Here is a 49,042-nt window from a genome sequence, read left to right as displayed (position 1 = left end):
ACCGGCCAGTCTATCCACGGATTCCAGCTGCTGCGGTGATGTTCGTAAATATAGACTTTCTGCCGCTTACGGTTTAGGCGTACAGGCGTACCGCGGGGAACATATGAATTCATTCGAATGCTCCATACAAACATCGAAGAAAAAAAAATAAAAAAACAAATTTGAATAATTAATATATGATACAACCCCAAAAAAAATGTAAAAAAGCAAACAAGCATCGCCAAAAATGATATGAATATAATAACCCCACCCATGCCCCATGATATCTGATTCTCATAACGGGGGATTTCCAGCCAGGTATCATTCTTTTCATTCAGCCAGATAGCATTGGGTTCAACATCGTGCTCCAGCCACTGAACCGGCAGATCCTCCTGCCATCTTTCCGCCTGCGGGATCAGTACGGAACGGCGATAAAAAGGTTTTTTGGGGCGTTGCGTTTCAACGTTTGCTGTATGCTGTTTCTTTTTTTTATTGTCAGAGGCGGACAGTGATGCGCGACGCTTTACTTTATTGCCTGGTTTTTTAGCCATGTGATTATATTCATCCTTTTACATTAAGCGTTAATGAAAGCACATCCTCAACATTATATTTATTTTTCCAGTAGCTCACCGTTAACACTGCCCTATTGTATGAAAACGATGAAACCCATCCGCCATTTTTAATAATCAGAAAACTGTTATCTTCATCCGTTTCATGCTCAATATAACCTTTAAAAAAATACTCGACTTCATTATGATATTTATCATCCTGACCAGGGAACATTTCATGCGATTCTGACGTCACTGATAGTGCATTACCATCAGCAGCAAATGCCTGCAGTTGATATTCATAGGCAGATAATTCACTATTATAACCGGGTAACGTAATATTGGACTCAATTTGTCGGTAGGTTCCTCCACCACCAGGAATAGACGAGAGTGTGCTAAAGGCGACCTGAACCCGCATACCGGAGATAATTGCGTTATAATCGGCTAAGGCGCTGTTTAAATCCTCCAGACTCGTAGCCTGCCAGGGAATATCATCTTCTTCGCGACGAAGACCAAAGCAGCAACGCCGCAGCCAGATTTCAATCGGCGTACTACGTAGTTGCTCCCCCCTAAGAGCTAATACAGCGCCTAAAAAAATTAACGCTAATGCCAGTCCTGCGGGTCCCAATAATAAAAAATCACCTGCAGATGCGCTTATTGTGGCAATAAGACCGCCTAAAGCAGTTGCCTCTGAGGATAAAAGAAAAAATAACGCAGCCTTGCTGTCTCCAGCCTTCATTGAATCCAGAACTTTGAAACATACTCTTATCCCATCCACTATCGAAGCAACCCCGGCCAGAACACCACCCGCTCTAATGAGTATATGGACATCCTTACCCAACACTTGCCAGAGGCCTTTTTTCGTTAACATTCGTCCAAAACCGGCGATTTCCGTTGCCGCGCTGGCGATCATCAGATAGTTCGTTAACTGCTTAAATTTACCGTCGGTAAACTGAAGTGCTCGGTTATTTTCCCAGAGATCGTAAGTCTGGAATGCCAGCATGGCCGTAGACAGCACCATACCTATAGCATTACCGCTCACCAATCGCCCGGTTCGTTCACTGATGATGTTGCTGCGAATATTTTCCCATTGCGACGCATCCACCGTGCGCAGAGAGGACTCGGTTTTATCCAGCAATGAAAGTGACGATATACGGAGTTCACTGGCAAAATTGCCGACATGTGATTGGTGAGTAATCGGCGCATTTGTTACTGATGAAGGACTCACTCCGGACTTACGCAGCGGTTTAAAAAGGTTTTCTAAAGCAACCATACTGCTGAGTTGCATATTAATCCGCTGGCCCAGCAACTCGTTGTCCGTGATCGCCAACAAATATCCTACGGCTGAACGCGTGCTTGTCACGCCTCCCTGACGAATCGTGCCACTAAACGGGGATGAATTTTTGGCAACCTCCATGCCCAGGCGCGTGCCATATTCCTGATAAAACTGCTGGAACTCTCTTATGGTCATCGATAAGGAAAAAAGCGTCACCGTTTGCCCCGTGGCGACATACCCAGCCCCCTGAAGCATGCGTATGACCCCGTGTCGGGTCGCATCATCCAGTTTGTCAATTCCCCGACTAAACGCGCCATTCATCGCCAGAATACGGGTGTTAAACATCGCCTGGATTCTGTCGCTTTTTAGCGTATTACCGATTTCATCCGCACCAACAATAACTTTCAAATAAGAATAGCCGCTTAGCCCGCTGTAGATGCTGCTGTAATCATCAGTGCTATATCCTAGCAGTCCTTTATATACAGGACTGTTAGTGTCGCCGAACCATGTACACCACACATCACGGGTACTATCATCAATTGCCCCTCCCTGCAGGCAGGTGGTGACCGTCGTGAACTGGCGATACCATTCGAGCAGATCCTGCTGTTTTGAATAGTCATTATCGATAACATATTTCCAGAGAGGCGCGACATACCAGAGAGCTAAATCTTTACCCACATTGTCAATGCGCTGTTGAAGGGATTCCACCTTTTCCTTGTAGGTTTTTGCAAAATCGGCTCGCCCTTTTTCATCATAACTTTGCTGTAAACGCGTAAAGTATTCATCCCACGTCTGGCGGCCAACCTCGTCTTTATCAATACATTCCACACTGTTAGCAGCAGGATACGGGGAAGAGGTATACACACAGCGGGTTTTGCTGTTTTGCTTAATACTCTCTTCCGACCCCGCCAGATAGTTTTCAATTGCCAGGGCGATGATATGTTTGTGCATGGTTTCTGGTTGGCTAATATAATCTTCCATGGCGCTCACCAACTGCAGTTGCCCTGCTTTTAACTCCTGAATAATCCCTACACTGTCTGTGAGGGTAATTGCCACCGGCGGACACTGGTATTGCTGCGTAATGCGATCAACATAATCGCCAAATGAGGTGGACTCATCCTGGCGTGAGTAAAATCCATGCATTCCTCCCTCGGGTTCATTAATCTTCTCCAGCCAGGGATAAAGTAAGGTTGCATATTCAGCCACCTTCTCTTTCAATGATGACAACGCGCTATCGATCGCAAATTCGCCTTTTTCAGCAGACGGCGCGCTTTGCAGACTATCCAGAATAATATGCGTAAAGCGTTCTTCGGACGGTTCTTTTTCATACTGACTTAAAACGTCATCGCTCCAGGGATCGCTGCTAAATGCCAGCCACGCTTCGCTGTATTTTTTGGTATCAAAATTGATAAAACTTCCCGCATTGCAATGCCCTTGCGTGCGACAGGCGCTGCAAAGCGATTCTACCGCATCACATTCAGGCATCAGAGTGGCTTCAAATTGCCGCAATGCGCCTTCTGTTGTAACTTCATAACCCTGCCATGTTTTTTTATCGCCATTGCTTTCTTTAGGCTTTAAAAGTACGTACAGATATCCCATGCGCAACGTTCTTAAGGCATATTTATATTCCCCTCCTTTCAGCGAGGGTGCAGGTTGTGGCTGAATGTTAGGTTGCCAACCAGAAGAGACCATCCCGTTGGGTACAACAGCAATCCGCAGGGGAAGAACCGGAATGCCTTCTCGTTGACACACCTTACAATCTGACGGAATCTGGGCAGACTGATCTGCTGCTGCGGCATTATCTTGAGATTGATCCTTAAGCGACATAAATAAACATTCCTTATTGAACGGTGCTTTGCTGTTCCAGTTCCAGCCAGACTGAATCGGGTAATGTCTGAAGTAACTGCGTCAACAGTAGCGAGGGATTTTCTCTCGCCTGTTGCAGAAGAGACGCAATGGTTGAATGACGGGTTATATCAACGGGAAAATTGAGTGCATTTAGTGCGAGATAAGTTTTATCACGCAACTGATGCAATCCTATTTTACCGACTTCTTTCCAGGCTTGTGCAGCCAGATAAACTGCGTTATCCGGTAGGATCGTTTTCCCATTATCCCAGGCATATAATATGCGCCATATATCCCTGATATTCAGTTGGCCTTCCTGCATTCCCCACGTCAGTTTACCTGCTGTCGTTGCTTCGATGCTGTTCAGGCCGTTGAGTTTTCCCGTATAGGCTATATACCACCAGGTTGAAATTGGCCAAAGAACCTCTTCAATCACAGGAGATAACTGCGTTAGATACAAAAGCTCCATACGCAATGGCTCAAAAAAGGGTAATGAATAACCTGTAGTTATCTGGTCACCAAGAGCTCGGCAATTATCTGCGATCTTTTGCGACAACACCTGAAGCCCACAAGCGCTGCTCAATAGCCCACAAATATAGCGCTTATTATATTTCCGCTCATAGGTTCCATATCTTACAACTTCATTAATCACTGCGGTTGAACACACCTCTCCGGGTGCGGCCAGTAATATCAAATGTGGACAAGATTCCGGAGAGTAGCGAAGATCAGGACGTAGTACGGGTTTGACGTTTTCAGCGCCATATATTTCCTTTAAATTACTTAGGCATAAATCATTTAAAAAAGTGACATTTTTTAACGGATCGACCAGTAAATAGCGATATTCATTTTGGTACCGCCCGTTAAAATCGCTACATATATCATCCGATTGAAACTGTTTATAGTTGCTCACGATTACGTCCGCTCCTTGCAGGTCGCACCGGGAGGAAGTTCCGGGGGCGTATAATTATACGGCTGTGGGATCTGACGATTAAACGTAGCGCTTTTCACATTCACATCACCCAATGTCTTAATGGTCACGCCTGAACGTTCAATAATGAGTGCCGTTTTATCGCATGCTAATGTAATTTTTTTCGCCGTCGAGATATAAACCTCCCCGTCCTTACTTTGTATTTTCATATCTTTCATGGCAGTAAGCTCCATGTTGTCATCTTGCGCCTGTATCTCAACCTTGCCTTTGTTGGCAAAAATCTTAATCCCCAACGTTTTAGCAAACAGACTGATAACCTCCCCGGCAGCGACGGTAAACTTTTTGAACACGCTGAAATCACTGTTTTCAGCCGAGGTCTGAATAAAATTATTACCCGTACTAATTTGAATACTTTCCGGAGATACCTGTGCAATACCCGCAGGTGCGCTCAACAGCAAAGCCGCTTGCTGTAAATCTTTTAGCGACCCTTCCATCAGACTTTTTTGCGCTGCTACTTGTGCCAGCTCTGCGTTGGCCGTTTTCACCGCCTCGCTCAGCGATTGCGCCAGTCCTTGCGCCTGTTGCAGGGTTTCCAGCGCCGCTTTCATTTCAAGCTGTAGGTCCTGCGCCTTTGCCTGCATATCGGCACTGATAAACAGCCCTTGTCCACCGCGTATCGTCCCCCATTTGTCCGTGCGCAGCTCAAACCCTTCCCCCCGTTTCTGCTTGCCGCTGTCCACGATATGACCCAGATTTAGCTGGCTCTTCCCGCCGTACTCCGTCGAGAGCTTGATATGCTCCTGCCCACGGGTGTCATCGAGGCGGAATTTGTTGTTCGTAGGGGTACGCAGGACATTGCGTTTATTGTTGCGGATGGTGACATGGTCAGGATGGGCGGAGTCATGCAGTGCATGGGCGATATATGGCCGGTCCGGATCGCCATTTTCAAACGCAATAGCCACTTCCGTGCCGGCCAGCAGTGGCAGATGAAAACCATAGGTATCTCCAGCATACTGTCTGGCCTGACGCACCCACAGACTTTCGTACCCGGCGGGCCATGTATCGCGGTCAAAGAGTAAATTGACCCGATAGCGTCCGTCTTTATCGATATGCCCGTAGAGATCGCCTGGCTGGGTACTGGTCACCCGTGCAGGCAAAGTGCCCGCCATCACAGGTTTCTCCGGCGAAGGTGCGCGAAAACAGTAACGTTCAGAACAGGGTATTGCCTCAAACTCCAGCGTATAGCTACGGTCACGAGCGGCACGGGTATGAATCGCGGTGATGACCACGCCGTGGGCAAACATATCTGGAGCCTCACCGCCGGTCACCTTCAGCGCCTGGCCAGGCATTAACGTTACGCTGTTGCTGGTGCCCCCCAGTCGCGTCTGCCCGTTCAGATAGCGTTCGTGGCGGATACGGGCATAAAATCCCCCGCTCTCAATCGTCTGCGGGCTACCGGCCTCACGAAAATTATCTGCGTAATGATACGCTTCACCACGGGTAGTTTTGTCGCCCGCAGTGACATCCATCGCGCTGTCCATGTCCCTTTGGGCGTCACGGTAGTTGTAGTCTCGGGTGGTAACCGTGTTTTCAACCACCGAATGCGACGAATTCAGCGCCCATGCGGCTTCAATTGTGCCGTCGTACATACCGGACGGGTGGCGCAGCGGTAGAGTGATTCCCTGTTCATATCCCTGCTGATCGTCGTAAAACTCTATCACCTCAATTTTCAGCCGTGAATCTGCCGCGAAACGGAACCAGATCCCGGTCTCCGCCAGCAACCGTGACAGAAACGTCAGGTCATTCTCGCCGTACTGCATCACCTGTTCGCGACGTGGGTACTCATTATTCAGCTTAAAAACAAAATCCTGACCGCGCAGACCATGACGTTCACGCAGGATTTTTTCCGTAATCTGCGAGACGGACATATCCTGGAAAATCGCGCTCTGATGACTGCGGGAAAGTAGCGCCAGACGGGGTTCCAGTCGCACCTCGTAATGCGTTTCGTCACGTGAGGCAGACAGACACTTAAATGCGGTAATCACCCCATGCAATGTGCGCTGCGGAGTCATCACCGCCATCCCCTGTTCCGGCGGTGCGCACAAGCTGAACGAAGCGTCCTGCATCAATACTGTTTCCGGCGTAATACCATGATTAGTGCTGGTGAACTGAATGTCATACCGAAAAGGCTGGCTGAGATATTCATGTCCTTTGAAAGCCAGAACGTCTGGTTCCACGTCCAGCCCACGAATAGTCAGTTTGTTATGGTTGTGATCAAACAACATTTTGTGCCCTCCTGGCGTTCGGGCACGCTACCGCCCATGGCCGTAACCCTATGCCCATTAAGGTAATACTTCCCCGTTCTCAGTAACCGCGTTGAATGTCCCTACTGATCAACACATGAAATTGGCGAAGCCCAACGTTGCCATTCGCCTGTGTTATGCGGCGAAACTGACCAGTAGTGAGTCAAGCCAGCAGTCCAGCCCCCACCAGAGTAGTCCCACCGCAAACAGGCCCAACATCAGCCGAATTCGGACGTCACGCAGCCATAAACCCAGCGAGCTTCGCGCAGGTAAGGTATTAAGTACCGGCTGTGATTCCTGAAACTGAAAAGCGGGAATATGCGATGTCAGTTCATTGAGTAACGCTGTCCGTGTTGGTGCGTCCGGACTCAGTCCACCGAGAAATCCCAACATCAATACCCGATGGAAACAGATAAGCACCGTTGGTTCCGGTGCCGGCTCGCGCAGAACACCACGCATCCGCTCATACAACGCTTCTCCGGCGTCGAGGGTGTTGAAGTAGTGCGTCTGGAGCGGGGACTGATACCACACCAGACTGGCATCATCCTGTACCTCGCGACTTTTCACCGCCTCATCCAACAGTGCACAACAGGCATAGGTGATGTGCAGAATGTTTTCCTCGGTTAACCCCGCCGTACGCGTCACCTCTCGCACACACGTCACATTATCCGCGCACATCTGCCACAACCGCCGCCCTTCCCCGGTAGCAAACTGCTCCCCCTGCCGTAATCTCACGGTCTGAAGCCAAATATCGGCCAGACATTCATCGACGTTGAAGGTCATGTGCGCAACACCGCAAACAGCTCAAGCTCGAGTTCACCCAACGTGCCCGGTACATAAAATACGCAGATGCCAGAGTCCAGCATTCGCTGGGCCGACGGATGATTGAGATCGAGGGAGAAATACTGATTTTCCAGGCGCAGGGGAATCGCCGCCGGGACGTGAGTTTGCGCTTTCAGCGGGATGCCATTTAGCGCAATATTCACAACCTGGTTTACATCGTCCGGGCTCCCCGCCTTGCATAATTGTGGGAACTGGTTATAAAGCTGCGCAGCTGGCAGGGATGAACGCACCGACAACCAAAAGTCAGCACCTTCACGCAGACGGGGATCGTGTAGTCGGGCGATCCATTGATGCAGACGAAGATCGCGTTCCATATCAATGGCGATGACCCGTGATGGCAGGCTGGTTTCCAACAATCTGTTCAACAACCTGAACAACGGCAAAAACGTGTTGCTTAAATCATCGTGCTGATACAGCGGGATAACGCCAATCTCATGTTCCAGCGAGAACGTCAGCAGCGCCCCCGCCAGCCGCGCCAACTCCTGATACACGCGTTCCGGATGCACCTGTGGGAAACGCTGGTACATCCCCAGGACGGGTTCGGCGGTATTTAGCGCATTGAGCAGCCAAAATAACGAGACGTCTGCTACAGCAAAATCCGCCATCCGCTCATTACTTTCCCGACGCATTGCCATCAAACGGATAATGCGAGCACGCAGTTGCGTCAATAACACCTCTGTCTTGTCGCACAACCCGTGATTACCGTGCATCGCCAGCAGCGGAGGGATGAACGTCCCATCAAGGACATAGTTACCCTGTACGTCTTTTAATATCCGAGCCACCGGGCAGGTGAGGTAATTGGCATTATCCTGAGTTGAAAGCCGTAGCGTGAGTTCATGTTGCATCACCGCCATCGGCTTTATGTCATCATCAAACTGGTTGCGTACATCGCGCCACACCTGGCGGTAACGCACCGGATATTCAGCAATGTCTTCCGGTTGCAGGCAATTACGGTCATTCGAATAAAACTGAGGAAGGGCCAACAGCACTGTGGCTTCGTTTGTCTCCCCCGTCAACGTTAACGTTGGAGGTAGGGCATCCATCTGCTCAGTATCTATCTGAGTACCGTCCTGAAATCGTAAGTTCAGGCAAAGGGGTTTCAGTTGCCCTTGTGTCAGTACTTGTGAATCAAATTCTGCACGCCATACCCCCCACGGATGCATAACGCTCATTTGGGCTATACCCTGGTCATCACGGGAATTAAGCAACGTTTGCTGTTGAAAATACTGGGGAGAAAGGAGGATCCCTTTTGTCCATAGCGGACGAAAAATCTTCATTGCACCTCCTGTGCCATAACATTTTTATTCAAACATCCAGAAATAAAATAGATTAATAAAAATCATTTGTTTTATGATTAATTATATCAATATATATAATTACACACTGAAATAAAAAAATTAAGTCTTAATTAACGATTAAACATTTGGCGCGTTGGCAGTGTGATACTGCTGGTGACGCTTACAGACAGCGCGCTTTTTTTCGTGCAAACGAAAACGTTTCCGCTTATCCTTTGTTTCCGGCAAAAAAGACTATCCTCAGCCGGAGCATATTGATGACTGCACCATCCCAGGTTTTAAAGATCCGCCGCCCAGACGACTGGCATCTTCACTTTCGCGATGGCGACATGTTAAAAACTGTCGTGCCCTATACCAGTGAAGTGTATGGCCGCGCCATTGTCATGCCGAATCTGGCTCCGCCCGTCACCACGGTTGACGCGGCTATCGCTTATCGCCAGCGAATTCTTGACGCGGTACCTGCCGGACACGACTTCACGCCATTAATGACCTGCTACTTAACGGATACGCTGGATCCCAACGAACTGGAACGTGGATTTAACGAAGGCGTTTTCACCGCTGCAAAACTCTATCCGGCCAATGCCACCACCAACTCGACGCATGGCGTAACCTCGATTGACGCCATCATGCCGGTACTGGAAAGGATGGAAAAATTGGGTATGCCGCTGCTGGTGCACGGAGAAGTGACGCATGCGGATATTGATATTTTCGATCGTGAAGCACGCTTTATTGAAACGGTGATGGAACCACTGCGCCAGCGTTTAACTGCGCTGAAGGTGGTGTTCGAGCATATTACGACTAAAGATGCTGCCGACTACGTGCGCGACGGTAACGAGCTTTTGGCTGCGACCATTACGCCACAGCACCTGATGTTTAACCGCAACCACATGCTGGTCGGTGGGATTCGCCCTCACCTGTACTGCCTGCCGATCCTCAAACGTAACGTCCATCAACAGGCGCTGCGAGAGCTGGTTGCCAGCGGGTTTAACCGCGCCTTCCTTGGTACCGACTCTGCGCCGCATGCGCGTCATCGTAAGGAGTCTAGCTGTGGCTGTGCGGGCTGCTTTAATGCGCCGACCGCGCTGGGCAGCTATGCCACCGTGTTTGAAGAGATGAATGCGTTGGCGCATTTCGAAGCCTTCAGCTCACTCAATGGCCCACGGTTCTATGGTTTGCCAGTGAATGAGACCTTTATTGAGCTGGAGCGCGTGGAGCATCAGGTCCCGGAGAGCATTGCACTGGACGATGATACGCTGGTGCCTTTCCTGGGTGGCGAAACGGTACGCTGGTCAGTAAAAAATTAAAATAAGTGTAGCCAACTGAGGTGATTAACTGTATAAATAAACAGTATACTCCACAGGGGGCTACTATGCGTATTGAAGTCACTATTGCTAAAACTTCACCACTACCCGCCGGCGCAATTGACGCGCTGGCAGGTGAACTCTCCCGCCGTATTCAGCACCATTTTCCGGATAACGAAGGTAACGTATCCGTGCGTTATGCTGGCGCAAACAATCTGTCGGTTATTGGTGCGAGCAAAGAAGACAAAGAACGTATCAGCGAGATCCTCCAGGAGACGTGGGAAAGCGCGGATGACTGGTTCATCAATGAATAAATAATGATATGCAGTGATGTTTGTTTGCCGGGTCGCCCCGGCTTTTTTATACACGCCATCTTTAAATCAATAGCGCATTCCTGCTGGCGAACTTATATTTTAATAATCAATCCCTGGTTATCTTTTAACCACAACACCAAAATAATTGTGCAACATGCTAAAAAAAAATGAATAACATGTTGGTTTCTTACTCAGATAACGCTGAAAACAAAAAATTTATGCGCTCCCCTCTTTAAATTTCCAATGAATACCCTTATTTATTGATATACTGAAGTTGCTTCAGAAAAAAACGCATTGAACCTCGAAAACCGTTGTCTAGTAACACGAATTAGGGGGCATGATGGAAAAGAATAATGAAGTCATTCAGACTCATCCGCTTGTAGGATGGGACATCAGCACCGTTGATAGCTATGATGCGCTGATGCTGCGTTTGCACTACCAGACCCCGAATCGTCCGGACCCGGATGGGACTGAAGTTGGTCAAACGCTCTGGTTAACCACAGATGTTGCCAGGCAATTTATTTCGATATTAGAAGCAGGAATCGCCAAAATTGAATCCGGCGATTACCAGGTAAATGAGTATCAGCGACATTAAATCTGATACCTCCAACCATCAAAAGGCACCTTATCGGTGCCTTTCTTATTTCCAGGTTGAATATTCCGGGTCAGTTATTTACCCTGCTACTATCGCGATTGCAGAGAGAAGCGGATGAAATACGACTTAATCATTATTGGCAGCGGTTCGGTAGGCGCCGCAGCCGGATACTATGCCACTCGCGCCGGTCTGAAGGTTCTGATGATCGATGCGCATATGCCCCCGCATCAGCAGGGCAGCCACCACGGCGACACTCGATTAATTCGTCATGCTTATGGCGAAGGCGAAAAATATGTTCCTCTGGTACTGCGGGCGCAGGCATTGTGGGATGAACTGTCCACCCAAAATGAAGAACCGATTTTTGTTCGCTCTGGTGTAATCAACCTCGGCCCGGCAGATTCAACCTTCTTATCGACCGCGGCGCAAAGCGCAAAACAGTGGCAACTCAACGTTGAACAACTGGATGCTGCAGCCATCATGGCGCGCTGGCCGGAGATTCGCGTACCTGAAAACTATATCGGTCTGTTTGAAGCGGAGTCAGGTTTCTTGCGCAGTGAGTTAGCAATTAAAACCTGGATCCGTCTGGCGGAAGAAGCAGGCTGCGCACAGCTATTTAAATGCCCGGTCAGCGCAATTCGTCACGGTGATGATGGCGTCACGGTAGAAACCGCCGACGGTGACTATCACGCGCGAAAAGTGGTGATCAGCGCCGGTACCTGGGTGCAGGCTTTAGTCCCCGAACTACCGATACAGCCCGTGCGCAAGGTGTTCGCATGGTATCAGGCCGATGGACGTTACAGCGTCAAGAATAACTTCCCTGCCTTCACCGGAGAGCTGCCAAATGGCGATCAGTATTACGGTTTCCCGGCAGAAAACGATGAGCTAAAAATTGGCAAGCACAATGGCGGACAGGTAATTCATTCTACAGAAGAGCGTAAGCCGTTTGCCGCTGTTGCCAGCGATGGATCTGAAGCCTTCCCATTCCTGCGCACAATTCTGCCAGGCGTTGGTTGCTGTCTGCACGGTGCGTCCTGCACCTATGATAACTCACCGGATGAAGACTTTATTATTGATACTCTGCCGGAGCATGACAACACGCTAATCATAACCGGGTTGAGCGGACATGGCTTTAAGTTTGCCTCCGTGCTGGGAGAGATTGCGGCAAACTTCGCCCAGGACAAACAGTCTGACTTTGACCTGACCCCCTTCAGGCTAAGCCGTTTTAAGCGATAATAAATGATGGCCTCGTTGGTGAGGCCATTTTTAATGACAGGAATAACATCGATGCGCCGCATCTTTCACTATCTGGTTAATAATATTCGCGAGCATTTTATGCTCTACATTATTTTATGGTCGCTACTGGCAATTATGGATGTTATATATATTATGTTTTTTTGATCTCATTACGCTGACATTAATTGACATAAACTGATGTTAGTTGAATTTTCATTGCATTAAATTGAATAAGAAAAAAACCTACAAACCCCGAAAGCAGGCCTTGATACTCGCATTCCTCTCTAAATGCCTGATGATAACTTCACAAGTCAATCAATTATTTTGAGTTAACAATAAATATCAGCGCCATTGTTATTTATTAGTTGCATTAATGTCTTTTCCGCGCCATTTTCATTCACTTCTGAAATATCTAACGGTGTGCTTATGCAATTCAATAATAGTCCACAACGCTATGGCATAGTGTCTGCCGTATTACACTGGCTGACTGCGATTGTTGTATATGGCATGTTCGCGCTGGGTTTATGGATGGTCACGCTCAGCTACTACGACGGCTGGTATCACCAGGCCCCTGAACTGCATAAAAGCATCGGCGTTCTGCTTATGATGGGATTAGTCATCCGCGTCGTCTGGCGATTGCTCTCCCCTCCACCTCCTGCGCTGACAAATTATTCCCGTTTAACCCGCATCGCTGCGGCAGTGGGTCACCTCGCGCTATACACATTGCTCTTTTCTATTGTCATCAGTGGATATTTGATTTCCACCGCTGATGGCAAAGCGATAAGCGTATTTGGTTGGTTTGACATCCCAGCGACCCTTGCCAATGCGGGCGCTCAGGCCGACCTCGCAGGTAGCCTGCACCTGTGGCTTGCATGGTCCGTGGTGGTTTTATCGCTTCTGCACGGACTGATGGCCCTGAAACATCACTTTATCGATCACGACGATACCCTCAATCGCATGTTGGGAAAATCGTCATCTGACAATGGAGCTTAAAATGAAAAAAAACCTGCCTGGACTGACACTCGCCGCTTTGTTATTCACCGCTGGCTCGGCCGTGGCGGCAGATTACAAGATTGACAAGGAAGGACAGCATGCCTTTGTTAATTTCCGTATCCAGCATCTGGGTTACAGCTGGCTGTACGGCACCTTTAAAGATTTCGACGGTACATTTACCTTTGATGAGAAAAATCCCGCAGCCGATAAGGTCAACGTGACCATCAACACCAACAGCGTTGACACCAATCACGCTGAACGCGACAAGCACCTGCGCAGCGCAGATTTCCTTAACGTGGCCAAATTCCCACAGGCGACGTTTAGCTCCACCAGCGTGAAAAAAGAAGGGAACGATCTGGATATCACCGGTAATCTGACCCTGAACGGCGTCACTAAGCCGGTTACGCTGGACGCAAAGCTGATAGGTCAGGGCGGCGATCCGTGGGGCGGTACGCGCGCTGGTTTTGAAGCACAAGGGAAAATTAAACTGAAGGACTTCAACATCACCACCGATCTCGGTCCGGCGTCACAGGAAGTGGATCTGATAATCTCAGTGGAAGGTGTCCAGCAGAAGTAAAACATGAGTTGCCGGATGAGGTCTTACCCCTCAGCCGGCATCATTTTATTGCGTGGGATCCGGAATGCCCAGCTTGGTATTCAGGCGACCGCGTGATTTATTAAAGATTTTGTTGCCATTTTCGCGGCCAGCGCGACGACGTCGTTGCTCTTCTTCCGGCAACTCACTCTCTTCGCTGCACAACTCGCTACAGCAGCCGTTATATTTTTGCGCACAGGCCGGGCACTGGATAAACAACAGATGGCAGCCATCATTTTTGCAATTGGTATGGCTGTCGCACGCCGTTCCGCATTGATGGCAATGCGCAATGACATCTTCAGAAATTCTTTCACCCATACGCTCGTCAAAAACGAAGTTTTTACCGACAAAACGCACCGGAAGTCCCTGTTCACGCGCCTTGCGGGCATATTCAATAATACCGCCTTCGATGTGCCAGACTTTGCTAAATCCGTTGTGTTTCATCCATGCGCTGGCTTTCTCACAACGGATCCCGCCCGTGCAATACATAACGATTTTTTTATCTTTATGCGCCTGCATCATTTCAACCGCTTTCGGTAACTGATCGCGGAACGTGTCTGCCGGAATTTCCAGTGCATTCTCGAAATGGCCCACTTCATATTCATAGTGGTTGCGCATATCAATGAATACCGCGTCAGGATCGTCCAGCATGGCGTTTACTTCTGCCGCCTTCAGGTAATCCCCCACGTTGCTGGCGTCAAATTGCGGATCGTCAATCCCATCCGCCACGATGCGTTCACGTACTTTCATACGCAGCACCCAGAACGATTTACCGTCATCATCCAGCGCGATATTCAGACGCAATCCGTTTAATGCGGGATCAAACGCATAAAGCTGCTGGCGAAATGTCTCGACGTTGCTTTGCGGTACGCTGATTTGTGCGTTGATTCCTTCATGAGCAAGATAGACGCGCCCGAAGACGTTCAATGCGGTGAACATCTGGTACAGTGCATCACGTGTGTGCTGAGGATTGGTAATAGTGAAATATTTATAGAATGAGATCGTCGTGCGCGGCTCAGTCTCGGCCAGCATTTTGGCTTTGAGGGCGTCGTTCGAAATGCGGTTGTGTAACACTGGCATGGTGTACGTATCCTGCAAATTGGGAGTAAATGGAAATCGGCGAGATCATAAAGCAAACATCGCCAATTTACATCCACACATTTTGCGCTACATTTCTTACTTCAATATAAACGCGCAACAACAATTGATGGTTTAATCACCGTTCTCCCGTCACAAATTTTTGATATGCACGAAAAAATGCGACAATACAGGGAATTGGTCGTTTGAAGACAGGATAGACATGACGAATTTACCCAAGTTTTCGGCTGCGTTACTGCATCCACGTTATTGGTTAACCTGGCTGGGCATTGGCATCCTTTGGTTAATCGTGCAGTTACCCTACCCGATTCTTTATAAGTTGGGCTGCGCATTAGGTCGCCTGGCGTTACGTTTAATGAAACGTCGGGTAAAAATTGTATCCCGCAATCTGGAACTGTGCTTTCCGCAGATGAGCGAGCGGGAACGCCAGCAGATGATCGTCAAAAACTTTGAGTCCGTTGGCATGGGCGTGATGGAAACCGGAATGGCCTGGTTTTGGTCCGACAAGCGCATTTCACGCTGGACGGAAGTTATCGGGATGGAGCATATCCGCGACGTTCAGGCACAAAAGCGGGGAATATTGTTAGTGGGTCTGCACTTTTTGACCCTTGAACTGGGTGCGCGTCAGTTTGGTTTGCAGGAGCCGGGTATTGGTGTGTATCGCCCTAACGACAACCCGCTGCTCGACTGGCTACAAACCTGGGGCCGTATGCGTTCGAATAAATCAATGCTCGACCGTAAAGACCTGAAAGGAATGATTAAAGCGTTGAAAAAAGGCGAAGTGGTCTGGTATGCGCCGGATCATGACTACGGTCCTCGCGCCAGCGTGTTCGTACCGCTTTTTGCTGTTGAACAAGCCGCAACGACCTCCGGGACCTGGATGCTTTCGCGTATGTCCAATGCCTGTCTGGTCCCGTTTGTTCCTCGCCGCAAGCCTGACGGTAAAGGGTATCAATTGATTATGCTGCCTCCGGAGTGTTCTCCGCCGTTAGACGACGCGGAAACTACGGCTGCGTGGATGAATAAGATTGTTGAGCAATGCATCATGATGGCTCCTGAGCAGTACATGTGGCTGCACCGTCGCTTCAAGACGCGCCCCGAAGGCTCCCCTTCCCTGTATTAAATCGCTGTTGCAGTCCTGAGGACTGCAACACTTTCCCTGCCCGCTTTAGGTTTAGCTGCTATCCGCATTGCAGCAACTATCAACCAGGCGCATAATTAGTCTGCTTACTTATATTCAATCGATAGCGCAAACAGCGCGTCACACTGCGGAACGCTATGTCACCCTCAGATGCTCCCATAAACTGGAAACGCAACCTCACCATTGCCTGGCTGGGTTGTTTTTTAACCGGCGCCGCATTTAGCCTGGTTATGCCCTTTTTGCCGCTCTATGTCGAGAGTCTGGGCGTCACGGGTCATAGCGCCCTGAACATGTGGTCAGGCCTGGTCTTCAGCATCACGTTTCTCTTTTCTGCCATCGCCTCTCTCCTTTCTGGGGTGGCCTTGCCGATCGCAAAGGGCGAAAAATCATGCTGCTGCGTTCCGCGTTGGGCATGGCTATTGTGATGCTGCTGATGGGCCTGGCGCAAAATATCTGGCAGTTCTTGATCCTGCGCGCCCTGTTGGGTCTGCTCGGCGGTTTCATTCCCAACGCTAATGCGCTGATCGCTACCCAGGTTCCGCGCAACAAAAGCGGCTGGGCGCTGGGTACGCTCTCAACCGGAGGCGTCAGCGGCGCGCTGCTCGGACCGTTAGCCGGCGGGCTGCTCGCGGATCAGTACGGTTTACGCCCGGTATTTTTCATCACTGCCAGCGTGCTGCTGGTTTGTTTTATCCTGACGCTATTTTTTATCCGCGAGCGTTTCCAGGCGGTAAGCAAGAAAGAGATGCTGCACATTCGCGAAGTGGTAACCTCTTTAAAGAACCCAAAACTGGTGCTGAGCCTGTTTGTCACTACGCTTATCATTCAGGTAGCAACCGGCTCTATTGCGCCCATTCTGACGCTATACGTTCGCGAGCTGGCTGGTAACGTCAGTAACATCGCTTTTATCAGCGGGATGATTGCCTCCGTTCCGGGTGTGGCTGCGTTAATAAGCGCCCCAAGGCTTGGCAAACTCGGTGATCGAATTGGCCCCGAGAAGATCCTGATTGTGGCTCTGGTCATCTCCGTGCTGTTGCTTATTCCAATGTCATTCGTACAGACGCCCTGGCAATTGGGGGTTCTGCGCTTTTTATTGGGTGCCGCCGATGGGGCTTTGCTCCCGGCGGTACAAACGCTGCTGGTCTATAACTCAACGAATCAGATCGCCGGGCGGATTTTCAGTTATAACCAGTCATTTCGCGACATCGGCAACGTAACAGGACCATTAATGGGGGCGGCGATATCTGCCAACTATGGTTTTCGCGCCGTCTTCTGTGTGACCGCGGGCGTCGTACTATTTAACGCCCTCTACTCATGGAATAGCCTGCGCCGTCGCCGGAGTCCTGAGGCCGCAGGATGATTTGAGTGTATTTATCATCTCAGAATCGAATGATATTTTTCACCCGACACTCATTTAAGTCTTAATTGTAATAGTAACATACCTTATTCCTGCCAGTATTTTTGGCCTCATACAGCGCAGCATCTGCATATGAAACGACTTTGTCCGCTGATTCATCATCAGTTTTGCTACAATATACGCCAATACTTATCGTCATTTTTTCTTTCAACTCATACGCATTTGGTATTGCCGTACCATTCTCAATATTCCGTCTAATTCGTTCCGCTATCACAATAGCTTCATCTTTATCGTTACACTTAAGCAGGATCGCAAATTCTTCGCCACCTACCCTTGCAAAAATATCCGTATCCCTAATTGATTTATTGATAATATTGACAACACTGATTATTACTCTGTCACCTTCCTGATGACCGTAGGTATCGTTAATCCGTTTAAATTTATCAATATCCAACACCATTACACTCACTACGCCTTTTGCTAACGCTGATTTTAATGACCTGTAGAACAGTTTGCGGTTATATATTTTCGTCATTGCGTCTTTAATAGCTGAATCCGTTTCTTTTTTCAGGATGATGAAGGTGTTGTACATAAGTATTGATATTATACACAGGGTACTTATTACCTCAATGCCCCTGCTGACATACCAAATATACATGCTGTATTCATCCAGACTCAGAAGTAGTACGTTGGTTAATATTCCCGAGCAACACAGCAACCCTATGCTTTTCCACAATATATTTTTCATTCTGGTTTTAATGATTAAATACAACAGAACCAGACTCCAGGACACAATAAGTGAATAAATATACCCAATATGCCAGTGCACCGTGACATTATCAGGTTTCAGGCTTGTGATCTCGATTGTAAAATTAGGGTTGTAACTGGCCAGAATGTGCGCCACAACAGCGATTACCAGCATGATTAAAAAAGCCAGAACGATATAGCAAGGTTCTCTTTCGTTGGTTTCAATAACTGTCGAAGTTTCTTTGTAAGACTTTAAAGATATGAATAACAATGCTATAAAACTGACCTGTCGAAAATAATAGAATATAGCAATATCGTTTGTTCTTTTTTCGATCGAAACATTGTCATTAATCAAATTCTGAACGATGTAGATAGTCTCAGCAAAAAAAACATCATTCCCAAGAAATGCCATTCCTAGTATCATTAAGCAGGTGAGATCTTTTCTACAAAGATACTGGAACAACATAAACAGGAAAATTATTCCGTATAAAAAGAATAGCCCTACAATTATAATTAAATATACTGTTTGCGGTACACTCTGTATTGTTAATTTAAATTGTGTAAGACACAACCCCCCAAGAATATAACCAGCCAAACAGATTACATAGAAAGCCATCAACCTTCCATTATTTGAATTACTGTTATCCATAACAACCTTAGGAGAATTCTTAATTTTGCATTTTATATATTAAAGCATTAATTTTTGCAAACATTATAACAGCACAAGTTCAATGATATTGATTCATTCCCAAATTAATGATTTTATATAGATTTATAACATCTGGTATTAATCATCTATTATTATGTATGCTTTTGAAACGCTCATCAAAGCGTTAACAAAGTCCATACACTAAGGATATCTAAGCATTACCATTGATGCTTGCTGGTTTATTGTTTTTCAATAATTGCATATGCAACACTCCCGACCGTAAAATTAATTTTCTCCTTTGATTTAAGAGTGTTATAAAAAATTCAGTGCATGACTGCCTGCAGGAATCCACACAAAACCTTAGCAAAAGCCTGTTGGTGATAAAGGTTTTCTTATATGACGTCCGCTTTTATTTTTTTGATTTTCATTACTACATTGCAAACCACATACATTACTATTTTTTCTTGATTTTTTTTCCTGATATTCCGTCGGCTTCAGTATCTGCCAATGTAAATTTTTGCATAAACTACCTGGATTACTTTTATCCAGCTTCATAGACATTGCAGGCGGTGATCATCTGATTGAGTTAGCCACGCTGCCAACGGGTTTGACGCTCTGCGAATCGCCGTCTATAGATTGAATCATCACCCTTTATTGTTCGCCTTAGGAGAAGGAATATGGCAAAGAATGACATGAATTTTTATGCCACGCTGGAAGAGGCTATTGATGCGGCTCGGGAAGTGTTTCTGGCTGATAACCCTGACCTTGAGTCAGACGACGCCAGCGTTCAACAGCTAAGCGTCCAAAAATACGTGCTACAGGATGGTGACATTATGTGGCAGGCGGAATTCTTTGCTGACGAGGATGATGTAGATGGTGAATGCCTGCCAATGTTGAGTGGCGAAGCCGCGCAAAGTGTTTTTGATGGTGACTACGATGAAATTGAGATTCGTCAGGAGTGGCAGGAAGAAAACACGCTTCACGAATGGGATGAAGGTGAATTCCAGTTGGAGCCTCCCCTGGATACCGAAGAAGGTCAGACCGCAGCCGATGAATGGGACGAGCGATAGTTATTCGTAAGGTCCATGGTGAATGTCGAGCGGTAGCAGCAGCGTATCAAATACCAGCGAAAATGGCAGGTCGAGGATGGTGACGTAACGCCACGCGGAGTCACGTACATCCCATTGCACACCAGGATAGTATTGGTTTCCGTGCCCTTGTCCTGGGATAGTTCGGCTAATAATGCTGCCGCATCCGCTCAGGAAGATCACCATAATTCCCACGGCTACTATTCGCACCTGATATCTCCCGCCTCTTTTATTCAGTATAAAAAAATACCGGCACCAGGCCGGTATTTTCACATTACATAACGCTTATTTTTTCCTGAGCGCCAGCGGATTCAGGGTCAGCCCCTGATAGTAATTCACCCATGAAGAATACTTATCAGGTGAATTCCAGACGCGATAGTGCAAACGCGCCATCGTCACCGGATCGCTCAACAGCACCAGGCGGCGGTCACGGTTTAGTTTCTCCGGCGTTTCATTCAGCGCCTGCTCCACATGGCGGTCGCGGGCAATCTCAAGTACGTTACTCGCACGGTGACGCGCAGTCGCCATTGCCGTTGCCAGTGCGTTAAATGACGGGTTAAACACCGCATGCATAAAACCGTCGTCCAGCGTACGCTTGCGGTTCATCACCAGATAGGTATCCGTATCCACCAGCACCTGCGGCGGAGAATACTCCTCCGGGATCAGGAACAGCTTCCAGCGCTTGGTACGTAACCCAACCGTAGAGCGGCTGGAAATAACGGACACAAACGGCGACAGGATCAGCGAGAAGACAATCGGCGCCAGCCAGAACAGGAAACGCAGATCCAGCCAGGCCATACCCACCGCCCACACCAGCCCCAGCAGCAACTGAGACCCGTGACGCATAAACGCTTCACCCCACGGGGTCGAATCGTCATCACGCTGCGGCGAATTCCACACCACTTCCCAACCGAGGAAAGCACTCACGACGAAGACGGTATGGAACAGCATACGCACCGGCGCCAGCAGGACGGAGAACAAAACCTCCAGCAGCAGCGACAGCGTAACGCGGATAAACCCACCGTACTCTTTCGTTCCTTTACACCAGATGAGCAAAATACTCAGCAACTTCGGCAGGAACAGCAGGACCATCGTTGAGGCAAACAGCGCGATTGCCAGTTCAGGTCGCCATTGCGGCCATACCGGGAATAGCTGACGCGGTTGCAGGAAGTACTGCGGTTCAGTCAACGCATGCACCACCTGCAATGCGGTCGACAACGCGAGGAACATAAACCAGAGTGGTGCCGACAGATAGGACATAACGCCAGTCAGGAACACCGCGCGGTGAACCGGGTGCATCCCCTTCACCAGGAACAGACGGAAGTTCATCAGGTTGCCATGACACCAGCGACGGTCACGCTTGAGTTCATCCAGCAGGTTCGGCGGCAGCTCTTCATAAGAGCCCGGCAGATCGTAGGCAATCCACACGCCCCAACCAGCACGACGCATCAATGCCGCTTCCACGAAGTCATGGGAGAGGATCGAGCCCGCAAATGAGCCTTCGCCCGGTAACGGCGCGAGTGCGCAGTGCTCGATAAACGGCTTCACGCGAATAATCGCGTTATGACCCCAGTAGTGCGATTCACCCAATTGCCAGAAGTGAAGCCCGGCGGTAAACAGCGGTCCATAAACACGGGTCGCAAACTGCTGGCAGCGTGCATACAGTGTATCCATACCGGAAGCCTTCGGTGAAGACTGAATAATCCCGGCATTTGGATTCGCTTCCATCAGGCGCACCAGCCCGCTCAGACAGTCGCCGCTCATCACGGAGTCCGCGTCCAGCACGACCATGTAGCTGTACTGATTTCCCCAGCGGCGGCAGAAGTCATCAATGTTGCCGCTTTTACGCTTCACACGACGACGACGACGGCGATAGAAAATCTGCCCTTCGCCCTGCACTTCGGCAATCAGCTCCATCCATGCTTTTTGTTCTGCCACGCAGATATCAGGATTGTAGCTGTCGCTCAGGATATAAACATCGAAATGCTCAGCGTTGCCCGTTGCTTTGACCGATTCCCACGTGGCGCGAAGTCCCGCAAATACGCGGTCTACGTCCTCGTTACAGATAGGCATAATCAATGCCGTACGATGTTCGGGATTCAGCGGTTCGTCACCAACCGTTGAGGCCGAGATGCTGTACTTATCTCGCCCAATCAGCAGTTGTAGGAAGCCCATCAGCGCGGTCCAGAATCCCGCTGATACCCAACAGAAAAGCACGGCGAACAAAATCAGAATGCCGGTCTGGAGCATGTAGGGCAGCAGTTGCATAAAGGAGACCCACAAATCCTGCCCCATCATGTCTACAGGATTAATGAATGCCCACCCCTGATACGGAAGGATCGTCTTCATATACCAGGTTGCTACGACCGTTTGCGCCAGCGTTAAGATCAACAGCGTATAGCGGCGAATGGTGCCTACGGTACGCCATTTTTGCTCACTCTCTTGTTCTTCTTTCGTCAACCGAGAAAGATAACGCGGAGTCACATCGCGCCCACGCAGACGATCCCAAAAACGGCCAACCGGGTTGGTACGCCAGGGATCGGGGAACATAGAGGTACGCGTTGCTTTTGGCATCGCCTGCAGTTGATCGCGGCCCTCATCATCCTTAACCAACTGCTCTTTAGCCAGAGAATCCGGCCACGCTTGCTCAAGGCGAGCTTTTACAGAACCCTGCGGTGAATCATCTTCGCGCGAGTAAGTACGATGCTCGGCATCCAGCGCCTGATGAACGGCGCGGATGTCAGTTTTCGGCAGTGCCGCTTTTTCGATATCCGAAAGCGGCATTGCGTCAATATACTCAGTTGTCTTATTCATTGGCAGGTAACTGGTAGCTCCAGGTTTCACTCAGCGTCTGATCGGCATTGACCAAGGCAGCACGCATTTCAGTGGTTTTCTTCACGTCTTTCACTTTCACGCGCAGCATCAAACGCCAACCTTTAGATACCGGATTGTAGCGCACGGTGCTTTCAACGATTTCGCCGTTGTCGCCAATACTGGTTTGTGCGGTAACCGGGGTATCCTGCGGCAGCTTTTTCATATCTGTGCCGGTAAAGTCCACCACAAACGCGATGGTACCGTCAGGCTGACGAATCAGGTTGGACTGTTTTACATCACCGGTAGAACGACGAGTCTGCTGTACCCAGGCGCTATCAGGCGCATGAAGCTTGTCTTCATCACGCGTGAACGTCAGTGTGTACTTGAAGTTCATCTCTTTGCCGGCTTCTGGCAGTTGATCCGGCGTCCAGTACGCAACGATGTTATCGTTAGTTTCATCGTTAGTTGGGATTTCAACTAACTCAATCTTACCTTTACCCCAGTCACCTTTTGGCGTGATCCAGGCGCTTGGGCGCAGATCGTATCGATCGTCGATATCTTCAAAACGAGAGAACTGACGGCCACGCTGCAGCAGGCCGAAACCTTGCGGGTTTTCCATGGCGAAGCTGCTGACCGCCAGATGTTTCGGGTTATTCAGCGGGCGCCAAATCCACTCGCCGTTGCCAGCGTGGATAGACAAACCGTTAGAATCATGCAGTTCCGGACGATAGTTAGTTGCCGGAGAAGGCTGGTTTGGTCCGTACAGGAACATACTGGTTAACGGTGCTACGCCCAACTTGCCTACTTTATCGCGCAGATAAACTTTGGACTGAACATCAACTACCGTGTCACGGCCAGGAATGATGACAAAGCGATACGCTCCGGTTGCACGCGGAGAATCCAGCAAGGCATAAATGGTCAAACGTTTATCAGTTGGTTTCGGACGCTCGATCCAAAACTCACGGAAGCGGGGAAACTCTTCGCCAGAAGGCAGAGCGGTATCAATCGCGAGACCGCGCGCAGACAGACCGTAGACCTGGCCGGCACCCAGAACACGGAAATAGCTGGCACCGAGCATGCTGACGATTTCGTCGTTTTTATCTTTGCTGTTGATCGGATACAGCACTTTGAACCCGGCGAAACCGAGATCTTTTACCGTGTCTTTATCATGCTGAACATCGCCAAAATTAAAATAATCCGGGCTGTATTTGATTCTTTTCACCGCGGTGGCGGTAACTTCGTTGATTTTGACCGGTGTGTCGAAGTACATACCCTGGTGGTAGAACTCGAGCTTAAATGGGGTCTTGAGATTGCTCCAGTAAGCTTTATCGCGGTTAAACTGGATCTGCTGATAATCCGCATATTTCATGTCGCGGAAAACGGAGGGCAAGTTACTTTTTGGCGCCTCATAGCCTTTACCGGCTAAGGATTGAGCTTGTTTTGCAACATCATCAATGCTGAACGCCCAGCTCGATGATGTGTACAGCGTTAACATAACTGCTGCACCCAACCAACGCATTTTCATCATTTGTAGTTTATGTTTCATAATTAGTAAGCACTTCCCCCTTTGTGTGCTTATATTGATCCGATCCATTTTAATGGATAATCGGGTATTCCGACAACTGAATCCCTGTATTGTTCGCGCGCTGGCTCATGGTTTAATCAGGTTCAACTACCTGTTTTCACTTTGCGTGCTTATCCTGGAGACAGGTTGTTGGACTTCGTGTAGGGTTGCCCTCGAATGTAACCATTATTCGTCTTAGGGATAAGACGAAAAGTCTGAGAATACATAACTGTCTATGAGCTCTGTATCACCACCACGCGAATATTTTCTTGATTCCATCCGTGCCTGGCTAATGTTGTTAGGGATCCCATTCCATATTTCATTGATTTACTCGACCCACACCTGGCACGTGAACAGCGCCGAACCATCGTGGTGGTTGACTCTGTTTAACGACTTCATCCACGCTTTTCGCATGCAGGTCTTCTTTGTCATTTCAGGTTATTTTTCCTACATGCTGTTTTTGCGCTATCCCTTAAAGCGCTGGTGGAAGGTGCGTGTAGAACGCGTGGGGATCCCAATGCTCACCGCGATTCCATTGCTTACGCTGCCGCAATTTATCATGCTGCAATATGTAAAGGGAAAAGCAGACAGTTGGCATACTCTCAGCGGTTACGATAAGTACAATGCGCTGGCCTGGGAGCTGATTTCCCATCTGTGGTTTCTACTGGTTCTGGTGGTGTTAACGACCGTGAGCATGTGGGTGTTCACCCTGATGAAAAACAGGCTTACGCAAAGCGATTCCGCCAGCGCGCCTGCGGTGTCAATGGCTAAATTAACGCTGATTTTTATCTTGTTGGGTGTCGGCTATGCCGCCGTCAGAAGGACGATTTTCATCCTTTACCCTTCGATTCTCAGCGATGGCATGTTCAATTTTATCGTTATGCAAACGCTGTTCTATGTGCCTTTCTTTATGCTCGGCGCACTGGCGTTTATCAACCCGAATCTGAAGGCGTTGTTTACCACGCCGTCGCGCGGTTGCACCCTGGGCGCTGCATTCGCATTTGTTGCATACCTGCTCAATCAGCGTTACGGCAATGGTGATGCCTGGATGTATGAAACCGAATATGTCATTACCATGGTCATGGGACTGTGGATGGTGAACGTCGTCTTTTCGTTGGGTCACCGTTTGCTTAATTTCCAGTCGGCCCGCGTGACTTATTTTGTCAACGCGTCGCTGTTTATCTATCTGGTGCACCACCCGTTAACGCTGTTTTTTGGCGCTTACATCACACCGCATATCTCGTCGAATCTGCTGGGTTTTCTCTGCGGTTTGCTGTTTGTGGTTGGGATTGCGGTCATACTGTACGAAATCCATTTACGTATACCGCTGCTGAAGTTTCTCTTCTCGGGTAAACCGCCCGTGAAACAGGATAAAAACAAGGCCGTGGCTGGCTAGATTTTCTCGCATTCATCGTGTGGCTCAAAGCAGCCACTCAATGGGTAACACGGATGCCAGCTTTACCAGAACCCGCTTCCAGAATCCTGTGGCGGGTTCTTTTTTTAATACCTGTTCACTGCCGGCAAGTCGGTCAACCCAATTAATTCTTCCCCAACGATCAAGACGCAGCTGCCAGGCCATATCACGCTGGCTTTGCATAAACCGTTTATGAATCAATCCGGCCAGCACTTCACTTTCAATCACAAATCCCATTTCCGTATTGAGTAGCGTCGAACGGGGATCAAAATTAAGCGAGCCGATAAACACTTTGCGATCGTCAATACTGAACGTTTTCGCATGCAGGCTGGAGCCTGAATTACCTGTTAATCCACGATCGTGAACGACCGAAACGCGATCGCGGGTCGGTTTAAGTTCGTACAATTCTACACCGTAGCGCAGCAGTTTTTTTCGCCAGCGCGCATAGCCAGCATGGACGATCGCCACATCATTCGCCGCCAGTGAATTGGTTAAAATAGCAATCTTGACGCCTTTTCTTACCAGTCTCAGGAGCTGCGCCACGCCGGCGCGAGTCGGCACAAAGTAGGCAGAGATAATATCAATACGTTCGGTTGGCGAGCCCATCACGTCGAACAAACGCTGCGGTAATAGCGAGTGGCGCGGCGCTTTCCCTTCTCCTTTTGCAGGATCATCGCTCAGCAAACGTGTTTTCGCCCAAATCAGCGGCAGCGAACGTTGATCGACACTGGACATAAACTGGCTGGTTTCCAGCTTATGCAGATAGCGACGGGTAATATCATCGTTATACCAGGATTCAGGTAGCTCGATACGTTGCACAGAATCTGACTCAGACATCTCAAGCACGTTTTGCAACGTTGAAACCGAGCGGCAGCGCCAATAACGCTCGAAATCATCCGCAACATCTTTGACAACCGGTCCGATAGACATGACGTCCAGGTCGGAAAACAGCGGTTGTTCACCCGCGCCAAAATAGGCATCGCCAATATTACGCCCGCCAACGAGAGTCACGACACCGTCAGCGGTAAAACTTTTATTGTGCATGCGCCGATTAAGCCGGGCAAAATCGGTTAAATAGCCCAGCGCGCGCAGAATGCGAAAGGAAAAGGGATTAAACAGGCGAACTTCAATATTAGGGTGATTGTCCAGCAGACGCAGCGTGTCATCCAGACCTGGCGTGTTGTTATCATCCAGCAACAAACGCACCCGGACGCCCCGCTTCGCCGCAGCCAGCAAAACGGAAAATAGCAATAGCCCGGACATGTCGTTTTCCCAGATGTAATACTGCACATCAAGGGTACGTTCCGCCATTTCCGTTAACCGATAGCGAGCTGCAAACGCATCGAGGCTATCATCCAACGCAAGAATGCCGCATTCTCCCGGGTGGTTTTCGCAAAGTGGCGTGATGGCGCGCTCAAGTCGGGTCATATCAGTCCGTGTTATCATCGCCTTGTTGTGTTAGCAACCTCTTATAAAGTTGAGCGTTTTCTTCATCAAAGCACACGAAGTATATCTGATCAGGAAGTGCGCGGCGGGTAATAAATTTCAACACCGTTTTTACCGCTATTTCTGCCGCTGCGGCGCGGGGATAGCCATAAGCCCCGGTGCTGATCGCCGGAAAAGCAATGGATTGATACCCATTAGCCAGGGCCAGTTGCAGCGTGTTTAAGTAAGCTTCCTCGAGTCGTTCGGCCTCATGATGACCTCCACCTTGCCAGACAGGTCCTACGGTGTGGATGACCGCTTTTGCCGGAAGGTCCCCCGCCAGAGTGATAACCGCATGCCCCGTCGGACATTCTCCTTGTTGCTGGATTACCTGTTTGCAGGCTGCCAATAATGCGGGTCCGGCAGCGCGATGGATCGCGCCATCAACGCCACCGCCGCCCAGTAGTGATGAATTGGCCGCGTTGACAATCACATCAACAGCGACCGTCGTAATATCGCCATGTAACACATGAACACGCGATTGCATAAGTACCCCCTGACAAAACACTATTCGTTAAGTGTACAGCAGGGTTTTCCTTGAAATCTCACTTTTTAACCGCAAGTGTGCATATCTACGCCACAGCGACTCATTTATATTCAATATTAAGAATTGCCATGTTTTTTTGTTCATTGAGGTAGTGCATTTTGACTGTGGCAATTTGTTGCACGTTCTGAGAGGTTGTCGCGAGCTGTTGTTGATTGTAGAGGCTATTCCGGGTAGTGCCGTCACGCATACATGATAATTCAATTTGCTGCTGCTGGGTGTTCACGTCGCAAGGCGATTCAACGATTGCACCGCGAAAATGAATAACCCCGCCGGTTGTGATTTGCTGCGCCATTGTGGGGAGAGTCAAAAGAGAAAAAGTACACAAACTGGCACTTAAAATACGCTTTAATAATGTACACATAAGGGTTCCTCAATGATTAGCCATCCTTGAGGGATCGAAATGATCCTTCACCGCTGCGATTAACGATCAAATACAAACGTTCACACGTTTCTATATTCATAGAACAGCACCGCATTCCCAGCCACACACTTAATGCAAATAAAGCAAAAATTTATGGATGACTGTTTGAGTCAGGCCATTGTTGTGATAGATGCAGAGACTGCCCATCTGAAACGGTAACGATAATTTTGACCGAATCCTCAGGTGAAATATTAAAGCTCAGTTTGGTTAATTCAATCGGCCGATTAGCAGGGACCGAAAGGCTTGTTTTCTGCTGCGATTGGCTTTGTCCCCCCTGCCCTTTGCGTACGGCAAGGACTTGTACCTCACATACGCAAGGTTGAGTTAACGTCACCTGAGGAATAATGGTGTACATATCACCTTGCTGAGTTGTATTAAATGTTATTTGATTTGCCAGCGCGGCAATGAGTAATAACGTATGCATCTTATTCTCCCGAAAAAAAAACAGGGCTCACGCCCTGTTTATTATCAGTCATAAAACTGAATTAGTGTTGGTTAGCTGTGGCGTTGTTGCCAAATCCAACCTGGCGGATCAGAACGTTGGAGTCAGACGCAGTCTGATTAACCAGCGCACCGTTACGGCCACCGAACTGGGTTACACTAATATCAGCATTTTTAGCATTCCACTGATCAATAGTAGCGCTGTTCTGGAAGCCAGTCTGTTTCAGGTTAATGGTACTGTCATCAGCGCCCTGACCCACTACAGCCCCGTTGCCACGCCCGTTTTGTGTGATGGTGACATCTGATTTACGTGCATCACTTTGCAGAGCATTCGCTACGTTGCCAGTCCCATATTGGTAGATACTCATTGAAGAGTCCGGGCCATAGTTACTACCGCCACCATGATGATTGCCGCCCCATTGCGGAACAACACCAGCCAGAGCACTGCCAGAAACTACGATTGCTGCGAATGCTGCCACTTTTAAAAGTTTCATGGTAAACCCCCATCGGATTGATTTAAACGTCGTTAATGGATTAGCGTTGAGTAACGCGAATTGCCATTTGCGACTGTCTCTGCACCACAACTGCTGTTTTTTGTGTACCGTACTGAGTAATATTGGCTTTATTACCAGAGCCTTTCTGGATAATCACCGCCGTATTACCGTATGACCCTTGTTTAATACTCGCATCATTGGAACTACCCGTTTGATCAATATATGCAAAGTTATATGATCCCGTCTGGTCTGTTTTCGCTCGGTTACCAGAACCTTCTTGCGAAATAACCGACAATAACTTCGAGCCCCCCTGGCGAATATTTGCACTGTTCGCAGTGCCAACCTGACCAATAATGGCTGCCTGATTAAATGAAGACTTACTTAATTCATTTACCGCAAAGTTATATTCTGAATTAGCCAAGTCATAACTTGTTGCGGATGCAATCCCAGGCACACCCAGCATTGTAAACATCATAAATAACAACTTGTTTTTCATGTTGTCACCCTGGACCTGGTCGTACATAAGGTTAAATTATTTACCACTCAAATTGTTGTTAACGTGACTTACATTTGTTAACGCCACGTTACGATGAAGAGTATGTCCGTTGAAACATTTTAAATAACTCACCCGCCAGTTGTATTTTTATATCCAGATTCACACCAAAGTACTAATTAACAGCAGAGAACACCGTTACTGCGCTGTTTTTTATTTCTTCTGTAACCTGAAGATTGAATTTCTATGCAGTAACAAAAAAACGCCTCTCCCGCGTTTTCTGGGCCTTGCAGATGGTTCCGGGATAGTGCTCGGTACAAGTCGTGACAAGCATCATTTTTTTCTATCTAAAATTGTTCAACTTAAAGTGAGACAAAAAGATCAGAATTCATTAGAAATCTAAAACCATCTAATTATAGTTTTAACCATTAAAAATCAACAACATATTATAATTTGTATGATTTTTTAAATCTATGCAATAACGCTAAAATGTACAACTTTACTATCAAATCTAAACTACACAAAAACCCAAAAATCACAATTTAATATATAAATTTACATCCAGTTACATGTTTAACACTTGCTTTAAGATTTGTAATAGCTAGATTGAAATCAGTTGAAGTCCATTTGCTTTAATATTTTCACCCCATTGGGTCGATATTTTATTTCTACACAGCAGTGCAACATCTGTCAGTACTTCTGGTGCCTCTATTTTAGTAGAGACAGCTGTCAGGTGTGCGACTAAAAAGTGGAGTTTCATCATGTTTAATGAAGTCCATAGTATTCATGGTCATACATTATTGTTGATCACTAAACCATCCCTGCAGGCAACTGCGTTATTACAGCATTTAAAGCAGTCGCTGGCGTTAACCGGAAAACTACATAATATTCAACGTTCTCTGGATGATATTTCCTCCAGCTGCATTGTTTTACTGGATATGATGGAGGCAGATAAAAAACTGATCCATTACTGGCAAGATAATTTGAGCAGAAAAAACAACAATATAAAGACTTTATTGTTGAATACCCCAGATGATTATCCTTACCGGGATATTGAAAACTGGCCGCACATCAATGGCGTATTCTACGCAACTGAAGATGAACAGCGTGTAGTCAGCGGATTGCAAGGGGTCTTGCGTGGCGAATGCTACTTCTCGCAAAAGCTAGCCAGCTACCTAATCACGCATTCCGGGAACTACCGCTATAACAGCACGGAGTCGGCATTACTTACTCACCGTGAAAAAGAGATCCTTAATAAACTGCGTATCGGTGCCTCAAATATTGAAATCGCACGTTCACTATTTATTAGTGAAAATACGGTGAAAACACATCTTTATAATCTTTTCAAAAAGATAGCTGTCAAAAATCGTACGCAGGCGGTCTCGTGGGCCAATGATAACCTCAGGCGATAAAGCCATGAAACGCTATTTGACCTGGATTGTGGCAGCAAATTTGCTCTTTGCTGCCGGGAATCTACACGCGGCTGTAGAGGTGGAGGTTCCCGGACTGTTAACTGACCACACGGTCTCTTCCATTGGCCATGATTTCTACCGGGCCTTTAGTGACAAGTGGGAAAGCGAGTACACAGGAAACTTAACCATTAATGAAAGACCCAGTGCACGTTGGGGAAGTTGGATCACCATAACGGTCAATCAGGACGTTATCTTCCAGACTTTTTTATTCCCGACGAAAAGAGACTTCGACAAAATTGTGGTCTTTGCATTGGCAGAAACTGAGGAAGCATTAAATCGTCGGCAAATAGATCAAACACTATTAAGCACGAGCGATTTAGCGCGCGATGAATTCTAAAACATGATTTTGTCCGGAGGCTTTCATGCGTGTCAAACATGCAGTGGTTTTGCTCATGCTGATTTCACCATTAAGTTGGGCCGGAAATATGACGTTCCAGTTCCGCAACCCTAACTTTGGTGGCAACCCAAACAACGGTTCTTTTTTACTCAACAGCGCCCAGGCACAAAACTCGTATAAAGATCCGAGTGGCGATGATTTCGGGATTGAAACGCCATCTGCGCTGGATAACTTTACCCAGGCGATACAGTCGCAAATACTCGGTGGCTTACTCACCAATATCAATACCGGTAAGCCGGGGAGGATGGTAACCAATGATTTTATCATTGATATCGCCAACCGGGATGGGCAACTGCAACTTAATGTCACGGACAGGAAAACGGGGAGAACGTCGACTATCGAAGTGTCGGGTTTACAAAATCAGTCGACCGATTTCTAAATTATAGCCACGAAAGGAAAAAATCATGCAGCGCTTACTTATCATGGTGGCAGTAATTTTACTCAGCGGATGTCTAACAGCCCCGCCGCAAGAAGCCGCTAAGCCGACATTAATGCCCCGAGCCCAAAGCTATAAAGACTTGACGCATCTGCCCATGCCTACAGGTAAGATCTTTGTGTCGGTTTACAATATCCAGGATGAAACGGGTCAGTTTAAACCTTACCCTGCGAGTAACTTCTCAACCGCCGTCCCGCAAAGCGCAACGGCTATGCTAGTCACCGCGTTGAAGGATTCTCGTTGGTTCGTCCCACTGGAACGTCAGGGGTTACAGAACCTGCTTAACGAACGAAAAATCATTCGTGCGGCTCAGGAAAACGGCACTGTTGCCATTAATAACCGCATCCCTTTGCAATCTTTGACCGCAGCAAACGTCATGGTAGAGGGGTCAATTATTGGTTATGAAAGCAACGTTAAATCGGGAGGTGTTGGTGCGCGCTATTTCGGTATTGGCGCCGATACGCAATACCAGCTCGACCAGATAGCGGTGAACCTGCGCGTGGTTAACGTCAGCACCGGCGAAATTCTCTCATCGGTGAATACCAGCAAAACTATTTTATCTTATGAAGTACAGGCTGGGGTATTCCGTTTCATTGACTACCAGCGACTGTTGGAAGGTGAAATTGGTTACACCTCTAACGAACCGGTCATGCTGTGTCTGATGTCAGCAATCGAAACCGGTGTTATCTTCCTGATTAATGATGGGATTGATCGCGGATTGTGGGATTTGCAGGACAAGAAACAGGTTGATAATGACATTCTGGTTAAATACCGCCATATGTCGGTACCTCCGGAATCCTGAGTGCTCTCTCTGGCATAAAAAGCGTGAGGAACCCCTCACGCTTTTTTATTTACTGGTCAGCGTAGACGATAGTCGATTTTCACGGCGAGACGCCAGCCACAGCCCGCTGTTTTTCATCGCATAGCCGAATACCAGACCTAGCGCCAGAGACGGCACGACCAACTGCCAGTCCCCCTGCCCTGCAAACGTTGCACATGCGCCAATAAACGTGCCTGGCACAAATGAAAGCAACCATTGCTTTGCCTGGATACACATCAGAAACGCGACGATTCCCGTTATGACATAACCAATAACGTCCATATGTGGGGCAAGCGCGCTACCGTTAATAATCACCAACGCCCACACCACACCGCTTAGCAGCGTACACGCCGAGATCCACAGCCCTTTCAGCCCACCCTGCGGACAGGCGAAATAGGCCGTGCAGCCCAGAAAGCCAGCCCAACTGAGTAAGCCAAGAGAAACGGCCACCCATCCCCAGATCCCAGAGAGAATGCCCGTTGTGATTGCAATTGAGAGAAGTATGTTCATGCCGCGTATCTTAGCAGAAAAACGGCATAGGAATGAGATCGTGCACACAATTTATGCAAGTGATGAATTGCGTTGCAGTTTAAAGTGACTTACATCACATTTATTCTTCCGTATCTTCCTGCAATTCATCCCACATCGCGCCAATAGCATCACGCGTTAACGGTGCCATGGTACGCCAGAATGGCGTGTTTGCGTGCGCTTCAACTTTGCCAAGGAACGAACCACACCAGGGCAACAGGTACTCCACAAACAAGGTTTCTAGTGCTTCACTTTCATCTTCCGCAGACTGGTCTTCAAGCCATGAAGCCGCCAGCAACAGCGTACCAATATGATCTGCAGGCGTATCTGCCAGCGGCATGCCGCGGGCAGAAAGAAATGCACGAACATCGGATTCTTTCGCCCCTTCTACCCAGGCGCTACGATAAGGCGGCACCGCACACTCGTCGCCGACAAAAAGCGCGTTGTAATCCGCAGCCAACTGAGGCATATCGCAGTTTTTCTGCAGGCGAGTAAGTAGTTCGTCCTGTTCCAGCGGCCAGTTGGCGGAGAGTTTACCTTCGCTAATCAGGGTAAACAGGGGAACCAGTAAAGGATCCTGAGGCTGGCGGTAAAACAGCGAGCCCAGTACACGACACAGGATAGAAAACTCGTTCATTCATTTATTCCAGTTAGTAACAATTACAGTTCAGCAAATTCCGCGATCGGCTCCATGCCTCGCGATTCCAGAAACGCCAGCAGGCGTTTGGGTGTGACGTTTAAAATTCTGTCTTCCGGGAAATTCACATCATCGAGAATTTTACGGCATTCGCCAAATTCTCCCAATGTGAAAGCGGTATGTGAATCCGATCCTAACGCCACCCAGCCCCCGGCATCACGCACAGCCGCAGCGACCGCGCGGCAATTGTCTTCACTGCCTTTACGTGAATGCAAAAACGAGGAGTTATTGATTTCCAACGCGACCTGATATTTTGCCGCCGCCTGCGCAATCGCCGTGATATCAACGGGATACTTTGGATTTCCCGGATGGCTGATGATGTGCACATGACCACTGGCCATCGTGGCGATCATCGCCTGGGTATTAGTGTCTTTATCGTGAGGTGCAAAAACCGGCTCATGGAAGCCCGCAATGATCAGATCCAGGGAGGTAAACATAGGACCTGAGCAGTCAATTTCGCCTTCAATATTCTTAATATTCGCCTCAATGCCGCGCAGGATCCCTACGCCGTCCACAATACGAGGCCAAATGCGCATATTAATAAAATGCCAGTGATGAGGCGCATCCGCCATGTCCGGTCCATGATCGGTAATGGCAAACAGCTTGATACCTTTGCGACGGGCTTCAGCGATGTAATCGCTTAAGGTGCTGTAGGCGTGGGTGCTGGCGACGGTATGCATATGCAGGTCAACGGGATACATAACTCTCTCCTGTAGTCATTTTCCGTCAAGGATAGCAGGTATCGCCGGCATTAATACCCTAAATAATGCGAGTTGCAGGCAGGCGGCAAGGGAGTGACACCCGCATCACTTACTGCAGTAAGTGATGCGGGCGCCAACGCACATGCAGCTTGAAGTATGACGGGTAGTTTAGCTGAAACCCGGCACTTGCCGGGTTACCATCAGTATCCCCGCACGCGATCGACCTGACCGGTGACGGATTTGCCACTTTCCAGGCCCATAATCGTACGGGAGATATAGTCCACCGCCTCTGCCGGGCGCGTTACCGCGGCAATATGCGGCGTCATTGCCACACGCGGGTGTTTCCATAGCGGGCTGGTTTCCGGCAGCGGTTCGCGGCTGTAGACATCCAGCATAGCGCCTTTCACTTTGCCGCTGTCCAGTGATGCCAGAAGATCGTCTTCATTGAGATGAACACCACGCGCCAGGTTCAGCACATAGGCTCCGTCCTGCAATTGGTTGAGTAAACTCGCGTTAATAATGCCTACGGTTTCTGCTGTATTGGGCAGGAGGTTGATAAGCACCCGAGTTTGGCTCAAAAACGCGCCCAGTTCCTCGGTACCGGCAAAGCTTTCCACACCAGACCAGGATTTACGCGTGCGGCTCCAGCAGCGTAGCGGGAACCCCCATGCTTGCAGACTTTCTGCAACTTTTGCGCCCAATACCCCTGCCCCCATGATCCCGACGCTAAACTCATTGCGGGAATATTCTGGCAACGGCTGCCATTTCGCCTGGTTTTTTAATGCCTGATAATCATCAAAGCGGCGAAACCAGTGCAGTACCTGACTGACCGCATATTCCTGCATTTGCAGGCCCATACCCGTATCTTCCAGACGGAAAAGTGGGATCGAAGCATCCAACATTTCCGGATGAGCGTTCAGTTTACTAAGAATAGAATCAACGCCCGCCCCCAGCGCGAATACGGCTTTTAATTTTCGTCCGGCGAGCATTTCAACCGGAGGATGCCAGACCAGCGCGTAGTCAGCATGCGCATTATCACCCGTTTTCCACTCACGGACGTTCGCGCCAGGTATGGCCTTTGTCAGCGCATTAAGCCACCAGCTCGTATCGAATGTTGGGTGATAGAAAATTATATCCATAGAGTCTCCTGAACATTGTTATGCGGAACTTTCTCGCACTTATTATCATCATTTTCCGAGGGAACATCAGAGTAACAAATTTTAGGATGCTGGCAAAAAAAACAATTCCCGCTTATTTAAGCTGCATATTGATTGAAGTTTGTGTAAATGCACGTTTTTTTCAAAAAGTTGATTGACGCCGGAGCGGTATTTCCCTAAATTAGCGCCCGTTCCGGTAGCACAGGAACAACAATATGGTGAGGTGTCCGAGTGGCTGAAGGAGCACGCCTGGAAAGTGTGTATACGGCAACGTATCCGGGGTTCGAATCCCCGCCTCACCGCCATATTTAAAGAAGAGCTCGTACGCAAGTACGGGCTTTTTTTTCGCGTATTTCATTTGCCGGATGCGGCATTAGCGCCTTATCCGGCCTGTATGTTACATAACAGCAGGCTTTTACATAAAAGCGTGTTGTGTTAGCGGTTAATAAAACCCAACCGTCGAGAAATGAGTGAACAGACCAGCTCCAGTTCATCATTAACATCATCAATTTTACGCTGCATTCGGTGCGTGGGGCCTGCCACGCTGAGTGCGCCAATGACGGTACCGGTATAATTAAACACAGGCCGGGCGACACACGTTAACCCTTCTTCATTTTCCTCATTATCCAGCGAGAACCCCTTCAACCGAATATCGGCCAGAGTTTCATACAACGAAACACGATCAACAACCGTCTTCTCAGTAAATGGGATAAGCGGCTCACTCAGCACCCGATCAATCTCTTCCAACGGCTGAAAAGCCAATAACGCTTTGCCAATCCCTGTACAGTATGCAGGCAATCTGGCACCAAGACGGGCATTAGTCTGTATAGAAAGCGTTCCCTCACTCTTATACAAATACACAACATGACCGCTGTTATAGACCCCCAGAAAACAGGTTTCTGCGGTTTTTGCTGAGAGCGTTTTCAGGTAAGGAATAGATACCTCTACCAGATTCACGTTCATCAATCCTTTGATTCCCAACTCAAGACTTTTCAGATCCAAATGATAACGCTCAGTTCCGTTATCCTGCATAACGTACTGTCGTTCCTTGAGCGTCTCCAGCGTACGAAATACTGTGGTCTTTGCGATCCCGGTTCGTTTGACTAACTCCGCCAGAGATATACCGTCGGAATGCTCGCTAATCTCTTCCAGGATCGTCAGAACCTTGTCAACACCGGAGGAATTTGCATTTTCACCGTTTGACATTCATTCATCCCCAATAAAAAAGTTCCGTTATTGTAACTGTAATGCCATAACCCGCAAAACACATTCATTTTTAGACAGTTACCTCTTTTATAACCATGTAATTTGCGATCTACGACGCAGTTAACCGTCCTCGTATTCTGTGAATCCTATCACCAAATCAAAAAATACGGAATGACATTCCGTTAATTGATCAATAACCTCAAATAAACGGAACGTCATTCCAAACAAAATTCACGCAGGGGAAACGGCATGCTTATTGTCACTATCGACGCCGGTACGACCAACACACGAGTCCGTGTCTGGAAGGATAGCCGGGTAATTTCAGATACCAGTGAGTCCGTCGGAGTGCGTGATACGGCGATAACCGGAAATCAAAACAAGCTGATTAACGGTGTAAAAAAAGCCCTGGATTGCGCTTTGGCAGGTATCAGCGAACCTTATGAAATTGTGGCGTCAGGGATGATCACGTCAGACGTTGGACTCTATTGCGTCCCGCACCTCAGCGTACCGGTCTCATTCAACGACCTGGTTGAGGGAACCGTTGCGCATACAATCCCAGAAGTTTCAGCACACCCCATCTGGTTTATTCCTGGCGTTAAAAATGCGGTGGCTACGGTAGATGTCGAAAACATTGATGCCATGGACGTTATGCGTGGCGAAGAAGTTGAAACATTTGGTCTGCTGATGCAACACAACGTCAAAGGGCCGGCACTGATCGTGCTTCCCGGTTCCCACTCCAAGTTTATTCTGACGGATGAAAAAAAGCAGATCGTCAGTTGCGTTACCACAATGGCAGGAGAGCTTTTGGATGTCCTCACTCATCAGACCATTTTGGCGAATTCACTCGACGGCCAGTTTGTCACCAAACTGGACAACGACTACCTGCTAAAAGGGGCTGCATCCTGCCGCCGGGTAGGGCTGGCGCGCAGTTGCTTCACCGTGCGACTGCTCGATCTGTTTACTCAGTCCACGCATAACCAGAGAGCCAGTTATTTATTGGGGGCAACACTTTACTCTGACCTGCAGGCGATAAAGCAGAGTATGGCCCTGAATCTCTCACCTGAAACAAACATCATCATCAGCGGTAAACAGGTGCTTAAAGAAGCGCTGGCATCGCTGATTTCTACCGATTCTTTTTTTACCGGCAGCATTGTACAGGCAGACGACGATCCTCAGCGCCCTCTATCTGGCGTTGGCGCCCTCGCCCTTATGGAAACAATTCTCTGCCGCCACACCGTTAGCCAGCCGCCATTTTCCAGTGTCCTACATCAGGGAATTCCAACATGAATAACCATAACATCGCCCCCCTTGTCGCTATTTTGCGCGGCATACGGCCTGAAGAAATTGATACCCATATTCCTTTACTGATTGCGGCTGGTTTCCGCGCGATTGAAATTCCGCTGAATTCTCCACAATGGGAAGTCAGCATCGCGCAGGCCGTTCATACATATAGCGAGCAGGCCACAATCGGGGCGGGTACTGTCCTCAACGTAGAAAATGTGGACCGCCTGGCGCAATTAGGTTGCCAGCTGATTGTCACCCCGAATACCAGACCCGATGTGATTCGCCGGGCACTGGAACATCGGATGCAGGTTCTGCCGGGCTGCGCGACGCCAACGGAAGCATTCAGTGCCATTGATGCCGGCGCTCAGCAAATCAAGCTTTTCCCCACCAGCCAGTTTGGACCGGATTATGTACGGGCACTGAAATCTGTCCTGCCCTCACATACCGCGCTGTATGCGGTTGGCGGGATCACGCCAGACAACATTCAACTCTATCTTGACGCAGGCTGTGCTGGAGCCGGGCTCGGCAGCGATCTCTACCGTGCCGGACAATCCCCCACTCGCACCCAGCAACAGGCGCAGGCTTTTATCGCCGCCTATCAGCATTTTATTACCCAATCCTCCCGAACTATGGAGCACATATGAAGATTAACTGGTTGTTCAAAAACGCCACCGTCGTTGATGGTTCAGGAAATACGGAATACCAGGCTGATGTCGCGGTTGAAGGGGATCGGATTGTCCTTATCGCGCCATCCATCACCACCGCTGCAGAGAATATTATTGATTGTCGCGGGTTAGTGCTGTCCCCAGGGTTCATTGATGTCCATACCCATGACGATCTGGTTGTCATCAGAAAACCAGACTATATCGAGAAGACGTCCCAGGGCGTCACCAGCATTATTGTCGGAAATTGCGGTATCAGCGCCGCCTGCGCAACCCTAAAAGATGAGGTGCCGGACCCAATCAATTTGCTGGGTGAACTGGACGAGTTTCACTACCCGGACGTTGCCCGTTATCGTGAGCGCATCAATGCTGTAACTCCTTCAGTGAATGTTGCCACGCTGATTGGTCATACCACGCTGCGCAATAACTGCGTGGAATCACTGCTTGAACCCGCCAACGAAAACAATATCAACAGTATGCGCGAGACGCTTAATCAGGCCCTGCAGCAGGGTGCCTTGGGTTTGAGTACAGGTCTTTCGTATGGCAATGCCGTTAATGCTTCTACAGAAGAGATCTGCGCGCTCGCCGAACTACTCGCTGAACATCAGGGCCTTTATACCACCCATATGCGCACAGAATACGACGGTATTATCGATGCCATGCTGGAAGCATTCCAGGTCGGTCGTCATGGCCAGGTTCCCGTTCAGATCTCCCATCATAAATGCGCAGGTGCCAATAACTGGGGACGAACCACTGAAACGCTTGCGTTGATCGAGAAATATCAGCAACGCCAGGAGATCAACTGCGATGTCTATCCTTACCGAGCTGGCTCTTCCAACCTCGACCTGAAACAAGTCACTGAGGACTACGACATCCTGATCACGTGGTCCACACCGTATCCGGAGATGTCCGGTAAAACACTGCAACAGATAGCGCAACAGTGGGAGACAGATATTCACCACGCAGCCGCCCGGTTGCAGCCTGCTGGCGCAATCTATTTTCAGATGCACGAGGACGATGTTCGCCGGGTTTTACAACACCCCTCATCAATGGTGGGCTCAGACGGTCTGCCGTGCGACCCCAACCCACATCCACGTTTATGGGGAACCTTTCCACGCGTTCTCGGCCACTACAGTCGCGACGAGAAGCTCTTTCCACTCACCACGGCCATTCACAAGATGACAGGCATGTCCGCCTGGCGTTTTGGCCTGACAGGACGTGGACTGGTCCGGGAAGGTAATTTCGCTGACCTTGTCATTTTTGATCCGCAGAAAATCAACGAAACCGGCACCTTCCAGAACCCTAAGCAGACAGCCGACGGGATTGAACACGTGTTCGTTAACGGCGTCCTTACCTGGAGCCATAAGCAAATGACAGGCCTGCGCGCAGGCAAATTCTTAAGCAGAAAAGAACAATAACGGGAGATAAAAATGATTAAACGATACGGAACTGAAGGCTCTGAAGGGACTGGCGGACAAGCATTACCCTTTTCCAGAGCGGTTGCTGCCGACGGCTGGTTGTATGTCTCAGGCCAAACGCCAATGGTCGATGGTGAAATCATCGATGGCGGCATCGTTGCGCAGTCAACGCAGGCCATTCAGAACTGCCTCGACATCATGACTGAAGCCGGGTTCGGCAAAGAAGATATCGTGCATATGAAGGTGTTTCTTACCGATGCCCGTTACTTCCAGTCGTTCAACAAGGTCTTTAAAAGCTTCTTTGCCGAACATCCACCGGCTCGCGTGTGCTGCGTTGCCGACCTGGTCGTCGACTGTATGGTCGAAGTAGACATCACCTGCTTCAACTCAAAATTCAAAAGCTGACTGTTGACGATCACTCTTCAGTAACAAGGATCTATTATGCTACACGAAAATTTCCTGATGTGGTTTTTGATCTACGCCTTCGCCATGATGTTTGTTGGCTGGTACGTGACTCGCCATCAAAAAACCGGGGAGGATTTTATTCTCGGCGGGCGAAAGTTACCCATGCTGTTAACCCTGGGTTCGACCGTCGGTACAATGGTTGGCACAGGTTCCAGCATCGGCGCTGTCAGCTTTGGCTACAGTAACGGCTGGGCGGGAATGTTGTACGGTATTGGCGGCGCGACGGGGATCCTGCTGACAGCCTGGCTATTTGCGCCCGTTCGCAAAATGCGCTTCATGACCATGAGCGAGGAGATCTGCTATTACACAGGTGGTAGCCGAATCGTCAAAAATCTGGTGGCACTGTTGATTTTTCTCGCATCGATTGGCTGGTTGGGCGCGCATATCCTCGGCGGCGGCCTGTATTTAGCATGGGCAGCGAACATCGATATCACCACAGCAAAAATTATTATCGCCGTGGGTTTTATTTTCTACGTCGGAATTGGCGGATACAAAGCCGTCTCGTGGATCGACACGCTGCAATCCATTGTTCTGTTCCTTGGGTTTATCATGTTAGCAGCAATGTCCGTCAGCTACGTCGGCGGTTGGGATGTCGTGGTCGCAAAGACCGATCCACAGGCATTCACGCTGTTTGGGATCGGCAAACTGGGACTTCTCCCCGCCATTTCGCTGTCGATCGTTATTGGCATTGGCGTGCTGGCAACGCCATCATACCGCCAGCGCATATACTCTGCGGCCTCGACCCGCGCGATTCGTCAATCGTTTGTGATAACGGGTCTGCTTTACATGGGATTCTCTTTCCTTCCCGCGATTATCGGTATGGCTACCCATGTGATGGATCCTGGTCTTGAAAATCCGAGTTTTGCATTCCTCTACGCGACAAACTCGCTCCCGTATGTTCTGGCCATGGTGGTGTTAATAGCAGGGATGTCCGCTAACCTGTCATCCGGCAGCTCGGATGCCATCGCCGGGGTTTCCATTATTCTGCGTGATATATACACCATGGTGACAGGCAAAATGCCGCCGCCGGAAAAAGCAATTAACCTGTCACGCATTTTCCTGCTGTGCGTCATCGCGCTGGCACTGGTTTTTGCCCTGACCTCGAACGATATCATTGGCTACATCACCAAAATGATCTCGATGATCATGTCCGGTATGTGCGTCACCGTATTACTGGGCAAATTCTGGCTGCGTTTTAACTGGCAGGGCTGCATTGCCGCGTTGCTGGGAGGAAGCCTGACCTCGCTGGCGGTGATCCTTTCACCGGTATGGTCAAAAGCATTAGGTAATCCGGTGATTCCTGCGCTGTCTGTCAGCCTGGTTGCCGCCGTGGTGGTAACGTTGCTGACGCCGCAGAATAAGCTCTCCCGTGAAGAGGTGCTAAAAATGATCACTGATGAACGTGAAAACACCAGCCATACGCCACGTTCGAACGCAACGCCCGTAAGGAGCGCAGAATGACAGTTGCCGCACATAAATCAGCCATTATGCTGACCCCCTCTTCCGCCCGGGCCTGCGTGCTGAATGAGGATGTTTGTTTGCCCGCCGCGGTGATAAAGGCCCAGGCGCTGGAGAACAATATTTTGTGGATGCAGCGTTACGCAGATACCCGAGGCGTATCGTTGGCTCCCCACGGGAAAACGTCCATGACTCCATGGATATTCCGTCAGCAGCAGCAAGCGGGCGCATGGGCAATTGGCGTAGGGAGCGCCTGGCAGGCGCAGGCAGCCATGGCATGTGGTATCCAGCGGGTGCTGATGGCCAACCAACTGGTGGGCAAAGCCAACATGCTGTTGGTCTCACAGTTAAAAAACACATATCCGGACGCTGATTATCTCTGTCTGGTTGACAGCCTGGACAATGCCAGAACGCTGGCCAGATTCTTTAACGAGCGTCAGCAAACGCTGGATGTGTTGGTCGAGTTGGGCGTTTCTGGCGGGCGCAGCGGATGCCGCACGACCGCAGAAGCGCTCGCGCTTACCGCCGAAATTTCACAGATGTCAGGTTTGCGCCTGCGTGGACTGGAACTATATGAAGGCGTGCTGCACGGCCACGATCCCCAGCCGCAAATTGAAACGCTGCTTTGCGACGCCGCGCTGCTGGCGTGTCAGATGGAAAAATATGTCGACGGCGAGTTTGTGCTCACTGGCGCAGGTACCGTCTGGTATGACGTGGTATGTAACATCTGGCTGGCAGCAAAGACCCCCTCCCATTGCCGGATAGTTATTCGTCCGGGTTGTTACATTACGCATGACAATGGTATTTACCAGCAGGCGCAAAAGGAATTAATGGCGCGCGACAGCATTGCCAACCATCTGGGCGGCGATTTAGCCCCCGCCCTGGAACTGATGGCTATGGTGCAGTCGGTACCGGAACCTTCACTTGCCGTGGTCAATTTTGGCAAACGTGATGCAGCTTTTGATGCAGGATTACCCCAACCGGTAGCCCTGTATCGCAATGGCAAAGCGCTGCCATTTCAATCCGGTGCAATCACCAGTACAGGAATAATGGATCAACACTGTATGCTATCTCTGGCGCCAGGCTGCAACATCCAGGTTGGTGACATTATTGTTTTTGGCACGTCCCACCCCTGCCTGACCTTTGATAAATGGAAAGCCCTGTATTTAGTTGATGAGGAATACAATGTGTTGGAGGAACTGCGCACAGCATTTTAAATACTCTCAATTCTGGTAATAAAGAGCGCAAGTAGCGAATGGCAAGAGCCTTATTCGGCCTAAACAGTAGTTGTTTTACCAGGCCTGTGCCAACGACTGGAGCAGCCAAAAAAAGTAATGTGCTGACGTCAAACAACAAAGCCCGGTTTCCCGGGCCTTGAAGACGGAGTACTTATCAGCTGTAAGCGTTAAGCGTCCGCTGACAGAGCGCAGAGCGGACGCAATCGTCTTTATTGAAACGAACAATCCCAACCATATCATCTTCTTCGAAACGGGCCAGCGCATCGCTAAGCCCTGAGCGAACGTGGGCTGGTAGATCGCACTGGGTCACATCCCCATTCACAATCACCGTCACATTCTCCCCGAGGCGGGTTAAAAACATCTTCATTTGCGCAGCAGTGACGTTCTGAGCCTCGTCAAGAATAACCACTGCATTTTCAAATGTACGTCCACGCATATAGGCGAACGGCGCGATTTCCACCTTACCAATCTCAGGTCGCAGGCAATATTGCATGAAGGAGGCTCCCAGACGTTTCACCAGCACGTCATACACTGGACGAAAATAGGGAGCAAACTTCTCGGAAACATCCCCAGGTAAGAAGCCAAGGTCTTCATCAGCTTGCAGAACTGGACGGGTTACAATGATCCTGTCCACGTCTTTGTGGATCAGAGCCTCTGCTGCTTTTGCCGCGCTGATCCAGGTTTTACCACACCCGGCTTCACCAGTGGCGAAGATCAGCTGTTTATTCTCAATAGCATTCAGGTAGTGCGCCTGAGCTTCATTTCGCGCCGTGATTGGCGTGGCGTCGCGACTGTCACGCGCCATACCAATCGCTTCTACGCCGCCCATCTGCACAAGCGAGGTGACCGATTCATCTTCACGTTGCTTATGGCTACGCGAATCCCGCCTCAGCACACGTTTTGCTTCACGACGAGCTTTGATCACTGCTTTTTGTCTTCCCATGGATAGCACCTTGAGTTGTAGGTATACATCACACGCGCCGTTGGCGGCACGATTATGCGCACGAACATCTGAGGGTTGGCTTCCTTGTAAGCCATTGCTTGCTTTCGGATAAGACGCCACGCACAGCTACGCGCACCATACAGGGCGTCAGTAACAAGGATAAGAAGTGAATGAGAGAGAGATTTAGCGGTGACGAGGAGGCTACCGGAAGAGAAACGTCCGCGTAAAGTACTGCGACTACTGTGAAAAACGTGTCCAATACAGGACTTTTCCATTCGCGATCTCCATAGTGAACGACTATCACCGCCGGGAACTACCGCTATTACTTATAATTACATCATAACCTTTCGTTAATGCAACAATATTTTTACTTGTTGTTAACTTAAATTCTATCTTATCACCAGAGACAGTTTCTTGCCCAGAGATGACAGAATTATTTCAGTTCCATACCGATCATAAAAAATAATTTGTTGATTCATCAAGATGTCAGGAAAAGCCCCGCTGTACAACGGGGCATAATTATCAGGCTTCGAGCAAAGACTGTCCCAGATAGCGATCTGCAGTTTTGACACCCGGCAAAGCAAAGAAGTATCCCCCACCAATCGGTTTGACATACTCTTCCAGCGCTTCGCCGTTCAGGCGTTTCTGCACCGTCAAAAAGCCTTTTTCCAGATCGTGTTGATAGCAGACAAACAACAGTCCCATATCCAGTTGACCGGAATTGGTCACACCGAGCGAATAGCTGTAGCCACGGCGCATCATCAGGCTGGAGTCGGTCTCTTTCGTGCGCGGATTCGCCAGGCGAATATGGCTGTCGAGCGCAATCACCTCACCCTCGGGATCGCTGGCATAGTCAGGTACATCGTGCTCATGCTGCATACCCAGCGGCGCGCCGGTGTGTTTATCGCGACCAAAAATCGTTTGCTGCTCTTTCAGCGGCGTACGATCCCAGAACTCAACGCGGAACTGAATGAGCCTGACGGCCTGATAGCTTCCGCCTTGCGCCCAGGCAGGTTCGCCCTGCCCATCCGTAACCCACACCACGTCTTGCATCAACTTCGCATCCGTAGCGTCCGGATTCGCGGTGCCGTCTTTAAAGCCAAGCAAATTAACCGGGGTCTCTTTACCTTTGCTACGCGCGGCATGATCGGAAATAAACCCTTCACGTTTCCAGCGCACGCTGAGGAGATCGGGCGTATGTTTAATGATATCGCGCAGCGCGTGGATGACAGTGTCTTGCGTGTTGGCACAAATCTGCAGCAGCATATCGCCATGGCACAGCGCCGCGTCCAGTGAATCATTCGGGAAGCGGGTCATTTTTTGCAGCTTTTTTGGCATCTGCGATTTCAGGCCATAGCGTTCATCGAACAGCGAGGAGCCGACTGACAACGTCATCGTCAGGTTGTCTGGCGCAATGTATGCGCCGAGGATACCTGAATCCATAGGGGGAAGACGTGGATTCGGCGTATCCGGAGCCGGTCCGCCGGTGGTCAGAAACGCAAACCGGCTGGTCAACAACCGAAACAAACGTTCGAGATCGGCCTTATCGCTGGCGAGAACATCAAACGCCACCAGCATCATCGATGCCTGCTGCGGCGTCAGGATGCCCGCCTGATGCTGGCCATAAAGCGGTTGCGCTTCGCTACGTGCATCAGGGGACAGCGTTCCCGGTGCACTTTGCGGTTTTTGCGCGTGGGCAACCGGACATCCCCCGGCAAGCGCAAGCGCGCCACCCAGGGCGCCCATCCCTTTCAGTAAACGTCGGCGTGACGGTTCGCTCACGCCGTTTTCATTATCTTGCTGCATAGTGCTTAATCCAGACCCAAAACACCGCGTAATTGCGACAAGTCTTCCGCCAGCGTCGTGATTGGCCCTTTCAGCGCATTTCGATCGGCTTCGGTCAGTTTGTCATAGGTTTCAAAGCCGTCTTTGGTACGGTACTTGCTCAGAATGTTATCGACTTTTTTGAAGTTCGCGTCCACCTTCGCCAACAGCTCAGCATTGGATTTTTGTAACTGAGGACGCAGGAGATCGACAATTTTCTGCGCACCATCAACGTTGGCCTGGAAATCCCACAGGTCGGTATGGCTGTAGCGATCTTCTTCCCCGCTGATTTTGCTGGCAGCGACTTCTTCAATCAGTCCTGCTGCCCCGCCAACCACTTTAGACGGTGGGAAAGCCAGCTCGCTAATACGCGTTTGCAGGTCAAGAACATCGCTGTTTAATTGGTCGGCATACTTGTCCATACCTTGAGTGGTATTGTCGCCAAACAGCGCTTTCTCCAGGCGGTGGAAGCCGGTGAATTTGGGATCGGCGGCTTTTTGCTCATAATCATCTTCACGCGCATCGATGCTGCCGTCGAGATCGGAGAACAGTTCAGCAATCGGTTCAATACGTTCATAATGCTGACGGGTTGGCGCGTACAGCGATTTCGCTTTTTCCAGATCGCCGGCTTTAATCGCATCGGTGAAGGCTTTGGTCCCCGCAACCAATTGCGCGGTTTCGGCTGTCACATAGGTTTTGTATTCGGTAATCGCGCCGCTCAGACTCAGCAGAGCATCGCTTTGTGCGGCATCCGCCGTTGCACTGCCTTTTACGATCAGTTTGCCTTTCGGGTTAGTCAACAGGCCGCAGGTCATATCATATTCGCCCGGCTGCAGGTTAGCCGTCATTTTCTGGCTAAAGCCTGGCGCAATGTTTTCGCGTTCTTCAACCACCATAACGCCTTTAAGAATTTCCCACTCCAGCGCTTTCTGGCTGTGGTTCTGGATGATGAACTGCGTTTTCCCGGCATTAACCGTGATCGTCATCGGCTCACATTGTTTGTCGTTAACCGTGACCTTCACCTGCGGAATATCGGCGGCTTGTGCAGTAAAAGCGGAGGCAAACAGCGCGGCAATACCCAACTGCAGCGCACTACGGCGAAAATTAAACGTCATAACCTGGCCCTATAAATAAGTATGTTGTAACTAAAAGATATTCTGCATCGCGTTTTGATCAAGGTGCGGTACGCGATGCCGTAGTGCCTGAACGCGGCGGTAGCGCAAACATAATCAACGCCGGAATCAGGTAGATAAACCAGACAGCGACTTCACTCACGCTTGGCGCTTCCTGATAGCCGAAAATGCCTTCCATCAATGTGCCAAACAGCGAATGCGTCGACAGCACACTGCTCAGGTCAAATGCCACATCCTGAAAATGATTCCACAAACCGGCTTCGTGGAAAGCGCGGATCGCCCCAGCGGCAAGACCGGCAGCCACCAGCAAAATGAACAGGCTGGTCCATTTAAAGAATGCCCCGAGGTTGAGGCGAATGCCGCCGAGGTAAATCAGGTATCCCAGTACCACTGCGGTAGCCAGTCCCAGCATCGCGCCTAACGGCGGCCAGATACCTACATCCTGCTGGAATGCGGCCAGCAGGAAGAACACCGACTCCAGCCCTTCACGGGCAACGGCAAAAAAGACCATCATCACCAGCGCCCAGCCGTGATGGTTGCCACGCTGCAACGCGTTATCGACAGCCTGTTCAAGCTGGACTTTGACGTTGCGCGAAACTTTACGCATCCAGAACACCATCCAGGTGAGGATCACCACGGCAATGACCGCCACGATGCCTTCAAACAGCTCCTGTTCTTTTTGCGGAAATTCACCGGTGGTTTCGTTGATGAAAACTCCTAACGCCAGGCATAACGCCGCCGCCAGCAGAACACCAATCCACATCACACCAATCCATCGACCACGCTGAGTCCGTTTCAGGTAACTGGCAATCAGGCTGACAATCAGCGCGGCCTCTAACCCTTCGCGCAACATAATTAGAAATGGAACAAACATGCGAAGAACCCTTAAACGTTATTCTCGGTCAATTGATGAAAAGAAAAGTAAATTACAGTGATAGTGATTATCATTACAGTAAAGAAAAACTCAAGCAGAATGTTTTGAGAATGATGACTTAATGTAAACAGTTAGGCGGGTAACGGTTATAGCGAGCTTGCAGCGTAGGTAATAAAACCCCCCACATGCGGCAATGTCATTAAGTTAACGCCTGTGTATCAGAAAGCATCAACCGGTATTCGCGAAGGTAATGAACATGCTATTTCAGAGAAAGGATTCCGTTCACCTCATGTACATCGTTTCTCTGAAGCACCGATTCCTGTGAACGTGTAAAGGGCGTTCTCCGCCACGCCCTTTACAATCCCGGCTCCCGGCGGGAAAATTGCCGCTCCGCGGTCCCCTCCGTTTATTCCTCCAGGCGACCGGGCCGGGCGCGAGGTAGCATCCCTGCAAAGCGCGCCCTGAGCCAGCATCCATGCTGGCTCTCCCGGCCTTACGGAAACACGTCGGCAATTTTCAGCCGGACCA

47 protein-coding genes, 1 tRNA gene and 1 pseudogene are annotated in these 49,042 nt (G+C 49.3%); 22 read left to right on the top strand and 27 right to left on the bottom strand.

The window, feature by feature from the left end; genetic code table 11:
• From OGW16_RS04950 to tssK, 6 genes are all read right to left on the bottom strand, one after another.
• The coding region (locus OGW16_RS04950) for a DUF6708 domain-containing protein (RefSeq protein WP_353655692.1) at nucleotides 1–530 on the bottom strand (530 nt) is incomplete at its 3' end.
• A gap of 10 nt (nucleotides 531–540) precedes the next feature.
• Nucleotides 541–3,630: a T6SS effector BTH_I2691 family protein gene (locus OGW16_RS04945; protein WP_286518035.1), complete on the bottom strand. Its 3,090-nt coding sequence runs from the start codon at nucleotides 3,628–3,630 to the stop codon at nucleotides 541–543.
• Nucleotides 3,631–3,643: 13 nt separating this feature from the next.
• Complete coding sequence (locus OGW16_RS04940) at nucleotides 3,644–4,558, bottom strand: hypothetical protein (protein ID WP_087050867.1); 915 nt, start codon at nucleotides 4,556–4,558, stop codon at nucleotides 3,644–3,646.
• Between the two features lie 2 nt (nucleotides 4,559–4,560).
• Complete coding sequence (locus OGW16_RS04935) at nucleotides 4,561–6,861, bottom strand: type VI secretion system Vgr family protein (protein ID WP_286518034.1); 2,301 nt, start codon at nucleotides 6,859–6,861, stop codon at nucleotides 4,561–4,563.
• Between the two features lie 153 nt (nucleotides 6,862–7,014).
• Nucleotides 7,015–7,662: a type VI secretion system protein TssL, short form gene (gene tssL / locus OGW16_RS04930; protein WP_043015894.1), complete on the bottom strand. Its 648-nt coding sequence runs from the start codon at nucleotides 7,660–7,662 to the stop codon at nucleotides 7,015–7,017.
• The gene (gene tssK, locus OGW16_RS04925) at nucleotides 7,659–8,999 is read right to left on the bottom strand and encodes a type VI secretion system baseplate subunit TssK (protein ID WP_181633915.1); all 1,341 of its coding nucleotides are present in this window, start codon (nucleotides 8,997–8,999) and stop codon (nucleotides 7,659–7,661) included. The genes tssL and tssK overlap by 4 nt, the downstream gene beginning before the upstream one ends.
• Before the next feature lie 275 nt (nucleotides 9,000–9,274).
• On the opposite strand from tssK, the gene pyrC reads away from it, so the two are divergent.
• The 7 genes from pyrC to OGW16_RS04890 all read left to right on the top strand — a co-directional run bounded on the left by pyrC (nucleotide 9,275) and on the right by OGW16_RS04890 (nucleotide 14,030).
• A complete protein-coding gene (gene pyrC / locus OGW16_RS04920) occupies nucleotides 9,275–10,321 on the top strand; it encodes a dihydroorotase (RefSeq protein WP_080625399.1) in 1,047 nt (348 codons plus the stop codon).
• A gap of 65 nt (nucleotides 10,322–10,386) precedes the next feature.
• Nucleotides 10,387–10,632 carry a DNA damage-inducible protein I gene (gene dinI / locus OGW16_RS04915; protein ID WP_043015891.1) on the top strand — a complete coding sequence of 82 codons (246 nt, stop codon included), beginning with the start codon at nucleotides 10,387–10,389 and terminating at the stop codon, nucleotides 10,630–10,632.
• Between the two features lie 340 nt (nucleotides 10,633–10,972).
• Complete coding sequence (bssS, locus tag OGW16_RS04910; RefSeq protein ID WP_003036154.1) at nucleotides 10,973–11,227, top strand: biofilm formation regulator BssS; 255 nt, start codon at nucleotides 10,973–10,975, stop codon at nucleotides 11,225–11,227.
• A 114-nt stretch (nucleotides 11,228–11,341) separates the two neighbouring features.
• Nucleotides 11,342–12,460: an N-methyl-L-tryptophan oxidase gene (solA, locus tag OGW16_RS04905; protein ID WP_043015890.1), complete on the top strand. Its 1,119-nt coding sequence runs from the start codon at nucleotides 11,342–11,344 to the stop codon at nucleotides 12,458–12,460.
• Nucleotides 12,461–12,511: 51 nt separating this feature from the next.
• Complete coding sequence (locus tag OGW16_RS04900; RefSeq protein ID WP_003846814.1) at nucleotides 12,512–12,625, top strand: YceO family protein; 114 nt, start codon at nucleotides 12,512–12,514, stop codon at nucleotides 12,623–12,625.
• 261 nt (nucleotides 12,626–12,886) lie between these two features.
• Nucleotides 12,887–13,453, top strand: coding sequence for a cytochrome b (locus OGW16_RS04895; protein WP_043015889.1), 567 nt, complete (start codon nucleotides 12,887–12,889; stop codon nucleotides 13,451–13,453).
• A 1-nt stretch (nucleotide 13,454) separates the two neighbouring features.
• Nucleotides 13,455–14,030, top strand: coding sequence for a YceI family protein (locus OGW16_RS04890; protein WP_043015888.1), 576 nt, complete (start codon nucleotides 13,455–13,457; stop codon nucleotides 14,028–14,030).
• Between the two features lie 45 nt (nucleotides 14,031–14,075).
• On the opposite strand, the gene trhO is transcribed toward OGW16_RS04890, so the two are convergent.
• Nucleotides 14,076–15,128, bottom strand: coding sequence for an oxygen-dependent tRNA uridine(34) hydroxylase TrhO (gene trhO, locus OGW16_RS04885; RefSeq protein ID WP_087050871.1), 1,053 nt, complete (start codon nucleotides 15,126–15,128; stop codon nucleotides 14,076–14,078).
• 220 nt (nucleotides 15,129–15,348) lie between these two features.
• Between trhO and OGW16_RS04880 the strand changes: the two genes are divergently transcribed.
• Nucleotides 15,349–16,269: a Kdo(2)-lipid IV(A) acyltransferase gene (locus OGW16_RS04880; RefSeq protein ID WP_047412136.1), complete on the top strand. Its 921-nt coding sequence runs from the start codon at nucleotides 15,349–15,351 to the stop codon at nucleotides 16,267–16,269.
• Between the two features lie 155 nt (nucleotides 16,270–16,424).
• Nucleotides 16,425–17,647 (top strand): annotated as a pseudogene (gene mdtG, locus OGW16_RS04875) (multidrug efflux MFS transporter MdtG).
• A gap of 61 nt (nucleotides 17,648–17,708) precedes the next feature.
• On the opposite strand, the gene OGW16_RS04870 reads toward mdtG, so the two are convergent.
• Nucleotides 17,709–19,007, bottom strand: a complete 1,299-nt coding sequence (locus OGW16_RS04870; protein WP_231130608.1) for a sensor domain-containing diguanylate cyclase — start codon at nucleotides 19,005–19,007, stop codon at nucleotides 17,709–17,711.
• A 393-nt stretch (nucleotides 19,008–19,400) separates the two neighbouring features.
• On the bottom strand, nucleotides 19,401–19,595 hold the full coding sequence (locus OGW16_RS04865; protein ID WP_157787649.1) for a hypothetical protein: 195 nt from the start codon (nucleotides 19,593–19,595) through the stop codon (nucleotides 19,401–19,403).
• A gap of 137 nt (nucleotides 19,596–19,732) precedes the next feature.
• Between OGW16_RS04865 and OGW16_RS04860 the strand changes: the two genes are divergently transcribed.
• A complete protein-coding gene (locus tag OGW16_RS04860) occupies nucleotides 19,733–20,110 on the top strand; it encodes a MysB family protein (protein ID WP_043017882.1) in 378 nt (125 codons plus the stop codon).
• On the opposite strand, the gene OGW16_RS04855 is transcribed toward OGW16_RS04860, so the two are convergent.
• The 3 genes from OGW16_RS04855 to mdoG all read right to left on the bottom strand — a co-directional run bounded on the left by OGW16_RS04855 (nucleotide 20,111) and on the right by mdoG (nucleotide 24,470).
• Nucleotides 20,111–20,338 carry a YceK/YidQ family lipoprotein gene (locus OGW16_RS04855; RefSeq protein WP_047413529.1) on the bottom strand — a complete coding sequence of 76 codons (228 nt, stop codon included), beginning with the start codon at nucleotides 20,336–20,338 and terminating at the stop codon, nucleotides 20,111–20,113.
• Nucleotides 20,339–20,413: 75 nt separating this feature from the next.
• The gene (gene mdoH / locus OGW16_RS04850) at nucleotides 20,414–22,942 is read right to left on the bottom strand and encodes a glucans biosynthesis glucosyltransferase MdoH (protein ID WP_032941800.1); all 2,529 of its coding nucleotides are present in this window, start codon (nucleotides 22,940–22,942) and stop codon (nucleotides 20,414–20,416) included.
• Nucleotides 22,935–24,470: a glucans biosynthesis protein MdoG gene (gene mdoG / locus OGW16_RS04845; RefSeq protein WP_087050897.1), complete on the bottom strand. Its 1,536-nt coding sequence runs from the start codon at nucleotides 24,468–24,470 to the stop codon at nucleotides 22,935–22,937. The genes mdoH and mdoG overlap by 8 nt, the downstream gene beginning before the upstream one ends.
• 271 nt (nucleotides 24,471–24,741) lie before the next feature.
• Between mdoG and mdoC the strand changes: the two genes are divergently transcribed.
• Nucleotides 24,742–25,902, top strand: coding sequence for a glucans biosynthesis protein MdoC (gene mdoC / locus OGW16_RS04840; protein ID WP_075144850.1), 1,161 nt, complete (start codon nucleotides 24,742–24,744; stop codon nucleotides 25,900–25,902).
• A gap of 24 nt (nucleotides 25,903–25,926) precedes the next feature.
• On the opposite strand, the gene OGW16_RS04835 is transcribed toward mdoC, so the two are convergent.
• From OGW16_RS04835 to csgB, 6 genes are all read right to left on the bottom strand, one after another.
• Nucleotides 25,927–27,366 (bottom strand): phospholipase D family protein, encoded by a 1,440-nt coding sequence (locus OGW16_RS04835; RefSeq protein WP_286518026.1) that lies wholly within the window; start codon nucleotides 27,364–27,366, stop codon nucleotides 25,927–25,929.
• On the bottom strand, nucleotides 27,350–27,892 hold the full coding sequence (gene ymdB / locus OGW16_RS04830) for an O-acetyl-ADP-ribose deacetylase (RefSeq protein ID WP_047412151.1): 543 nt from the start codon (nucleotides 27,890–27,892) through the stop codon (nucleotides 27,350–27,352). The genes OGW16_RS04835 and ymdB overlap by 17 nt, the downstream gene beginning before the upstream one ends.
• Before the next feature lie 100 nt (nucleotides 27,893–27,992).
• Nucleotides 27,993–28,313 (bottom strand): YmdA family protein, encoded by a 321-nt coding sequence (locus OGW16_RS04825; RefSeq protein WP_043015877.1) that lies wholly within the window; start codon nucleotides 28,311–28,313, stop codon nucleotides 27,993–27,995.
• Between the two features lie 151 nt (nucleotides 28,314–28,464).
• Nucleotides 28,465–28,797 (bottom strand): curli assembly chaperone CsgC, encoded by a 333-nt coding sequence (csgC, locus tag OGW16_RS04820; RefSeq protein WP_043015876.1) that lies wholly within the window; start codon nucleotides 28,795–28,797, stop codon nucleotides 28,465–28,467.
• 61 nt (nucleotides 28,798–28,858) lie between these two features.
• Nucleotides 28,859–29,308 carry a curli major subunit CsgA gene (gene csgA, locus OGW16_RS04815; protein ID WP_043015875.1) on the bottom strand — a complete coding sequence of 150 codons (450 nt, stop codon included), beginning with the start codon at nucleotides 29,306–29,308 and terminating at the stop codon, nucleotides 28,859–28,861.
• A gap of 40 nt (nucleotides 29,309–29,348) precedes the next feature.
• Nucleotides 29,349–29,804 carry a curli minor subunit CsgB gene (gene csgB / locus OGW16_RS04810; protein ID WP_043015874.1) on the bottom strand — a complete coding sequence of 152 codons (456 nt, stop codon included), beginning with the start codon at nucleotides 29,802–29,804 and terminating at the stop codon, nucleotides 29,349–29,351.
• A gap of 758 nt (nucleotides 29,805–30,562) precedes the next feature.
• Here csgB and csgD point away from each other — a divergent pair.
• From csgD to csgG, 4 genes are read left to right on the top strand one after another with little or no spacing between them, the layout of a single operon-like run.
• Nucleotides 30,563–31,213, top strand: a complete 651-nt coding sequence (gene csgD / locus OGW16_RS04805) for a biofilm master transcriptional regulator CsgD (protein ID WP_003036091.1) — start codon at nucleotides 30,563–30,565, stop codon at nucleotides 31,211–31,213.
• A gap of 4 nt (nucleotides 31,214–31,217) precedes the next feature.
• Nucleotides 31,218–31,610, top strand: coding sequence for a curli production assembly/transport protein CsgE (gene csgE / locus OGW16_RS04800; RefSeq protein ID WP_043015873.1), 393 nt, complete (start codon nucleotides 31,218–31,220; stop codon nucleotides 31,608–31,610).
• 25 nt (nucleotides 31,611–31,635) lie between these two features.
• Complete coding sequence (gene csgF / locus OGW16_RS04795) at nucleotides 31,636–32,049, top strand: curli production assembly/transport protein CsgF (RefSeq protein WP_043015872.1); 414 nt, start codon at nucleotides 31,636–31,638, stop codon at nucleotides 32,047–32,049.
• Between the two features lie 25 nt (nucleotides 32,050–32,074).
• On the top strand, nucleotides 32,075–32,908 hold the full coding sequence (csgG, locus tag OGW16_RS04790; RefSeq protein ID WP_003036082.1) for a curli production assembly/transport protein CsgG: 834 nt from the start codon (nucleotides 32,075–32,077) through the stop codon (nucleotides 32,906–32,908).
• 45 nt (nucleotides 32,909–32,953) lie between these two features.
• Here csgG and OGW16_RS04785 read toward each other — a convergent pair whose 3' ends face one another.
• The 4 genes from OGW16_RS04785 to ghrA form a co-directional block, all read right to left on the bottom strand.
• Nucleotides 32,954–33,436, bottom strand: a complete 483-nt coding sequence (locus OGW16_RS04785; protein WP_047412162.1) for a DUF1097 domain-containing protein — start codon at nucleotides 33,434–33,436, stop codon at nucleotides 32,954–32,956.
• Between the two features lie 100 nt (nucleotides 33,437–33,536).
• Nucleotides 33,537–34,091, bottom strand: coding sequence for a TorD/DmsD family molecular chaperone (locus tag OGW16_RS04780; RefSeq protein ID WP_043015870.1), 555 nt, complete (start codon nucleotides 34,089–34,091; stop codon nucleotides 33,537–33,539).
• 23 nt (nucleotides 34,092–34,114) lie between these two features.
• Entirely contained in the window at nucleotides 34,115–34,852 is a 738-nt protein-coding gene (locus OGW16_RS04775) for a phosphatase (protein ID WP_043015869.1), read from the bottom strand.
• 200 nt (nucleotides 34,853–35,052) lie between these two features.
• Complete coding sequence (gene ghrA / locus OGW16_RS04770) at nucleotides 35,053–35,991, bottom strand: glyoxylate/hydroxypyruvate reductase GhrA (RefSeq protein WP_047412167.1); 939 nt, start codon at nucleotides 35,989–35,991, stop codon at nucleotides 35,053–35,055.
• 235 nt (nucleotides 35,992–36,226) lie between these two features.
• Here ghrA and OGW16_RS04765 point away from each other — a divergent pair.
• A tRNA-Ser gene (locus tag OGW16_RS04765) sits at nucleotides 36,227–36,314 on the top strand.
• A 130-nt stretch (nucleotides 36,315–36,444) separates the two neighbouring features.
• On the opposite strand, the gene OGW16_RS04760 is transcribed toward OGW16_RS04765, so the two are convergent.
• Complete coding sequence (locus OGW16_RS04760; protein WP_043015867.1) at nucleotides 36,445–37,215, bottom strand: IclR family transcriptional regulator; 771 nt, start codon at nucleotides 37,213–37,215, stop codon at nucleotides 36,445–36,447.
• A 249-nt stretch (nucleotides 37,216–37,464) separates the two neighbouring features.
• Between OGW16_RS04760 and OGW16_RS04755 the strand changes: the two genes are divergently transcribed.
• The 6 genes from OGW16_RS04755 to OGW16_RS04730 are packed head-to-tail and all read left to right on the top strand — an operon-like array spanning nucleotide 37,465 to nucleotide 43,719.
• Complete coding sequence (locus OGW16_RS04755; RefSeq protein ID WP_075144853.1) at nucleotides 37,465–38,502, top strand: 2-dehydro-3-deoxygalactonokinase; 1,038 nt, start codon at nucleotides 37,465–37,467, stop codon at nucleotides 38,500–38,502.
• Nucleotides 38,499–39,143, top strand: a complete 645-nt coding sequence (locus OGW16_RS04750; RefSeq protein ID WP_087050878.1) for a 2-dehydro-3-deoxy-6-phosphogalactonate aldolase — start codon at nucleotides 38,499–38,501, stop codon at nucleotides 39,141–39,143. Before OGW16_RS04755 ends, OGW16_RS04750 begins: the two co-directional genes overlap by 4 nt.
• Nucleotides 39,140–40,579 (top strand): N-acyl-D-amino-acid deacylase family protein, encoded by a 1,440-nt coding sequence (locus OGW16_RS04745; RefSeq protein ID WP_043015866.1) that lies wholly within the window; start codon nucleotides 39,140–39,142, stop codon nucleotides 40,577–40,579. The genes OGW16_RS04750 and OGW16_RS04745 overlap by 4 nt, the downstream gene beginning before the upstream one ends.
• Nucleotides 40,580–40,591: 12 nt before the next feature.
• Complete coding sequence (locus OGW16_RS04740) at nucleotides 40,592–40,984, top strand: RidA family protein (RefSeq protein ID WP_043015865.1); 393 nt, start codon at nucleotides 40,592–40,594, stop codon at nucleotides 40,982–40,984.
• Nucleotides 40,985–41,020: 36 nt separating this feature from the next.
• Entirely contained in the window at nucleotides 41,021–42,505 is a 1,485-nt protein-coding gene (locus tag OGW16_RS04735) for a sodium:solute symporter family protein (protein ID WP_047412169.1), read from the top strand.
• The gene (locus OGW16_RS04730; RefSeq protein ID WP_286518022.1) at nucleotides 42,502–43,719 is read left to right on the top strand and encodes an amino acid deaminase; all 1,218 of its coding nucleotides are present in this window, start codon (nucleotides 42,502–42,504) and stop codon (nucleotides 43,717–43,719) included. The genes OGW16_RS04735 and OGW16_RS04730 overlap by 4 nt, the downstream gene beginning before the upstream one ends.
• A gap of 175 nt (nucleotides 43,720–43,894) precedes the next feature.
• Here the strand turns inward: OGW16_RS04730 and phoH are convergent, their stop codons facing one another.
• The 4 genes from phoH to efeU form a co-directional block, all read right to left on the bottom strand.
• Entirely contained in the window at nucleotides 43,895–44,683 is a 789-nt protein-coding gene (gene phoH, locus OGW16_RS04725; RefSeq protein WP_286518020.1) for a phosphate starvation-inducible protein PhoH, read from the bottom strand.
• A 522-nt stretch (nucleotides 44,684–45,205) separates the two neighbouring features.
• The gene (efeB, locus tag OGW16_RS04720; protein ID WP_087052679.1) at nucleotides 45,206–46,489 is read right to left on the bottom strand and encodes an iron uptake transporter deferrochelatase/peroxidase subunit; all 1,284 of its coding nucleotides are present in this window, start codon (nucleotides 46,487–46,489) and stop codon (nucleotides 45,206–45,208) included.
• A gap of 5 nt (nucleotides 46,490–46,494) precedes the next feature.
• A complete protein-coding gene (gene efeO / locus OGW16_RS04715; protein ID WP_286518018.1) occupies nucleotides 46,495–47,622 on the bottom strand; it encodes an iron uptake system protein EfeO in 1,128 nt (375 codons plus the stop codon).
• Between the two features lie 58 nt (nucleotides 47,623–47,680).
• Nucleotides 47,681–48,514, bottom strand: coding sequence for an iron uptake transporter permease EfeU (gene efeU, locus OGW16_RS04710; protein ID WP_043015860.1), 834 nt, complete (start codon nucleotides 48,512–48,514; stop codon nucleotides 47,681–47,683).
• Nucleotides 48,515–49,042 lie beyond the last annotated feature (528 nt).

Source organism: Citrobacter sp. Ce104 (assembly GCF_030334595.1).
GTDB lineage: Bacteria > Pseudomonadota > Gammaproteobacteria > Enterobacterales > Enterobacteriaceae > Citrobacter > Citrobacter europaeus.
Note: the sequence above shows the minus strand (reverse complement) of the source record. Positions and strands in the feature narration are given on the sequence as shown.

What these genes read in the sequence shown, in the direction of transcription:
- OGW16_RS04945 (WP_286518035.1), bottom strand. Translation starts at nt 3,630, where the DNA reads ATGTCGCTTAAGGATCAATCTCAAGATAATGCCGCAGCAGCAGATCAG.
- OGW16_RS04935 (WP_286518034.1), bottom strand. Translation starts at nt 6,861, where the DNA reads ATGTTGTTTGATCACAACCATAACAAACTGACTATTCGTGGGCTGGAC.
- tssL (WP_043015894.1), bottom strand. Translation starts at nt 7,662, where the DNA reads ATGACCTTCAACGTCGATGAATGTCTGGCCGATATTTGGCTTCAGACC.
- tssK (WP_181633915.1), bottom strand. Translation starts at nt 8,999, where the DNA reads ATGAAGATTTTTCGTCCGCTATGGACAAAAGGGATCCTCCTTTCTCCC.
- pyrC (WP_080625399.1), top strand. Translation starts at nt 9,275, where the DNA reads ATGACTGCACCATCCCAGGTTTTAAAGATCCGCCGCCCAGACGACTGG.
- dinI (WP_043015891.1), top strand. Translation starts at nt 10,387, where the DNA reads ATGCGTATTGAAGTCACTATTGCTAAAACTTCACCACTACCCGCCGGC.
- bssS (WP_003036154.1), top strand. Translation starts at nt 10,973, where the DNA reads ATGGAAAAGAATAATGAAGTCATTCAGACTCATCCGCTTGTAGGATGG.
- solA (WP_043015890.1), top strand. Translation starts at nt 11,342, where the DNA reads ATGAAATACGACTTAATCATTATTGGCAGCGGTTCGGTAGGCGCCGCA.
- OGW16_RS04900 (WP_003846814.1), top strand. Translation starts at nt 12,512, where the DNA reads ATGCGCCGCATCTTTCACTATCTGGTTAATAATATTCGCGAGCATTTT.
- OGW16_RS04895 (WP_043015889.1), top strand. Translation starts at nt 12,887, where the DNA reads ATGCAATTCAATAATAGTCCACAACGCTATGGCATAGTGTCTGCCGTA.
- OGW16_RS04890 (WP_043015888.1), top strand. Translation starts at nt 13,455, where the DNA reads ATGAAAAAAAACCTGCCTGGACTGACACTCGCCGCTTTGTTATTCACC.
- trhO (WP_087050871.1), bottom strand. Translation starts at nt 15,128, where the DNA reads ATGCCAGTGTTACACAACCGCATTTCGAACGACGCCCTCAAAGCCAAA.
- OGW16_RS04880 (WP_047412136.1), top strand. Translation starts at nt 15,349, where the DNA reads ATGACGAATTTACCCAAGTTTTCGGCTGCGTTACTGCATCCACGTTAT.
- OGW16_RS04870 (WP_231130608.1), bottom strand. Translation starts at nt 19,007, where the DNA reads ATGGCTTTCTATGTAATCTGTTTGGCTGGTTATATTCTTGGGGGGTTG.
- OGW16_RS04865 (WP_157787649.1), bottom strand. Translation starts at nt 19,595, where the DNA reads ATGAAGCTGGATAAAAGTAATCCAGGTAGTTTATGCAAAAATTTACAT.
- OGW16_RS04860 (WP_043017882.1), top strand. Translation starts at nt 19,733, where the DNA reads ATGAATTTTTATGCCACGCTGGAAGAGGCTATTGATGCGGCTCGGGAA.
- mdoH (WP_032941800.1), bottom strand. Translation starts at nt 22,942, where the DNA reads ATGAATAAGACAACTGAGTATATTGACGCAATGCCGCTTTCGGATATC.
- mdoG (WP_087050897.1), bottom strand. Translation starts at nt 24,470, where the DNA reads ATGATGAAAATGCGTTGGTTGGGTGCAGCAGTTATGTTAACGCTGTAC.
- mdoC (WP_075144850.1), top strand. Translation starts at nt 24,742, where the DNA reads ATGAGCTCTGTATCACCACCACGCGAATATTTTCTTGATTCCATCCGT.
- OGW16_RS04835 (WP_286518026.1), bottom strand. Translation starts at nt 27,366, where the DNA reads ATGATAACACGGACTGATATGACCCGACTTGAGCGCGCCATCACGCCA.
- ymdB (WP_047412151.1), bottom strand. Translation starts at nt 27,892, where the DNA reads ATGCAATCGCGTGTTCATGTGTTACATGGCGATATTACGACGGTCGCT.
- OGW16_RS04825 (WP_043015877.1), bottom strand. Translation starts at nt 28,313, where the DNA reads ATGTGTACATTATTAAAGCGTATTTTAAGTGCCAGTTTGTGTACTTTT.
- csgC (WP_043015876.1), bottom strand. Translation starts at nt 28,797, where the DNA reads ATGCATACGTTATTACTCATTGCCGCGCTGGCAAATCAAATAACATTT.
- csgA (WP_043015875.1), bottom strand. Translation starts at nt 29,308, where the DNA reads ATGAAACTTTTAAAAGTGGCAGCATTCGCAGCAATCGTAGTTTCTGGC.
- csgB (WP_043015874.1), bottom strand. Translation starts at nt 29,804, where the DNA reads ATGAAAAACAAGTTGTTATTTATGATGTTTACAATGCTGGGTGTGCCT.
- csgD (WP_003036091.1), top strand. Translation starts at nt 30,563, where the DNA reads ATGTTTAATGAAGTCCATAGTATTCATGGTCATACATTATTGTTGATC.
- csgE (WP_043015873.1), top strand. Translation starts at nt 31,218, where the DNA reads ATGAAACGCTATTTGACCTGGATTGTGGCAGCAAATTTGCTCTTTGCT.
- csgF (WP_043015872.1), top strand. Translation starts at nt 31,636, where the DNA reads ATGCGTGTCAAACATGCAGTGGTTTTGCTCATGCTGATTTCACCATTA.
- csgG (WP_003036082.1), top strand. Translation starts at nt 32,075, where the DNA reads ATGCAGCGCTTACTTATCATGGTGGCAGTAATTTTACTCAGCGGATGT.
- OGW16_RS04785 (WP_047412162.1), bottom strand. Translation starts at nt 33,436, where the DNA reads ATGAACATACTTCTCTCAATTGCAATCACAACGGGCATTCTCTCTGGG.
- OGW16_RS04780 (WP_043015870.1), bottom strand. Translation starts at nt 34,091, where the DNA reads ATGAACGAGTTTTCTATCCTGTGTCGTGTACTGGGCTCGCTGTTTTAC.
- OGW16_RS04775 (WP_043015869.1), bottom strand. Translation starts at nt 34,852, where the DNA reads ATGTATCCCGTTGACCTGCATATGCATACCGTCGCCAGCACCCACGCC.
- ghrA (WP_047412167.1), bottom strand. Translation starts at nt 35,991, where the DNA reads ATGGATATAATTTTCTATCACCCAACATTCGATACGAGCTGGTGGCTT.
- OGW16_RS04760 (WP_043015867.1), bottom strand. Translation starts at nt 37,215, where the DNA reads ATGTCAAACGGTGAAAATGCAAATTCCTCCGGTGTTGACAAGGTTCTG.
- OGW16_RS04755 (WP_075144853.1), top strand. Translation starts at nt 37,465, where the DNA reads ATGCTTATTGTCACTATCGACGCCGGTACGACCAACACACGAGTCCGT.
- OGW16_RS04750 (WP_087050878.1), top strand. Translation starts at nt 38,499, where the DNA reads ATGAATAACCATAACATCGCCCCCCTTGTCGCTATTTTGCGCGGCATA.
- OGW16_RS04745 (WP_043015866.1), top strand. Translation starts at nt 39,140, where the DNA reads ATGAAGATTAACTGGTTGTTCAAAAACGCCACCGTCGTTGATGGTTCA.
- OGW16_RS04740 (WP_043015865.1), top strand. Translation starts at nt 40,592, where the DNA reads ATGATTAAACGATACGGAACTGAAGGCTCTGAAGGGACTGGCGGACAA.
- OGW16_RS04735 (WP_047412169.1), top strand. Translation starts at nt 41,021, where the DNA reads ATGCTACACGAAAATTTCCTGATGTGGTTTTTGATCTACGCCTTCGCC.
- OGW16_RS04730 (WP_286518022.1), top strand. Translation starts at nt 42,502, where the DNA reads ATGACAGTTGCCGCACATAAATCAGCCATTATGCTGACCCCCTCTTCC.
- phoH (WP_286518020.1), bottom strand. Translation starts at nt 44,683, where the DNA reads ATGGGAAGACAAAAAGCAGTGATCAAAGCTCGTCGTGAAGCAAAACGT.
- efeB (WP_087052679.1), bottom strand. Translation starts at nt 46,489, where the DNA reads ATGCAGCAAGATAATGAAAACGGCGTGAGCGAACCGTCACGCCGACGT.
- efeO (WP_286518018.1), bottom strand. Translation starts at nt 47,622, where the DNA reads ATGACGTTTAATTTTCGCCGTAGTGCGCTGCAGTTGGGTATTGCCGCG.
- efeU (WP_043015860.1), bottom strand. Translation starts at nt 48,514, where the DNA reads ATGTTTGTTCCATTTCTAATTATGTTGCGCGAAGGGTTAGAGGCCGCG.